A 55,239-nucleotide genomic window follows, 5' to 3' on the forward strand; every position below is an offset into this window, starting at 1 on the left:
GCCCGAGACCCGAAGCCGACCCCCACCCAGCCGCCCGGTCGAGGCCCTTTCGGAGACCACCCCCAGCGAAGGCCGAGCCAGCGCACCAGCACGACGAGTCCACCTGCGGCAGCGCACCAGCACGACGAGTCCACCTGCGGCAGCGCACCAGCACGACGAGTCCACCTGCGGCAGCGCACCAGCAGGACGAGACCCCCGCAGCCAGCGCACCAGCACGACGAGACCCCCGCAGCCAGCGCACCAGCAGGACGAGACGCCCTCAGTCGACGTCGGCGGAGTCGGGGTCGAACAGGTCGGCGGCGGCGCCGACGACGAGGGGGTCGGGGGTGCGGACGACGTCGTGGTCCTTGCCGGGGTAGTCGAAGCGGTGCAGCACGTGACGCATGGCCTCGAGGCGGGCGCGCTTCTTGTCGTTGCTCTTCACGACGGTCCAGGGGGAGTGCTTGGTGTCCGTCCGGCGGAACATGGCCTCCTTGGCGTCGGTGTAGGCGTCCCACTTGTCGAGGGAGGCGAGGTCCATCGGTGAGAGCTTCCACTGACGGACGGGGTCGATCTGCCGGATGGTGAACCGGGTGAGCTGCTCGGCCCGCGACACGGAGAACCAGAACTTCACGACGTGGATGCCGTCGTTGACGAGCATCTTCTCGAACGCCGGGGCCTGCTTGAGGAACTCGGTGTACTGCTCGGGCGTGCAGAAGCCCATCACCCGCTCGACCCCGGCGCGGTTGTACCAGGAGCGGTCGAAGAAGGTGATCTCGCCCGATGTCGGGAGGTGGTAGACGTAGCGCTGGAAGTACCACTGGCCCTGCTCGCGGTCGGTCGGCTTCACCAGCGCGACGACGCGAGCGCCGCGCGGGTTCAGGTGCTCCGTGAAGCGCTTGATGGTGCCGCCCTTGCCGGCCGCGTCGCGCCCCTCGAACAGCAGCACCAGACGCTGCCCGGAGTCCTTGACCCAGCTCTGCAGCTTGATCAGCTCGATCTGCAGCAGACGCTTCTCCAGCTCGTACGTGTCCCGGTCGAGCCGCTCGGCGTACGGGTAGCCCTCGCGCCACGTGTCCACGGCGAGGCCGCGGGCGTCGAGGAGCACGGGGTCGTCGTCGTCGGAGTCGTCGACGGAGTAGGCGGACAGCTGCATCGCGCTGTGGGTCTCGAGCACGACGCGGAGCGTAGGGGACGCCGGTGAACGTGAGGTGACGCCTCACTACGATGGGTCGGTACCCGCACCCCAGCCGCAAGGGAGACGCATGTCGTCGGCCATCTCGCGTGAGGACGTCGCCCACCTGGCGAGCCTCGCGCGCATCTCGCTCAGCGAGGACGAGCTCGATCGGCTGGGCGCCGAGCTGCCCGCCATCCTCGACCACGTCGCCGCGGTCCAGGAGGCCGCGAGCGCCGACGTGCCCGCCATGAGCCACCCCGTGCCGATCGACAACGTCTTCCGCGACGACGTCGTCCGTCCGGGTCTCACACCCGACGAGGCCCTCGCGGGCGCGCCGGCCAGCGAGGAGCAGCGCTTCCTCGTGCCGCAGATCCTGGGGGTGGACTGACATGAGCGACCCCGTCCGCCTGAAGGCCGCCGAGATCGCCGAGGCGCTCGGCGACGGCAGCCTGACGTCCGTCGACGTCACGCAGGCCCACCTCGACCGGATCGCCGACGTCGACGACCGGCTCGGCGCGTTCCTGCACGTCGACCCCGAGGGGGCGCTGGCCACCGCAGCCGACGTCGACGCGCGCCGCGCCGCCGGCGAGACGCTCCCGACGCTGGCCGGCGTGCCGGTGGCCGTGAAGGACCTCATCAACACGGTCGGCCAGCCCACGACCGCCGGCTCGCGGATCCTCGAGGGCTGGGTGCCCCCGTACGACGCCACCGTCGTCACGCGTCTGCGCGCCGCCGGGCTGCCGATCCTCGGCAAGACCAACCTCGACGAGTTCGCGATGGGCTCGTCGAACGAGCACTCGGCCTACAAGCCCGCCCGCAACCCGTGGGACACCGAGCGCATCCCCGGCGGCTCGAGCGGTGGGTCGGCCGCCGCCGTCGCCGGCTACGAGGCACCGCTGGCGCTGGGCACCGACACGGGCGGCTCGATCCGTCAGCCCGGTGCCATGACCGGCATCGTCGGCGTCAAGCCGACGTACGGCGGGGTCTCCCGGTACGGCGTCATCGCCATGGCGAGCAGCCTCGACCAGGTCGGTCCGATGGCCCGCTCCGTGCTCGACGCCGCCCTCCTGCACGAGGTGCTCGCCGGTCACGACCCGAGGGACTCCACCAGCCTGGACGCCCCGGTGCCGTCGGTCGTCGACGCCGCACGCCGCGGCGACGTCACGGGACTGCGGGTCGGCGTCGTCAAGGAGCTGGGCGGCGAGGGCTTCCAGCCCGGCGTCCAGCAGCGCTTCGACGAGACGGTCGAGCTGCTCGCGCAAGCGGGCGCCGAGGTCGTCGAGGTCTCGTGCCCGAGCTTCGAGCACGGCATCGCCGCCTACTACCTCGTCATGCCGAGCGAGGTGTCGAGCAACCTGGCCCGCTTCGACGCGATGCGCTACGGCCTGCGGGTCACGCCCGACGGCCCGCCCGCGAGCGCCGAGCAGGTCATGGCCGCCAGCCGTGATGCCGGCTTCGGCGACGAGGTCAAGCGACGCATCATCCTGGGCACCTACGCGCTGTCGAGCGGCTACTACGACGCCTACTACGGCTCGGCCCAGAAGGTGCGCACCCTGGTCGCACGTGACTTCGCGGCGGCCTTCGAGCAGGTCGACGTGCTCGTCTCGCCCACCACGCCCACCACGGCCTGGCGGCTGGGGGAGAAGAGCGACGACCCCCTCGCGATGTACCTCGAGGACGTCGCGACCATCCCCGCCAACCTGGCCGGCGTGCCGGGGCTGAGCCTGCCGGTCGGCCTCGCGAGCGACACCGGGCTGCCCGTGGGCGTGCAGGTGCTCGCGCCCGCGCTCGCCGACGACCGTCTCTACAACGTCGGCGCGGCCCTCGAGCGGCTCGTCGACGCACCCGTCCTCGCCGACATCGACGCAGGAGCCGCCCGATGAGCACGCAGACCAGCACGCCCGCCCTCGTCCCGTTCGAGCGGGCGATCGAGCGGTACGACCCCGTGCTCGGGCTCGAGGTCCACGTCGAGCTCAGCACCGCCACGAAGATGTTCTGCGGCTGTGCCACGGCGTTCGGGGCCGAGCCGAACACCCAGGTGTGCCCGGTGTGCCTCGGCCTGCCCGGTGCCCTGCCCGTCGTGAACGCGAAGGCCGTCGAGTCGGCCATCCGCATCGGTCTCGCGCTCAACTGCGAGATCGCCGAGTGGTGCCGGTTCGCGCGGAAGAACTACTTCTACCCGGACATGCCGAAGAACTTCCAGACGTCGCAGTACGACGAGCCGATCGCGTTCGACGGCTACGTCGACCTCGACGTCGAGGGTGAGACCTTCCGCATCGAGGTCGAGCGCGCGCACATGGAGGAGGACACCGGCAAGTCGCTGCACGTCGGTGGCGCGACTGGTCGCATCCACGGTGCCGACCACTCGCTGCTCGACTACAACCGGGCCGGGATCCCGCTCATCGAGATCGTCACGCGCACGATCGAGGTGCCGGCCGAGAAGGCTCCGGCCGTCGCGCGCGCCTACGTCCAGCACCTGCGCGACCTCATGGTGGCGCTCGACGTCTCCGACGCCCGGATGGACCAGGGCTCGCTGCGCGCCGACGTCAACCTGTCGCTCAAGCCGAAGGGCTCCGCGACGCTCGGCACCCGCAGCGAGACCAAGAACGTCAACTCCTTCCGCTCGGTCGAGCGGGCCGTGCGCTTCGAGGTCTCGCGGCACGCGGGCGTGCTCGACGCCGGCCAGAGCATCCTGCAGGAGACCCGGCACTTCCACGAGGCCGACGGCTCGACCTCGCCGGGACGTCCGAAGTCCGACGCGGACGACTACCGCTACTTCCCCGAGCCCGACCTCGCTCCGGTGTCGCCGTCGCGGGAGTGGGTCCAGGAGCTGCGCGGCACCCTCCCGGAGCCGCCGGCGGAGCGTCGCAAGCGGCTGCAGTCCGAGTGGGGCTTCTCCGACCTCGACATGCGCGACACCGTGGGCGCGGGGGCGCTGGAGCTCGTGGTCGCCACGGTGGCCGCCGGCGCCACGCCGGCGGCGGCGAAGAAGTGGTGGCTGGGTGAGCTGGCCCGGCGCGCCAACGAGGCGGGCGTGGGTCTGGACGAGCTGGGCGTCACGCCCGAGCAGGTCGCGGGGGTGCAGGCGCTCATCGACGAGGGCCGCGTCAACGACAAGCTGGCCCGGCAGGTGCTCGAGGGCGTCCTGGCGGGGGAGGGCTCGCCCGAGGAGGTCGTGACCGCCCGCGGGCTGGAGGTCGTCTCCGACGACGGTGCCCTCGGCGCGGCGGTCGACGCCGCCATCGCCGCCAACCCCGACGTCGCGCAGAAGATCCGCGACGGCAAGGTGCAGGCCGCCGGTGCGCTCATCGGCGCCGTGATGAAGGAGATGCGCGGCCAGGCCGACGCCGGCCGGGTGCGCGAGCTGATCCTCGAGAAGCTCGCCTGAGGGCCCCGTGACGACGCACGAGGGCGAGGACGTCGGCCGACGTCCCAGGTCGTGGTCACGGCTCCTGCTGACGGCCGCCGTCGCCCTCGCCGTCCTCGTGGTCGTGCTGGTCGTCGTCGCGAACCTGCTGGTCGTGGGCCGCGCCTCGGATCGGATGACGCGCGAGGTCGACGACCTCGACGCGGCCCAGGTCGCCATCGTGCCGGGGGCAGGTGTCTACCCCGACGGTTCCCTGGGACGTCCCGTCGAGCAGCGTGTGCGCGCCGCCGTGGAGCTCTACGACCGGGGACTCGTCGAGAAGATCCTGCTGTCGGGCGACAACGGCACCCCGACCTACAACGAGCCCGACGCCATGCGCGACGCGGTGCTCGAGGCCGGCGTGCCCGCCTCCGACGTGTTCACCGACTACGCCGGGTTCAGCACGTGGCACACGATGCGACGGGCCCGCGACGTCTTCGAGGCCGACACCGCGATCGTCGTCACCCAGGGCGTCTACGCGGCCCGCACGGTCGACCTCGGCGTCGCGGCCGGGCTCGACGTCCAGGGCTACGTGGTCAGCGAGGGCGGCCGGCGCTCGCGCGAGTGGCTCGCCCGCGTGCGTGGGCTCGGCGAGGCCACGTTCCGCCCGCGGGTCACGCCCGGGCCGACGATCCCGATCACCGGCGACGGTCGCACGTCGTGGGCGGACGACCCAGCCTGACGACCCAGCCTGACGACCCGGCCTGACGATCTGGCCTGACGAACCGGTCCGACGTCCGCCGGTCTCACGACGTGCGGAGCGCCTCGATCCGCTCGAGCAGGAGCTGCAGCTCCTCGAGCACGACGTCGGGGTGCTCGACGGGGATGAAGTGGGTCGCGTCGAGCTCGCGGTAGCGGGAGCGCCTGACGTTCTGCGACGCCGTGTACATGTCGCGCGCCCCGGTGAGGACGTCCCAGCGGCCCGAGACGAACGTGGTCGGCACGTCGATGCTGGAGAGCCGCACCCGGGCGTGCTGGGACACACCGAGGGCGAGTCGGGCGTACCAGGCGGGGTGCGTGGTGAAGAACTCCTTGACCATGGCCTGCAGGTCGGCCGTGTCGGCGACGGGGTCGATGAGCCGGGCCCGGCGCAGCAGGTCCGTCGTCGAGCGGGTCCAGGGGAGGCGGGTGGTCACCGGCGCGAGGCCGTGACCGGTCACCGTCGTCACCCGGGCGAGACCGACCATCAGCTGCCGGGCCAGGAACGGCGGGACGTGCAGGGGGGCGAGCATCGTCCCGAACGTGTTGCCCGGGACCCCCGCGACGGCCAGGATGCCCTCGACGCGCTCCGGGTGGCGCCCCGCGAGCTCGAAGGCCACCGTCACGCCGGTCGACCAGCTCAGCACGGGCGCGGACTCCAGGCCCGCGTCGTCCATCACGGCGAGCGCGTCCTCGACGAAGGAGTCGAGGTCGACGCGACCGTCCGCCGGACGGGCCGAGCCTCCGACGCCGCGATGGTTCCAGGAGACGATCCGCACGCCGCAGTCCGGGCTCAGCAGGGTGGGCCAGGCGTACGGGTTGGTGCCGAGGCCGTTGCACAGCAGCACGGTCGGTCCGTCGGCGTCGTTGGTCCAGGCGCGCAGCCGCGTGCCGTCGGCGCTGGTGACGTCGTGGAAGCGCACGAGGCCCGGGGTCTGGCTCACGGGCGTCGATCCTGCCTGCTCGCGGGGGTGTCCGCAACGCGTTCGGCCGAACTCGACGGCGTGGTCCTCACCCGGACAGCCGTGCCTCGAGGGCGTCGGCGAAGGTCGCGGCGCCCGTCGGGGTGTGCGGCAGGAAGAACGACGGCTCCGTCAGCTCGAGCTCCATGAGGCGTGGCCGCCCGTCGGGCCCGGTCACGACGTCGACCCGGGCGTACAGGAGCTCGTGCCCGGTGAGCTCGCGTGCCACGCGCACCGTGTGCCGGGCGAAGGCCACCTGGTCGGCGGACGGCTCACGCGGCCCGATGTCCTCCTTCAGCTCCGGGAGGCTCCGGGGGTCGTCGCCGCGGGCCAGGAGGGCGCCCTTGCGGAAGGCGTGCGACACGGTCTCGCCGAAGAGCAGGATGCCCGTCTCGCCCTCGGTGTCGACGGCGTCCACGTAGGGCTGCGTCATCGTGGGACGACCGACGTCGAGGAGGCGACGGCTGTGGGCGACGGCCTGCTCGGGGTCGCTCCAGCGGGCGGTGTCGGCCGCGCCGGCCGAGACGGTCGGCTTCACCACCCACTCGTCGGCCTCCGGCAGGTCGGCGACGGAGCGCACGGACCACGCCGTGGGCACGACGGCGACGCCGGCCTCGTCGAGGCCGCGCAGGTACGTCTTGTCGGTGTTCCACCGCAGCACGGACGCCGGGTTGGCGAGCCGCGGCACCTCCTCGGCCCACGTGAGGAACTCCGCGCGCCGAGGCACGTAGTCCCAGCAGGAGCGGACGACGACGAGGTCGTAGGCGGCCCAGTCGACCTCGGGGTCGTCCCAGACGGCCGTCTGCGCATCGATCCCGCGGGCGGTCACGGCCGCGGTGAGCAGGGGCAGGTCGGGGTCGTGGTGTCGGAAGTCCTTCCCGACGGCCCAGGCGATACGCATGAACCCATGATGTCAGGAGCAGGTAATGTCTTACCTGAAGGCATAGACTTACCTGTATGGCAGAGCTGCGGACGCGGGTGACGATGATCGTCGACCTCGTCGGCTCCCGCCGGCACGCGGACCGCGCCTGGGTGCACCGGGCGTTCACGGAGGCGCTGGCCGCCGTCAACCGTGCGGTTCCCGCCGAGCAGCCGCTCGAGCCGACGGTCGGCGACGAGGCGCAGGCTCGCTACGCCACGGTCGAGGAGGCGCTGAGGTCCTCGCTGCTCCTGCGCCTCGAGCTCCCGGAGGAGCTCGACGCCCGCACCGGTGTCGGGGTGGGCCCCGTGCAGCACCTCGGGCAGGGTGCGGTCGGCCTGCTGCAGGACGGTCCGGGGTGGTGGGCCGCCCGGGACGCCATCAACGAGGCGAAGGCTCGCGAGACCGGGCGTGACCGCACGCTGCGGACCTGGTACGTCGTCGCCGACGGGGTGCCGTTCGGCCCCGAGCACCCGGACCCGGCGCACGTCGACGCCTTCCTGCTGCTGCGCGACGAGATCGTCAGCGGCATGCTGCCGCGGTCGCGTCGGCTGCTCCGGGGCGTGCTGGACGGCAGGACGCAGGCCGACCTCGCGGAGGAGGAGGGCATCAGCGCCTCCGCGGTCTCGCAGAACCTGCGCCGCAGCGGCGCCTACGCGGTGCTGCACGCCCACGACCTGCTGCTGCACGGCACGGTCCTCACGCCTCCTGTCGCCGGTCAGTAGCCCACCAGTCCTGCGAGCAGGAAGAAGGGCACGGACGCGCCGGCCAGACGCATCGCCACGCGCACCCAGTGGTACTTGCGCGCCACGATCCGCGACAGCTCGTAGAGCTGGTGCCGGGTGCGGGCGGGCAGGGTCGGCGGCTGGGCGTCGAGCGAGGCGTCGAGGGCCTCCCGGGAGTCGAAGGCGGCGACGTGGCCCCAGTAGTACACCTGCGGCGAGGGCGGCGGCACGGTGAACCGCGGCCAGACGGCGAGCGCCGCCGCGCCGACGGACCCGGCGGCGAGCAGGGCGCCGACGTACCAGACGGCTCGCCCGCCGACGCTGAGCTCGGCGGGGCTCCAGTCCCGCGCGATGAGGCCGGCGAGGAGGGCCCCGAACCCGATGCCGAGCACGGCGAGCACCATCGACGCCTTGTGGTCGGCGGCGCCCACCTCGTTGCGAGCCTCGGCGAGGATGCTCAGCTCCACCTCGATCGCCTCGACCGGTGCGTCGACGGGAGCCTCGGCGGACGGCTCCAGCGGTGCGGGTGGGTCAGCGGCCGAGGGGTCGGCGGGCCGGTCGGTCATGGTGCTCCTCTCCGCCGTCATCGTGCCACGAGGGTCGGACGCCCCTCGCCCGGCGCGGTCCTCGGGAACGGCCCATGATCAAGCCTGCATACCTGATATACGTGAATCAAGCCTCAAGGCTTGATAGGGTGGGGACATGTTCGCCCTCACGCTCGACCAGCGCCGGAGCCGGCAGACGGCCGACGGGGTCCCCGCCCTCCTGCGCAGGTTGGACGGGACGCCGACGGTGCGTGGCTTCGAACGCACCGTCGGCGACGAGGTGCAGGCCCTCGTGGACGACCCCGTGACCGCGGTCGACGTCGTGGTGCTGGTCGCCCGAGCCCAGCGCTGGTGGGTCGGGGTCGGGGTCGGCGACGTCGAGACCCCGCTGCCGACGTCGGTGCGGGCCGCCCGAGGGCCTGCGCTGTACGCCGCCCGGACGGCGGTCGAACGTGCGGCGCGCTGCACCGCGGGCGTCGCGCTCGACGTGGGGACGGGCCGCGACGAGGCGGCCGGCACCGACGCCGAGACCGCGCTGCAGGTGCTGGCGCGGCTCGTCGCCGACCGGTCGACGGACGGGCAGCAGGCCGTCGACGTGCTCGAGCGGCACACCACGCAACGGGCCGCGGCGCAGGAGCTCGGGATCACCCCCCAGGCCATGAGCGCAAGGCTCCAGGTGGCCCGCCGCGACGACGAGCAGCGGCTGCGCGACCTTGCCGCGCGGCTGCTCGCGCGGGCCGACGGTGCGGCGACGTGACCAGCGGACGCCGCCGAGCCGCCCGGTCGTAGGATCAGCCCCATGCCCAGCGAGACCCCCGAACGCCGACCCGCCCCGACGCCGGAGCCCGGCGTCGACATCAAGCCCCGCAGTCGCGACGTCACCGACGGTCTCGAGAAGACCGCCGCGCGCGGCATGCTGCGTGCGGTGGGCATGGGCGACGAGGACTGGCCGAAGCCGCAGGTCGGCGTCGCGTCGAGCTGGAACGAGATCACGCCCTGCAACCTCTCCCTCGACCGACTCGCCAAGGCGGTCAAGACCGGTGTGCACGCGGCCGGCGGCTACCCCCTGGAGTTCGGCACCATCAGCGTCTCCGACGGCATCAGCATGGGTCACGAGGGCATGCACTTCTCGCTCGTCAGCCGCGAGATCATCGCCGACTCCGTCGAGACCGTGATGATGGCCGAGCGGCTCGACGGCTCGGTGCTCCTGGCCGGCTGCGACAAGAGCCTGCCCGGCATGCTCATGGCCGCGGCGCGCCTCGACCTGTCCAGCGTGTTCCTCTACGCCGGCTCGATCATGCCCGGCAACGTCGACGGCAAGGACGTCACGATCATCGACGCCTTCGAGGCCGTCGGCGCGTGCATCAAGGGACTCATCACCCGCGAGGAGGTCGACCGCATCGAGCGGGCGATCTGTCCCGGCGAGGGTGCCTGCGGCGGCATGTACACCGCCAACACGATGGCCTCCGCCGCGGAGGCGCTCGGCATGAGCCTGCCCGGCTCGGCCGCCCCGCCCGCGCCGGACCGTCGCCGTGACGACTACGCCGCCAAGTCGGGCGAGGCCGTCGTCGAGCTGCTCCGCCGAGGCATCACCACCCGCGACATCATGACGCTCGAGGCGTTCGAGAACGCCATCACGGTCGTGATGGCGCTCGGCGGCTCCACCAACGCGGTGCTGCACCTGCTCGCCATCGCCCGCGAGGCGGGCGTGCCGCTCACGCTCGACGACTTCAACCGCGTCGGCGACAAGGTCCCGCACCTCGGCGACCTCAAGCCGTTCGGTCGCTACGTCATGAACGACGTCGACAAGGTCGGCGGCATCCCGGTCATCATGAAGGCGCTGCTCGACGCCGGCCTCATGCACGGCGACGTGATGACGGTGACCGGTCGCACCATGGCCGAGAACCTCGCCGACATCGACCTCGGCCTCGACGGCGACATCATCCGCCCGCTCGACGCGCCCATCCACAAGACCGGTGGGCTCACGATCCTGCGCGGCTCCCTCGCACCTGAGGGCGCCGTCGTGAAGAGCGCCGGGTTCGACTCCGACGTCTTCCGGGGCACGGCCCGGGTGTTCGACGGCGAGCGGGCCGCGATGGACGCGCTCGAGGACGGCACGATCACCGCCGGCGACGTCGTGGTCATCCGCAACGAGGGGCCGAAGGGCGGACCGGGCATGCGCGAGATGCTGGCCATCACGGGCGCCATCAAGGGCGCCGGCCTCGGCAAGGACGTCCTGCTGCTCACCGACGGCCGCTTCTCGGGCGGGACCACCGGACTGTGCGTCGGCCACGTCGCCCCCGAGGCTGTCGACGGCGGACCCATCGCGTTCGTGCGCGACGGCGACCCGATCACGCTCGACGTCGCGAACCGCACTCTCGAGGTCGAGATCGACGACGACGAGCTGGAGCGTCGCAAGGTCGGCTGGGAGCCCGCGGCCCCGAAGTACACGTCCGGCGTGCTCGCCAAGTACCGCAAGCTCGTCAGCTCCGCGGCGCACGGCGCCGTCACCGGGTAGTGCCCGACTTCAGCGACGAGGAGCTCGCGACCGCCCTCAAGGTCCTCGGCGAGGCGCAGTTCCTGGGCGAGGACGACGAGGCGTACGTCGCGCTGCGTCGTGCCTGCGGTGCGTTCTACAAGGACGTCAAGAAGCAGCGGCGGCGCGCGGCCCGCGAGGCGACGGCCGCCGCCGACCGCGAGGTCGTCGAGCGCACCGCGACCGGCTCGGCCCAGCGCATCGACGACGAGACGGCGGGCATCGCGCTGACCTCGACGGCGCGCGGCGCCACGGCGGGGGTCCTCCAGGTGCCCCGCGGGTGCTACATCTGCAAGCGCAAGTTCACGCTGGTCGACGCCTTCTACCACCAACTGTGCCCCGAGTGCGCGGCCATGAGCCACGCCAAGCGCGACGCCCGGACCGACCTGACCGGCCGGCGGGCGCTCCTGACGGGGGGACGGGCCAAGATCGGCATGTACATCGCGCTGCGGCTGCTCCGCGACGGTGCGGAGACCACCATCACGACCCGCTTCCCGCGGGACGCGGTGCGACGGTTCGCGAGCCTGCCCGACAGCGCCGACTGGATGCACCGGCTGCGGGTCGTGGGCATCGACCTGCGTGACCCCGCCCAGGTGGTCGGGCTGGCCGACGACCTCGCAGCGCGCGGGCACCTCGACATCATCATCAACAACGCGGCGCAGACGGTCCGGCGCTCGCCGGGCGCCTACGGTCCGCTGGCGGAGGCTGAGAACGTGCCCCTGCCTCCCGGATTGAGCCACGAGACCGGGGGACCGGAGCTCGTCACCTTCGGCCACACGAGCGATCTGCACCCGGCCGCGCTGGTCGGCTCGGTCGAGTCGCACCCCGTGCTGGCCGCCGACGCGGTCACCGCCGACCGGCTCTCCGAGCGGCTCGAAGAGGCGATGACGGCAGGGTCGGCCGACCTCGACCGCATCGACGCCGGCGGGCTCGTGCCCGACGTCGTCGACACCAACAGCTGGGTGCAGACGGTGTCCGAGGTCGACGCCCTCGAGCTCCTCGAGGTCCAGCTCTGCAACCAGACGGCCCCGTTCATCCTCATCAGCCGGCTGCGCCCCTCGCTCGCCGCATCGCCCGCGCGACGGACCTACGTCGTCAACGTCTCGGCGATGGAGGGCCAGTTCTCCCGCCGGTACAAGGGTCCGGGCCACCCGCACACGAACATGAGCAAGGCCGCGCTGAACATGCTCACCCGCACGAGCGCGGGGGAGATGCTCGAGACCGACGGGATCCTCATGACAGCCGTCGACACCGGCTGGATCACCGACGAACGCCCCCACACCACCAAGGTCCGGCTCGCGCAGGAGGGGTTCAAGGCCCCCCTCGACCTCGTCGACGGAGCGGCCCGCGTGTACGACCCGATCGTGCGCGGCGAGGCGGGCGAGGACGTTCACGGCGTCTTCCTCAAGGACTACGCCGTCTCGCCCTGGTGAGGTCGGGACTCGTCCGGCGGGTGCGTCGGTGGGGCTTGTCTCTCGGGTGGGGCTGCGCTGGCGCGGCTTGTCGTGGGTGTGGTCTCCGAAAGGGCCTCGACCGGGCGGCTGGCGGGCCGGTGGGCTGGGTTCTCGGGCTGTGGCTCGCGGTGGACGCAAGATTCTGCGTTTGCGTGTGCCGGCGGTGGGTCTGCCACCTTCTGAGCGCTGTTCAGGTGGCGGATCCACCGCTGACGGGGCCAGGGGTGTGAAGGATTCTTCCTTCTCGTGGAACGGTCCACGAGAAGGAAGAATCCTTCGTCTCCCCAACGCAAAGGGCACCCAAGATTCTGCATTCGCGCGTTCGAGACCGGAGGCTTCTGCGTTCACTACGGGATCCCGTCGCAAACGCAGCATCCTTCGAGTCCCAGCGCACGAACGCAGATCCTTGCGTCCCACAGCGGGAGCCCCAGCCCGAGACCCGAAGCCGACCCACGCTCAGCCGCCCGGTCGAGGCCCTTTCGGAGACCACACCCACGAGAACCCGCAGCAACGCAGCCCTTCCGCCACGAGGAGCCACGCCGACGCAGCCCCACCCGAATAAGAAGCCGCAGCAGCGCAGCCCCACCCGAGCAGTAGCCCCCGTCCGGATGCTGGTACGTCTTGTCTCAGAACTTGACCACGTCGCGCGAGAGGGCGAGACTGTCGAGGTGCTGTTCACCCGCCTTGTCGTAGACGACTGACGCGACGACCCGCCGTCTCGCGTCACCCTCCGTGCGCCATCATTGGCCGGGGGGTTTTTTCATGCGAGGGGACAGGACGCCGTCCGGCGACACGCCGGGGCCGACCAGCACGCAGCACACCCACCGGGCACGACCAGACGAGATGAGGACGAAGCGATGACGGAAGTGGTCACGAGGCCGAGCAGCGACACGCTGACGGGCGCCCAGAGCCTCGTCCGGTCGCTCGAGCACGCCGGTGTCGAGGTCATCTTCGGCATCCCCGGCGGCGCGATCCTCCCCGCCTACGACCCGCTCTTCGACTCGAGCATCCGGCACGTGCTGGTGCGCCACGAGCAGGGCGCGGGCCACGCGGCGCAGGGCTACGCCATGGTCACCGGTCGGGTCGGCGTCTGCATGGCCACCTCCGGCCCCGGCGCGACGAACCTCGTCACGGCCATCGCCGACGCCTACATGGACTCCGTGCCGATCGTCGCGATCACCGGCCAGGTGTCGTCGAGCCTCATCGGCACCGACGGCTTCCAGGAGGCCGACATCCGCGGCATCACGATGCCGATCACCAAGCACAGCTACCTCGTGACCGACCCCGCCGACATCCCCACCGTCGTCGCGGAGGCGTTCCACATCGCCAGCACCGGCCGTCCCGGACCGGTCCTCGTCGACGTCGCGAAGGACGCGCTGCAGGCCACCACGACCTTCCACTGGCCGAACGAGCTCGCGCTGCCGGGCTACCGTCCCACCACGCGCCCCCACGGCAAGCAGGTGCGTGAGGCAGCACGTCTCATCGCCGCCGCGGAGCGCCCGGTGCTCTACGTGGGCGGCGGCGTCATCAAGGCCGACGCCGCGGCCGAGCTGGCGATGCTCGTCGAGCTCACCGGCATCCCGGTCGTCACCACGCTCATGGCGCGCGGCGCGTTCCCCGACAGCCACGAGCTGCACCTCGGCATGCCGGGCATGCACGGCACGGTCGCCGCCGTGGCCGCCCTGCAGAAGTCCGACCTGCTGATCTCGCTCGGCGCCCGCTTCGACGATCGCGTCACCGGCCAGCTGGAGACCTTCGCGCCCGGCGCCAAGGTCATCCACGCCGACATCGACCCCGCCGAGATCGGGAAGAACCGCGAGGTCGACGTGCCCATCGTGGGCGACTGCCGCGAGGTCATCGCCGACCTCGTCGTCACGCTGCGCAAGCAGGCCGACGAGACCGGCACCCAGGGCGACTACAGCGCCTGGCGCCAGCAGATGCTCGCGGTCAAGGGCAAGTTCCCCGTCGCCTACGACACACCCGGCGAGGGCCTCGCGCCCCAGACCGTGATCGAGCGCATCAGCGCCATCGCGGGCCCCGAGGCCACCTACGTCGCAGGCGTCGGCCAGCACCAGATGTGGGCCACGCACTTCATCGACTTCGAGCGCCCGCGCCAGTGGCTCAACTCCGGCGGTGCCGGCACCATGGGCTACTCGGTGCCCGCTGCGATGGGCGCGCAGGTCGGCCTGCCCGGCTCCGTCGTGTGGGCGATCGACGGCGACGGCTGCTTCCAGATGACCAACCAGGAGCTCGCCACCTGCGCGCTCGAGGGCATCCCGATCAAGGTCGCCGTCATCAACAACTCCTCGCTGGGCATGGTGCGCCAGTGGCAGACCCTGTTCTACGAGGGCCGCTACTCCAACACCGACCTCAACACCGGCCCGGAGTCGATCGGCGCGCGCCGCATCCCCGACTTCGTCAAGCTCGCCGACGCGTACGGCTGCGTCGGCCTGCGGTGCGACAGCCCCGACCAGCTCGACGCCACCATCGAGCAGGCCATGGCCATCACCGACCGCCCGGTCGTCATCGACTTCGTGGTCGAGCGCGACGCGATGGTCTGGCCGATGGTCGCCGCCGGCACCAGCAACGACGACATCAAGATCGCGCGCGACCTCGCGCCCGAGTGGGAGGACGAGGACCTGTGAGCGATCGACAGCGAGAGGCCCGGGAGACCGCATGACCACCCAGCACACCCTCAGCGTCCTGGTGGAGAACACGCCCGGCGTGCTCGCGCGCGTCTCGAGCCTGTTCATGCGCCGCGGGTTCAACATCGACTCCCTCGCGGTCGGCCCCACCGAGATCCCCGAGATCTCCCGCATGACGATCGTCGTGAACGTCGACGAGCTGCCGCTGGAGCAGGTCACCAAGCAGCTCAACAAGCTCGTCAACGTCCTCAAGATCGTCGAGCTCGACTCGTCCTCCGCCGTGGAGCGCGAGCTCATGCTCATCAAGGTCCGCACCGACGCCCAGACCCGCGGCCAGGTGCTCGAGACCGTCCAGCTGTTCCGCGCCAAGGTGGTCGACGTGTCCACGGACGCCGTCACCATCGAGGCCACCGGCGACTCCGGCAAGCTCACGGCCATGCTCAACGTGCTCGAGCCGTTCGGCATCCGCGAGATCGCCCAGTCCGGTCGCGTCGCGATCGGACGCGGCGCCCGCTCGATCACCGACCGCACGCTGCGGACGGTGCCGGGCCACCAGAGCGCCTGAACCACCCCGAACCCCACCACGACACAGGAGAAAACCAGTGGCCGAGCTGTTCTACGACGACGACGCAGACCTCAGCATCATCCAGGGCAAGCAGGTGGCCGTCATCGGCTACGGCAGCCAGGGGCACGCGCACGCCCTCAACCTGCGCGACTCGGGCGTCGACGTCCGCATCGGCCTGGCCCCGGGCTCCAAGAGCCGCGAGAAGGCCGAGGCCGAGGGCCTGCGCGTCCTCGACGTCGCCGAGGCCGTGGAGGAGGCCGACGTCATCGTCGTGCTGACCCCGGACCAGGTCCAGCGCCACGTGTACGCCGAGTCGATCGAGCCGAACCTCGTCGACGGCGACGCCCTCGTCTTCGGCCACGGCTTCAACATCCGCTACGGCTACGTCAAGCCCCCGGCCGGCGTCGACGTGCTGCTCGTCGCCCCGAAGGCGCCCGGCCACACCGTGCGCCGCGAGTTCGTCGCCGGACGCGGCATCCCCGACATCATCGCGGTCGAGCAGGACGCCACGCACGGCGCCTGGGACCTCGCCCTGTCCTACGCGAAGGCGATCGGCGGCACCCGCGCCGGCGTCATCAAGACGACCTTCACCGAGGAGACCGAGACCGACCTCTTCGGCGAGCAGGCCGTGCTCTGCGGTGGCATGTCCCACCTCGTGCAGGCCGGGTTCGAGACCCTCACCGAGGCCGGCTACCAGCCGGAGATCGCCTACTTCGAGGTGCTCCACGAGCTCAAGCTCATCGTCGACCTCATGTGGGAGGGCGGCATCGCCAAGCAGCGCTGGAGCATCTCCGACACGGCCGAGTACGGCGACTACGTGTCCGGCCCCCGCGTCATCGACGCCTCGGTCAAGGAGCGCATGCAGGCCGTCCTCGCCGACATCCAGGACGGCACCTTCGCCAAGCGCTTCATCGACGACCAGGACAACGGCGCCGCCGAGTTCCTCGCCCTGCGCGAGCAGGAGGCCCAGCACCCCATCGAGGCCACCGGCAAGGTGCTGCGCTCCCACTTCTCGTGGAAGCAGCAGGATGCCGACTACGTCGAGGGCTCTGCAGCTCGTTGACGGCTCCGGCGTCGGGGCTGCTCGTTGACGCCTCCGGCGTCGGGGCCGCTCGTTGACCCCGACCCCACGAAGGCCCCCGTCCACCGGACGGGGGCCTTCGCTATGGTCGACGTGTCCGGGGTGCCCCGCAGGGGCTGAGATGACACCCGCCGAACCTGATCCGGTTAGCACCGGCGCGAGGGAGACACATGGATCCGACGTCTGCCGTCACGACGGCCCTGCGCGAGCGGACCCCGCTCGTCCAGTGCCTCACGAACTACGTCTCGATGGACCTGGCGGCCAACGTGCTGTCCGCCGCGGGCGCCTCGCCCGCGATGGTCCACGACCCCCACGAGTCCGCCGAGATGGCAGGGCTCGCCGACGCCGTCTGCGTCAACATCGGCACGCCGTCCCCACGGTGGGCCGACGGCATGCGCCTCGCCGCCGAGCGGGCGCACGACGACGCCACGCCGTGGGTGCTCGACCCTGTCGCCGTCGGCGCCACGGCCTACCGCCGCGAGCTCGTCGCCGACCTGCTCCAGCACCGCCCCACCGTCGTGCGGGGCAACGCGGGGGAGGTGCTGACGCTCGCCGGCGCCCTCGGCGGCTCGCGCGGCGTCGACAGCATCGCCAGCGCGCACGACGCGCACGACGCGGCCGTGCTCGTCGCCCGCGAGCACGGCTGCGTCGTCGTGGTGAGCGGCGAGGTCGACGTCGTCACCGACGGCGACCGCACGCTCCACGTGGTCGGCGGCCACCCGTGGATGCCGATGATCACCGCGCTCGGCTGCTCGTCGAGCGCCCTCGTCGCCGCGGCCTGTGCCGTCGTCGACGACCCGCTCGAGGCTGCTGCGGGAGCCATGGGCCTGCTGGCGGCCTCCGGCACCTCGGCGGCCGAGGTCGCGCAGGGTCCGGGCAGCCTGCGGGTCGCGCTGGTCGACCGGCTGGCCGACCCTCACGGGCTGGAGCTCGTCGGACGCGTCCGTCCGGTGCCGGCATGAGGGGCGGGCCCGACCTCCGCCTCTACCTCGTCACGGACCCGTCGTTCGGCGTCGACCTGCGCCGGGTGGTCGTCCCCGCGGTCGAGGGCGGTGTCACCTGCGTGCAGGTCCGCGACAAGCGGGCCTCGCCGGCCCAGGTCCGTGCCCAGGTGATCCTGCTGCGCGAGGCGCTCGCCGGCTCGGGCGTGCCCGTGCTCGCGAACGACCACGTCCTCCCGGAGGCCGACGGGGTGCACGGGGGACGCGCGGACGCCCACCCGACGGTGCTGCGGGCGGCGACCGGCCCCGACGCCGTCGTGGGCTGGTCGGTCGGGACCCTCGAGCAGCTCGACGACGCGGCAGCCCTGGCTGCGTGCACCTACGTGGCCGTGAGTCCCGTCCACGACACGCCCACGAAGGACGACACGGGGCCGCCCCTCGGTCTCGCCGGCGTCGCCTCGGTGGCGGTCCGGGTGGGTGGACGGCTCCCCGTCGTCGGCATCGGCGGCCTGGACGAGACCACGGCGGGGCCGGCCGTGCGCGCGGGGCTCGACGGCGTCGCCGTGGTGCGCGCGGTGGGCGCCGACCCCGACCCGCGGGCCGCCGCCGCTCGGCTGCGTCGGGTCGTCGACGCGGCTCTCGCCGCCCGCCGCGAGGAGGCGTCGGCATGACGGGACGTGAACCGGTGGTGCTGACCGTCGCGGGGTCCGACCCGTCCGGGGGAGCGGGCATCCAGGCCGACCTCAAGACGGCCACGGCCCTCGGCGTGTACGGGGCCAGCGTCGTGACCGCCGTGACCGTGCAGGACACGACCGGCGTGCGCGGGGTGCACGAGGTGCCGCTCGACGTCGTCCGCGGCCAGCTCGAGGCGGTGCTCGAGGACCTCGACGTCCGCGTGGTCAAGGTGGGCATGCTGGGCTCGCCGGAGCTGGTCGAGCTGGTCGCCGAGCTGCTCGCCGACGTGCCCGCGCTCGTCGTCGACCCCGTCATGGTCTCGACGTCCGGCCACCGGCTGCTGCCGCGCGAGGCCGAGGCGGCGGTGCGCGACCTCCTGCTCCCGCGCGCGACCCTGGTGACGCCGAACCTGCCGGAGGCCGCGGTGCTCTCGGGCCTGCCCGCCGCGACCGACCCTGACGCGCTGGCGCGGGCGCTGCTCGCCCTGGGCCCTGGTGCCGTCCTCCTGAAGGGCGGCCACGGCGACGGGCCGGCGAGCGACGACCTGCTCGTCGAGCGTCGCGGCAGCACCTGGTTCCGCGCGCCGCGGATCGACACCCCGCACACCCACGGCACCGGGTGCACGCTCTCGGCCGCGGTCGCGACGAGGCTGGCCCTCGGTGACCCGCTGGTCGAGGCGGTCGGCGCCGCGAAGGCCTACCTCGCAGAGGCGCTGGCGTCGGGTGCGCGCAGGAGCGTCGGGCGCGGCCGGGGACCCGTGGACCACCTCGTCCGTCTGCGGGCGGTGACCTCGTGAGCACCTCGTTCTCCGCACGGGCCTGGGCGCACGTGGCCGACCGCTACGCCGACGTCTGCCGGCACCCGTTCGTCACCGGCCTGGCCGACGGGACGCTGCCCGACTCCGTGTTCGCCCACTACCTGGCCGACGACGCGCACTACCTCGCCGGCTACGCGCGCACGCTCGCGAGGGTCGCGTCGCGGCTCCCCGACGTCGACGACGTCGGCGCCTGGGCCGGCTTCGCGGCAGGCGCCGTCGAGGCCGAGCGGTCGTTGCACGTGGGGGAGCTCGCACGGCGCGACGTCGACCCGGACTCCCACGATCCCTCCGCCGCGTGCCGCGCGTACGTGGGCATGCTCGCCGACCACGCAGCAGGGTCGCCCGTCGAGGTGGCGGTCGCCGCCGTGCTCCCGTGCTTCCGCGTGTACGCGGAGGTGGGGCAGCACCTGGCAGCGACCGCGGCCGACCTCGACTCCCACCCTTACGCCGCGTGGATCCGCACGTACGACGACCCGGCGTTCGCGGCGTCCGTGCTGCGGGCCGAGGCCACCGCCGACCGGCTGGCGGTCGACAGCCCGCATGTCGACCTCATGCTGGCCGCGTACGCCGACGCCACCGACCGCGAGTGGCACTTCTGGGACGCCTCCTGGCGCGCCACCACCTGACGACGTCCCCACGATTCGGTACGTCATCGCCCGAACCGTTGCGCGGAACGGGCGATGACGTACCGAATCGTGGGGGGTTAGGCGATGAGGTCGACGGCGGGACCCGTCGTGTCGCAGCGTCGGCCCGACGCGACGACGGACCACGCGCGGGCGAGCCGCTCGACCGCCTCGACGCCGACGTGCTCGGGCAAGGTGCACGGCAGGCGCAGGCGACGTTCGCCGGCGCTCGGCGCGCCCAGCGTGAACCGTGGCCCCGGGGTCAGGTGCAGCCCCTCCTGGGCGGCCGCCGCCACGAGCAGGCTCGAGGACCGGCTCGGCAGGCCGACCCACAGGTTCGGTCCGCCGGCGGGCACCGGGACCTCCCAGTCGGGCAACCGGTCGGCCAGCGCGTGGACCAGCGCCGACCGTTGGCCCCGCAGCCGGGTGACGGTCTCGTCGAAGAGGTGCCTGTGGTGCCGCAGCACCTCCGCGGCCACCAGCTGGTCGAACGCGGCCGTGCCGAGGTCGTGGCGCATGCGCGACTGCAGCAGCGCCGTGACGTGCCGACGGGGGGCGCGGATCCAGCCGATCCGCAGACCGCCCCACAGCACCTTCGACAGGGAGTCGACGACGATCGCGTCGGGGTCGTGGGCGGCGTACGACGTCGGCAGCCCCTCGCCGGCGAGGTCGAGACGACGCATCGACTCGTCCACGACCGTCAGCACGCCGTGGCGGCGCAGCGTCCGGGCGAGCCGCAGGCGTGTGCCCTCCGGCATCACCGCGCCGGTCGGGTTGTGGAAGTCGGGGATCAGGTACGCGGCGTCGACGTGCGGGGCCTTCGTCGCCGCCGCCTCCAGGTCCCACGGGTCGTCGCCGATCGGCAGGGGAGCGGTGCGGTACCCGAAACCGGTCAGCGACTCGACCCCGTGCGGGTACGACGTGCCCTCCACGAGGAGGCCGGCGCCGGGTCGTCCGAAGGTGCGCCCGACCAGGGAGATCGCCCCCTGGGCGCCGTTGGTGACGATCACCTGGTCCGGGTCGGTCGGGATGCCGGCCTGGGTGTACTCGGCGGCGACGAGCTCGCGCAGGGCGGGCAGGCCGTCGGGCAGGTAGCCCGACGTGGTGAGCAGCGACGGTAGCTGCTCGGCGGCCGCCTGGAACGCGCGGGTCAGGCCGGAGGGTCCCGTCGGTGCGGAGAAGGTCATCGCGATCGTGTCGGGGTCGTCGGGGTCGACGATGAGGCTGCTCGCCGTGGCCGACGTGGTGGGCACACGGAGCACGCTGCCGCTGCCCTGGCGGGAGTGCAGGACGCCACGACGTCGCAGCTCGTCGTACGCGCGCGTGGTGGTGGTGCGACTCAGCCCCATCGCCTGGGCGAGCGCGCGCTCGCTGGGCAGCCGCGTGCCGTCGAGCAGTCGACCGTCGACCACGAGCAGCCGGATGCTGTCGGCGAGGGTGCGGTAGGCCGGGCCCTCGGGGAGCGTGCCGATCAGCGCCGCGAGCCGGAAGGCGGAGGTACGGGGGTCCACCCGCCCAGCATGCCCCGACAATGGACCCGGATGAAAGGGCCATTCATGGCCAAGTGGCTGCAACCACCTCTCGTCGAGTGGCTCTGTCGCACCAGGCCACCGAGGCCCGAGCCTGGAGGCATGCTCCTCGTCCTCCTGCTGCTCCTGGCCTGCGTGCCCTCGGCGCTCGGCCTGTGCGCCGTGTCCCGCGACGGCTACGGCGTGCGTCCACCACCGGCCTCACGCCACGACCAGGAGGCGAGGCGGACATGGCCCCGATGACGCGCCGGCTCGGCCAGCTCGTGCTCGGCCTGTGGCTCTACGGCGCCACCATGGCCCTGATGGTCGAGTCCGGGCTGGGGCTCGACCCGTGGGACGTGTTCCACGAGGGACTCACCCACCACCTGCCGCTGACCTTCGGCCAGGTCGTGATCCTGGTCGGCGCCGTGGTCCTGCTCCTGTGGGTGCCGCTGCGCCAGCGTCCCGGCATCGGCACCGTGCTCAACGTGCTGCTCATCGGCGTCGCGGTCGACGTCACGCTCGCCTGGCTGCCGACGCCCGACCACGTCGCCGTGCAGGTGGCCTTCCTGCTGCTCGGCGTCGTGGGGAACGGGCTGGCCGGCGCCCTCTACATCGGCGCCGACCTCGGCACCGGCCCCCGCGACGGGCTCTGGACCGGGCTCGTGCGACGCACCGGCCGCAGCGTCCGGCAGGTCCGCACGGGTCTGGAGCTGGGCGTGCTCCTCGTGGGGTTCGTGCTCGGCGGGACGGTGGGCATCGGCACCGTCGTCTACGCGCTCGTGATCGGGCCCGTCGTGCAGCTGTTCCTGCCGTGGGTGCAGGTGCGCCGCGTCCGGGAGTCCCGTGAGGTCAGCGTCGCGTCGCGATGACGAGGGACGCACCCTCGTCGATGAGCAGCTCGACCGCGGCGAAGCGCTCGTCGGTGAGCCACTGCTCCCGCACGACGTCGACCTGGCCGTCGACGATCGGCGGCCAGTGGACGGACGGCGCGAAGTCGTCGAGGACGGCGATGCCGCCCGGCTCGAGCAGGTTCGCGAGGACGTCGATCTGCTCCATGACCTCGCGGACATCGACGAAGAGCAGCGAGAAGGGGGCGTGCTCCTCCAGCGCCGACCAGTCGCCCGCCACGATCTCGACGTTGTCGACGTCGGCGAAGATCTGCTGCACGTCGCCGGCGAGCGACGGGTCGAGCTCGGCGCTGACGATGCGGGCCTCCTTGCGCGCACCGCTGGAGAGCCACGCCGACCCGACGCCGGTGCCGGTGCCGAGCTCGGCCAGCGTGCCGGAGCGCGAGGCGGCGAGTGCGGCCAGGAGCCGTCCGGTCTCGTGCCGCGTCGACGTGATGAACCCACGCTGGCGCGCGAGGTCGAGGGACCGGGCGACGAGGTCGGGGATCTCCGCAGGCGCACTCACCCGGTCAGTGTGTCACCGCCGTCACGTCGGCCCGGCGGCGACGTCTCACCGACCGAGACACACGGCGTGGCGCTCCCGTCGTGCCGACGAGGGGTGGGTAGGGTGGTCCACATCATGCGGAAGCAGCTCGTAGTCATCGCTTGCCGCGGCGGGGCCTCCTAGGGCCACACCCTGCCGCGGAGTCCAGGCGTTGGCCCGACCGTTCCGCAGCAGGTCAGCTTCATCTCTCGTCGGGACCACGACCTGGTCCCCTCTCCTGAACCATCCGGTCATCACCGGGTGACACGACCTCCGTGGAGCCGTCGGGTCGGTGCTGTGTCCGCACCGTCCAGCGTCCGTCAGCCGACGGACCGACCCTCGCACCACCTCAGGAGAGACCATGAACACCTACCCGATCGAGTGGGGTCCCGCCCACCTGCGCGACGACGCCGTGACCCCCGCCGTGGAGCCGACCGAGCGCCCGGACGACAACTGAGCGCGTCCATCGAGTGAGACCGCGGTTTCAGATCCTGAGACCGCGCCTCCTAGGATGACCCTCATGACGCGCTCCTACACGCTGGCCGTCGTCCCCGGCGACGGCATCGGCCCCGAAGTCACGACCCAGGCGCTGACGGTGCTGAACACCGTCGCCGCGCAGCACGACCTGTCCTTCGACACGGTCGACTACGACCTGGGTGCCCGGCGCTACCACGCGACGGGGGAGACGCTGCCCGACAGCGTCCTCGAGGAGATCCGCGCACAGGACGCCATCCTGCTCGGCGCGGTCGGCGACCCGAGCGTGCCGTCGGGCGTGCTCGAGCGCGGTCTGCTGCTGAAGCTGCGCTTCGAGCTCGACCACTACGTCAACCTGCGACCGAGCACGCTGTACCCCGGTGTGCCGACGCCGCTCGCGTCGCACGTGACGGAGCGCGGCCCGATCGACTTCGTGGTCGTGCGCGAGGGCACCGAGGGCCCGTACGTCGGCAACGGCGGCGCCATCCGCGTGGGCACCCCGCACGAGCTGGCCACCGAGGTCAGCGTCAACACGGCGTTCGGCGTGGAGCGCGTGGTCCGCGACGCGTTCAGCCGGGCCCAGGCGCGACCGCGGCGCAAGCTCACGCTCGTGCACAAGAACAACGTGCTGGTGCACGCCGGGCACCTCTGGACGCGCACCGTCGCGGCGGTCGGCGAGGAGTTCCCCGACGTCAGCGTCGACTACCTCCACGTCGACGCGGCGACGATCTTCCTGGTCACCGACCCGGGACGCTTCGACGTGATCGTCACCGACAACCTGTTCGGCGACATCCTGACCGACCTCGCCGCGGCCGTGACCGGCGGCATCGGGCTGGCGGCGAGCGGCAACGTGAACCCCGACCGCACCGCCCCCAGCATGTTCGAGCCCGTGCACGGCTCGGCGCCCGACATCGCGGGCCAGTCGAAGGCCGACCCGACGGCGGCGATCCTGTCGGGGGCACTGCTGCTCGAGCACCTGGGGCACCCGCAGGCGGCCGGCCAGATCAGCACCGCCGTCGAGGCGGACGTCGCCGAGCGCGGCACGGCCGCCGGTGCGCAGCCCCGCAGCACCGAGGAGGTGGGGGAGGCCATCGCCGCGCGTGCCAGCGCGGCCGCGGCCGAGGGCGTAGCGGCGGTCTGACCTACCGCCTCCACGACCTCGAAAGGACTACCGTGTCCAGCATGACCTCCGCACCGTTCGCCCCCACCGTCGAGACCAACCCGGCAGCGCGGACGGACGCCGAACGGCAGGCGATCCTCGCCTCGCCCGGGTTCGGCAACCACTTCACCGACCACATGTTCCTGGCGGAGTGGACGCCCGAGCAGGGCTGGCACGACGCGCGCGTCGTCCCCTACGGTCCGCTGCAGCTCGACCCGGCCACGGCCGTCCTCCACTACGCGCAGGAGATCTTCGAGGGCCTGAAGGCCTACGCGTGGGACGACGGGTCGGTCCGGGTCTTCCGTCCGGAGGAGAACGCCGCGAGGCTGCGCCGCTCGGCGCGTCGCCTCGCGCTGCCCGAGCTGCCGGAGGAGTGGTTCCTCGGCTCGATCGACGCGCTCGTGGGCGCCGACCGCGCCTGGGTGCCCGAGGGTGGCGAGGCGAGCCTGTACCTGCGGCCGTTCATGTTCGCCTCGGAGGCCTTCCTCGGCGTGCGGCCCAGCCAGCACGTCACGTACTGCGTGATCGCGTCGCCGGCCGGCGCCTACTTCCCGGGAGGCGTCAAGCCGGTCTCGATCTGGCTGTCGACGCAGTACTCGCGGGCGGGTGCCGGCGGCACCGGTGCGGCCAAGTGCGGCGGGAACTACGCCGCGAGCCTGCTGCCCCAGCAGGAGGCCGCGCAGCACGGCTGCCAGCAGGTCGCCTTCCTGGACTCGACCGAGCAGCGCTGGATCGAGGAGCTCGGCGGCATGAACCTGTACTTCGTGCAGTCCGACGGCTCGATCGTCACGCCCGAGCTGTCGGGGTCGATCCTCGAGGGCATCACCCGCGAGTCGATCCTCACCATCGCGCGCGACCTGGGGCACGACGTGGTCGAGCGCCGGGTCAGCATCGACGAGTGGCGTGAGGGCACCGCCGACGGGACCATCACGGAGGTCTTCGCCTGCGGCACCGCCGCCGTGGTCACGCCCGTCGGCGTCCTGAAGTGGGACGGTGGCGAGGCCGTGGCCGGAGAGGGCGAGGCGGGAAAGGTGACGATGGACGTCCGTTCCGCCCTCGTCGACCTGCAGTACGGCCGGGCCGAGGACCGGCACGGCTGGATGCACCGCATCGTCGACTGACCAGGGCCCGTGGGCGCGAGAGCCAGGGTGGCCACGGTCACCCTGGCTCTTTCATCAGCCGCAGCGCTACTATATCGGCGTGAGTGATGATCGAGGCACGAAACGTCCTGTCGTGAGCCCGCGCGCCGCGGACGACGCCCGCCCGGTGCTGCACCGACCCGCTCTTACCCCCGTCGACCACCGCGTCCCGCTGCCGGGCCTGACCGGACTGCGCTGGCTCGCGGCGCTGCCGGTCTTCGCCTTCCACCTCTCGCTCGTCGACTTCGGCCTCAACCCGTTCGCCGACGGCCGCTGGGCGAGCACGTACGCGAGCCTGCTCGGTCAGGGCGGATGGACCGGGGTGTCGTTCTTCTTCGTGCTCAGCGGGTTCCTGCTGACGTGGCGGCGCTCGGAGAGCCGGGGGACCGCAGCCTTCGTGCGCAAGAGGCTGGTGAAGATCTTCCCGCTGCACGTGGTCACGTGGTCCGTGGCGATGGTCCTGTACGCCTTCGCCCTCGCAGGCTCGCCCTGGGAGTACCTCCCCAACCTCGTGCTGGTCAGCTCCTGGATCCCCGTCCACGACGTCTACCTCTCGGTGAACCTGCCTAGCTGGTCGCTCTGCAGCGAGCTGCTCTTCTACCTCTCGTTCCCGGCGCTCGTCCCGCTCGTCCGGCGGATCCGCGCCGACCGGCTCGCAGTCGGCCTGGCGGCGTGCGTCGCGGGCACCGTGGTCGTCGCGCTCGTCACGATGTCGCTGCCCGACGGGCCGGGAGTGGACGGCATGCCGGTGACCAACCTGCAGTTCTGGTTCGGCTACAACCTGCCGCTGCCCCGGCTGCTCGAGTTCGTGGCGGGGATGCTGCTGGCGCGACTGGTGGCGGAGCGCCGGGTGCCGACCATCCGGCCGTGGGTGGCGTGGACCGCGGTGCTCGGCGGCTACGCACTGGCCTCGGTCGGTCCCTTCGTGCTCGGCTTCGTGGCCGTCATGCTCGTGCCGTTGATGATGCTCGTCGTGGCGACCGTCCAGCGCGACCTGAGCGGTCGTGGCACCTGGGTCTCCTCACGACCGATGGTCTGGCTCGGCGAGGTGTCGTTCGGGTTCTACATGGCGCAGCAGATCGTCATGTACACGGTCCGCATCACCTGGCAGCACGGCGCCACCTACCCGCTGCCCCTCGCGATCGCCGACTGGCTGCTCGTCTTCGCGCTCACGCTGGGCTTCGCGACGGCGCTGCACCGCCTCGTCGAGGAACCGGCGATGCGTCGTCTCGGCACCCGACGGCAGGCGCGCGGCGCGGTGGCGGCGGTCGCCCGATGACGTCCGTCGCGCTGCGCGTCGAGCGCCTCGGTGCGGCGGAGTACGTGTGCGCCGGGCGCGGTCGTCCCATGGGACTCGCGCACGGAGCGTCCGGTGACGTCGACGCCAACTTCGCCCCGCTGCTCGACGCGCTGGGGGACCGGTGGTCCTTCATCGGGTCGAGGTACCCCGGGACCGGCGGGTCCGGCCCGGTCGACGACCTGCCGTCCGTCCTGCGTCCGGAGGTGCTCGCCGACCGGCTGGTCGAGGCCCTCGACGCCGAGGGTCACCTGCGCGTCCCGGTGGCGGGTGTGTCCTTCGGCTGCGCGGTCGCGATCGAGACCGCGCTGCGCCATCCGGACCGCGTGTCGGCCCTCGTCCTCACGGTGGGCTTCGCCAGGCCCGACCTCCAGCTGCGCCAGATGCTCGGCACGTGGGAGGAGCTGGCCGGCGGGCCCCCCGAGCGGCTCGGGGCGTTCCTGCTCTCCCAGCTCGGCTCGCCCGACGGTCTCGCGGAGCTCGACCGCGCCGGCACCTTCGCGTCCGACGCCCTCGCCGCCGGTCGAGGAGTGAACAAGGCCGGGCTCGCGCACCTGCGGGCAGCGACGCAGGTGGACCTGGAGGACCGGTTGGCCGAGGTCCGTGTGCCGACCCTCGTGGTCGTCGCCGGGTCCGACCGGGTCGTGCTCCCGGCCACGACGCGTGAGCTGGCGGCGGGGATCCCCGGGGCCGAGCTGGTGGAGTACCCGGCGGCGGGGCACGCGTTCACGGCGGAGGAGGGTGCCGTCTGGGCGCGTGACGTCGAGGCGTTCCTGGGGCGCGTGGACGATCGTCCGGTCGGGGTGTGACCTTCTGCACTCGCGCTGCCCCGGCTCCGCGACCGGTTCTATAGTCGCGACAACCCCGTGCCGGCAGGGGCACGTCCACGAGACATCTGGGGGACGAGGGTGAAGGGCGAGTCGACAGCAGTGGTCCGCGCGGTGCGCTCGCGGCTGCGCGACGCGCGCCTGCGTCGTCACCTGCGCGGACTCCTGCGCCGCCTCGACCTCCCGCTGCCCCTCGAGGTCGGACTGTTGTGCGAGCGCCTCGGGGAGCTGCGCGGCACGCCCATCGCGCTGCTGGAGTGGGAGCTGGAACCGACGGGACCCTCGGGCATGCTCGTCTCGCGGGTCGACGAGGACGTCATCGTCTTCCAGTCGCGCACCTCGCGGGCCCACCAGGCGCACATCATCCTGCACGAGGTCGGGCACATCGTGGCGCAGGACCTCGACGGCGTGGCCCTGCCGCAGCCGCTGCTCCGGACCTCCTACACGGCGCGCGACGAGCGCGACGCGGAGATCATCGCGTCGACGATCATGCACCGGGCGCTGTCGATGACACGGAGGCTTGACCACGTGGCGCAGGTGGGCGGACGGTCGGTCCAGAGCAGCCTCGTGCTGTGGGACGGCTGGTCATGAACGACCTCGGATGGGTCGCCGTCGTGACGCTGCTGGTCGGTGCGGCCTGGACCCTCCCCGCCCTGGCGCGTCAGAACTTCCGCGACCCCATGCGACTGACGCTGTTCACCTCGATGCTGCTGCTCGGGCTGGGCAACCTGCTCTCCCGCCCTCCGGTCATCGCCGTCGTCGACGCGCGGACGGCCGTCGGCGTCACGAAGCTCACCTACAACGTCTTGATCCTGGTGGGGCTGTGCCTCATGATCGCCTTCCTGCGGGAGCGGCCGCTGGTCGGCCTGCGTTCTCTGCTGCGCTGGGAGGTCCTGCTGTGCGGCGCCTGCGTCGGCGGCCTGCTCGTCGTGACGGCCGGCATCGACCCGTCGCTGCGCAACCACACCCTGGCGGCGTCCTTCCTGCAGGACGAGCACGTCCGTGCCTTCTACAACGTGGGCAACACGTACCTGCTGACCGGCTACGCGGCGTGCGCTGTGCTGGCCTGGCGTCAGACGGGGCGGTCCACCGGCGTGCTCCGCACGGCCCTGGCGACGATCGCCGTCGGTCTCGCCGGGTTGGCGCTGAGCTGCGTGGCGCGTCTGGTGTGGGTCGACGTCGTCGCGACCCGACCGGGCGAGGAGCTCTTCGACGACCAGGACGTGCTCGCGTTCGCGCTGGTCGCGACGATCGTGGTGTGTGTCGGGATGAGCCTGCCGGCCGCGCGCAGCGTCGTGGCGATGCTGGCCGAGGTGCGCGGGCACCGCCGGCGGTGCCGGGGCCTGCGTGAGCTCTGGACCCGGCTGGTCGAGATCCATCCCGACCTCGTGCTCGACGGCCTCACGTACCGCGGGCCTGCGGTCGCGACGGGGTACGCCCTCGCGACCTACCGGCGGTACGTGGAGTGCCGCGACGGACTGGTCCGCGTCGGGGCGCTGGTGCCCGGTGCGCCGGAGAGCTCGGTCGCCCCGGCCGAGGCTGCCCAGGCGCTCGACGCCGCCCTGCGGGGTGCGCCCGCGGGAGGACCGGTGGTGTGGGGCGTGCACGACAGGTACGAGGACGACGTCGACGCCCTCGTGCGCCTGTCCAGCGCCCTGCGCTCGCTCCGCAGCCACGCCCCGTCGCTCGTCCGCTGAGATCGGGACGTCGGGGAGCTCACCGTCGGCCGGGCGTCGTCAGGGCACCAGCACCAGCTTGCCGCGCACGCCGCCGGCCTCGAGGCGGGCGTGGGCCTGCGCCGCTTCGTCGAGCGGGAGGGTGACGACGTCGGGCAGCAGGCCCTCGCCGCTCGCGGCGCGGTCCATGACGTCCTGGAGGTCCTCGCGCGAGATCTCGACGCTGGTGAGACGTACGTCGACGTCCGGGTGGTCCTCGGGCGTCGGAGCGCTGAAGGGCGTGATGGTCACGAAGCGACCGCCCTCGCGCACCGCACCCACCAGCGTGGGCACGCCGGCGGTGTCGATGACGACGTCGTACCCGCCCGGCTCGACCGTGCTCGGATCGGTGCGCACGGTGCCGACGGCGGGGGACGCCTCGAGGCGTCGAGTCCAGGGGGCCGCGTCGTCGGGACGGACCAGCAGGTCGACGTGACCCTGCTGTGCGAGGAGCCGGTCGGCCACGTGGGACCCGACGCTGCCCTGTGCTCCCACCAGCAGCACGCGGTCCTGCGGACGCAGGTCGGCGAGGCGCAGGGTCTGGACGGCGGTCACGCCGGCCAGGGGGAGCGCGGCGGCGACCAGCAGGTCGAGCGAGGCCGGTACCGCGACGGCGAACCCGGGATCGAGGGCGACGCGCTCGGCCATCGAGGCGATCCCGGTGCCCAGGGGCGCGGTCATCGCCGCGACCCGGTCGCCGGGCGCGAACCCGGACCCCTCCGGGGCGCGGATCACGGTGCCGGCGAGGTCCCAGCCGAGCAGCGTGGTGCCCTCCGTGGGGATCTGGCCGGAGCGGGTGGCGACGTCGACCGGATTGACCGCCGCGCCGGCGACGTCGACGACGAGCAGGTCGTGCCCCTCGGGCTCGGGGACGTCGAGCACCTCGACGACCTCGGGCCCGCCCGGGCTGCGGAAGCCCACGGCCCTCACGGCTGGTCGGCCTCGCGGCGGGACGCGTCGAGCGCGTCCATGATGGTCAGGAGCTGGCTGCGCGCCTCGGGCGTGAGCTCGCCGGCCCGCATGGCGATCGATCGCACCTGCCGGTCGGCGAGCGCCTGCGCCCAGCCGGCGTCGTCCTCCTCCTCGCCGGTGAGAGCGGCCATGGAGACGGGGAGGGTGGCTGCGCGAGGCTTGAAGTAGTGCACCAGCGCCGAGAGGACGGAGACGGTGGGGTTCGTCTGCGCCCCGCTGCGCAGCGCTGCGAGATAGCTGCGGGAGATGGTGACGTCGTGCTCGGGGCTGTCGCTGATCGCCTGGGCGACCTCGGCGGTCGAGGGCTCGCGCATGCGACCCACAGGGTCGCGTGTGGCGGCGTCGGCGAACCAGGCGTTGAGACGTTCGGCGAGGGTCGACATGGTCACTCCCGGGTGAGAGGTCGCCGTGGGCACGGCGGCGGGGACAGCGGCGGGGACACCGTGGGGGACCGCCACCGGGTGGCGTTCCTGTGTTGACAGTATCACACTCGCCATTCAGGACTGTCTGATGCCATTATAGTGGCGTCAACGACGATGAAGTGACTGCGCAGACTCGTCCCGCCAGCTCTCGGCAGGGCGGCCGCGCGAGCCACGACCATCCGATGCCACGACCACGACCACGGGCCCTCGGGCCGGAGCAGGAGCACCGATGCGCAGCGCCACGGCCCTCACCCAGGGGCTCCACCACCACGTCCACCGCACGCGGGGCGACCTCCCGTCGCCCTCGACGGCCGTCCCCGACCCCATGCAGACGCCCCGGTTCGGGGCCGACGCGTCCTGGACCGTCGAGGCGGTCCAGCAGGTCCGCTACCACGTCGTGCGTTCCCAGGGCCTGTTCGACGTCGACAACACCACGCTCCTCGACGGCTGCGCGGACGCACCGATGGCGGCGGGCGAGCGCCGGCTGGTGATCGTCGACAGCTCGGTCGACGTGCTGCACGGCGACCGCATCCGCGCCTGGTTCGACGCCCACGGCGTGGGCGCCACGATCGTCCCCCTGCGCGCGGACGAGGAGGTCAAGCAGTGGGACTCCGTCTCGACGGTGCTCGACGCGATGAACGCTTTCGGCATCGACCGTCGGCGCGAGCCGGTGCTGGCCGTCGGCGGCGGCGTGCTGACCGACGTGGTCGGCTTCGCGGCCAGCCTCTACCGACGGGGCACGCCGTACCTGCGCATCCCCACGACCCTCATCGGTCTCGTCGACGCCGGCGTCGGGGTCAAGACGGGCGTCAACTACGCGTCCGGGAAGAACCGGGTCGGGACGTACGCGGCGGCCAAGGCCACCTTCCTGGACCGGACCTGGCTCAGCACGCTCGACCCGCGGCACGTGTCCAACGGTCTGGCCGAGGTGCTCAAGGTCGCGCTGATGAAGTCGGCAGAGCTGTTCGAGCTGCTCGAGCGCTCCGGGCACGACCTGCTTCAGGACCGGCTCCTGGGCAGCACGCCAGAGCTGGACGCAGCGGCGGCGACGGTCGTCGCCGAGTCCATCCACCTGATGCTGGAGGAGCTGCAGCCCAACCTCTGGGAGTCCACCCTCGAGCGCTGCGTCGACTACGGGCACACCTTCAGCCCCGTGATCGAGATGCGCGCCCTCCCGTCCCTGCTCCACGGCGAGGCCGTGGCCGTCGACATGGCCCTGACGACGGTGATCGGGGAGCTGCGCGGGTACGTCTCGATCGAGCAGTCGGCGCGGGTCCTGGCGGTCATGCGGCAGCTGGGACTGCCCACGTGGGACGACGTGCTGGCCGAGCCAGGGCTGCTGGCGACCGCCCTGCGCGACACCGTGCGCCACCGCGACGGCCAGCAGCGGCTGCCCCTGCCCGTCGGGATCGGGGGACACCGCTTCGTCAACGACGTCACCGACGCCGAGCTGCAGAGGGCCCTCGAGCTCCTGTGCTCGCGTTCTCGCCAGCACGCGGCCGGGGAGGCGCGATGACCACCGCCGTGGTCGTCGGGGGCTCCACAGGGGTGGGCCGCGGCGTCGCCGACGCCTGGGCCGCCGCCGGCTGCCGGGTGCTGACGCTCAACCGCACGCGCCCGACCGGCCCGGGTGCCGAGCTGCTGGAGCACGTCGAGGTCGACCTCGCGGACGTCGACGCGGCCCGCGCCGTCCTGGGCTCGCTGCCCGACGAGGTCGATCTGCTCTGCTACTCGGCCGTCTACTTCACTGAGGGTCGTGCCCCGCTCGGCGAGACGACCGAGCGCGACTGGGAGGCCCAGTGGCGGATCAACGTGCACGGTCTGTGGCTGGCGCTGCACACGCTGCTCCCGGCCCTGCGGCGCGCGGCGCCCGCGGTCGTGCTCAGCATCTCCTCGGAGGTCGTCTACAACGCGGGTCCGCTGCGCGCCGGGTACGCGGCCACCAAGGCCGCCGCCCGCGGGCTCGTCGAGTCGCTCGCGCAGGAGGAGGACCCCGACGTCGTGCGCGTCGTCCAGGCCCTGCCGGCGCAGATGGTGGACTCGCCGGGCATCCGGGCCCGACGCCCGCAGGACTTCGACTACGCGGGCTACATGACGGGCGACGACTTCGGTCCGCTCGCCTCCCATCTCGCGCAGCACCGGGCCGCGGGCCTGGCCGGCGAGGTCCTCGTCGTCGACCACGGCGGTTCCTACCGTCCACTCGGCGACTCGCTCCCGGCGTCGCAGAGCCGACCTGCGGGCGTGTCGGCATGACCGGGGGACGCGCGGCGGCGGACGCCCTGCTCTTCGACATGGACGGCACGCTCGTCGACTCGACCGCGGTGGTCGAGCGCACCTGGGCCGACTTCAGCCTGCGCCACGGGCTCGACGTCGAGGAGGTGCTCGCCTTCGCGCACGGTCGCCCCACCGCCAGCACGACCGCGCACTTCCTCGACGACGCCGACGCAGCCGTCGCCGAGGCGGCCAGGCTGGCTGCCCTGGAGGAGCGGACCGTGGACGGCATCGTCGAGGTCCCCGGTGCTGCGGCGCTGGTCGCCGGGCTGCCCGAGGACAGGTGGGCCGTCGTCACGTCGGCCGGCCGACGTCTCGCCGAGCGACGGCTCGACGCCGCCGGGGTCCCACGCCCGACCGTCCTCGTGACGGCCGACGACGTCGCGAGGCCCAAGCCCGACCCGGAGGGATACCTCCTCGCCGCACGACTCCTGGGTGTCCCTGTCGAGGCGTGCGTCGCCTTCGAGGACTCCGAGGCCGGGGTCCGCGCCGCGGTCGCGAGCGGCGCGCGGACGGTCGTGGTCGGCACGTTGTCGTCCTACGACGGGACGCTGCACCGCGTGGTCGACCTCACCGGCCCCGACGTCCCCGGCCTCGCCACGACCACGGCGGACCGGTCGTGACGGCGCTCGACACCCGGGACCGCGCGACGGTCGCGCGAGAGACCGCGACGTTCGCGGTCGACGTCGGTGGCACCTGGACCAGGAGCCGGCGACTCGAGGACGGCGCGACCACCGACCGCGTGCCCACGCCGAGCGTCCTGCGGCGTCCGGGGGTCCCGGTGGCGGTGCTGCGCGAGGACCTCGTCGAGCTGCTCGGGAGCCTCGCGCCGTCCTTGGCCACCGTGGCGGTGTCGCTCGGCGCGGCTCTCGACGACCGCACCGGGGTCGTGCACGGCTCCGCGCCGCTGTGGGGAGCGGCCGACGACCCGTTCGACCTGGGGGCCGCGCTCGCGCGGCGCCGTCCCGACGTCGTCTGGCACCTGGTCAACGACGTCACCGCGGCCGTGACCGACGTGGCCGTGCGGCACGCGCCGGCCGGGGCGCGGCACGTCGGCTACCTGACCGTCAGCAGCGGCATCGCCTACCGCTGCCTCGACGTGCCCCGCTCCCGGATCGAGGTCGACGAGCGCGGGCTGCAGGGCGAGGTCGGGCACCTCGTGGCTCAGGTCGACGCCGAGGACGCCGACCTGCTCCTCTCGCGCTGCGAGTGCGGCGGACGGGCGCACCTCGCGGCGATCTCGTCCGGTCCCGGCATCGCCCGGCTGGTCGTGCAGCGCACCGGTGCCACCTCCGACCCGGTCGCGAGGCTGCGCGCCGGTCTCGGCGCGGGGGAGGGCTGGGCCCAGGGGGTCCTCCGCTCGGCCGTGGCACCGGTCGCGGCCCTCCTGCGGACCGTGTGGACCCTCGACCCGCACCTCGACCTGCTGGCCCTCGGTGGCGGCGTCGTCGAGGGGCTGGGCACCGCGTACGAGCGGACGCTGCGCGAGCTCCTGTCCACGCCGGCGTCGTACGCCGATCCGCCGCGGGACGACGCCTGGTTCGACGAGCACCTGCGGTGCTGCGCGCCGGGCGAGGTCGACCTGCTGGCCGGTGCGGCCGCAGCCGTGTCCGGGGCGTCGGAGGCGGTCCGATGACCAGGGGAGCCGTGGCGACCGGACGACCCGCAGCCCTGACGCGCGTCGAGCGTCACCGTGCCCTCGTCCGCACGCCGGCGGGCCTGCAGCTGCGGACCGTCCCGACACCCACGCCCGGACCGGGCGAGCTGCTCCTGGCTCCGGAGGTCGCGGGGGTGTGCGGGACCGACCTGCAGATCCTGCGCGGGCTGCGTCCCGACCCGGCCCGGGTCCTCGGGCACGAGGGGGTCGCCCGCGTGGTCGCCGTCGGTCCCGCACCCGCCGACATGGCGCCACGGGTCGGGGAGCGCGTCCTCGTCGACCCCACGCACCCGAGCGATGACGCGTTCCTGCTCGGCCACAACGTCGCGGGCCTGTGGGCGGAGCGTGTGCTCGTCCCGGTCGCGGCCGTTCGCGACGGGCTGGTGGTGCGAGCACCCGACCCCGGGCCCGCGACGCCGTCCGGCCCCGACCACGACGCGGCCGTCGTGGCCGCGCTCGCCGAGCCGCTCTCGTCCGTCCTGGAGGGGCACCGGGTCACGACCGGCGTGAGTGCCCGCACGCCGTCGACGCTCGTGGTCTGGGGCGGTGGCGTGGTCGGCCGGCTCGCCGTGCGGTGGTGGCGGCACCGACGCCCCGACCTGCGGGTGCTCCACGTGCACCGTCCCGGAGAGCCGCCGCTCCTGCCGGAGCCGGGCACGCTCGCGCTCGCCGCGGACGACCGGGACCTCACGGCGGTGCTGGTCGGACTCGCCGGTCCCGTGACCGCCGTCGTGGCCACGCCGCGGACGGCCTCGCTCGAGGCGGTGGCCGCGCTCGTCGGGCTCTGCCGGGCGCCTCTGACGATCGACCTGCACGCAGGACTGCCCGCCGGTCCGGCGGGTTGGAACGGCGTCGAGGAGACGGTCGACCTCGCGGCGCTGCGGGCGCTGAACCGCGCCGGCCGTCCGGCCGACCCGGTCGCCCGGACAGTGGCACGTCGCGGCGCGGCACCGGTCACCCTCGTGGGCCACCGCGGCGTCGACCCCGCCACGCTGCAGCGGGCCGCCCACGTCGTGTCCGGCGACCCCACCGCCTGGGCCGACCTCGTGACCCATCACGTCGGGCTCGACGACGCCCCCCGCGCGATCCGCGCCATGGTCGACGGCGACCGGCACGTCGACGGGCGCCCGGTCCTGAAGCTCGCCGTGAGGATCTCGCGATGAGCACGGGCGACGTGGCCGTGGCCCAGTGGCGGGTCGCCCCCGACCACCGGGAGGCCGTGGCCGGCGTGCTCGCCGCGGGGACCCGGCACGTGCAGCTCGACGTCGGTGGTCCCGGCCGCGGTCCCGGCCTCGACGACACCGTCCTCGCGGACCTGCGCCGCCTGGGCGTCGTGGTCGACGTCCTCGCGGTCAACCGCGCGAACGACGTCGGTCTGCACCGCGACGGGAGCCCGTCGCCGGAGTGCCTCGACCTGCTGCTCGCGACGATCGGGCTCGCGCGCCGTCACGGGGTCCCGGCGGTGCACGTGCCCAGCTTCCGGGCGAGCGCGATCGTCGACGCGCGCTCGTTCGCCGCGACGGCGGAGGTCCTGGCGCGCTGCGCGGGCGAGGGCGGGGCCGACCTGCTCGTGCTGACCGAGTCGACGCTCGACGCCGACGACGCCGTCGCGCTCGTGTCGGCCACGGGCGCGTCGACCGTCCGCGTGGTCGCCGACACCGGCAACCTGCTCGACGCCGGTCGGGACCCGGTCGCCTTCCTCGCCACCTGCCGCGCGTACGGCGTGCTGGCGCCCTCGATCCACGTGAAGGTGCCGGCGGACGTTCGAGCCGAGGACGTCGCGCCCCGCACGCGAGCGATCCTCGCGCAGGTCGGCGACGGCGACGTCCTGCTCGAGAACGACTACCGCGGACGCCCCGACCTGCTGGCCGCCGACGTCGCCGCCGCGTACGGCCGCGACGCCGCCCACCGGCCCTCCCTCGCCACACCGACCCTCGACCCGCCGACCCTCCAGCGCACCCGCCCGACCGAAGGAGCGTCCCGATGACCGCCACCGCCCTGCTCGACCCCCGAGCCGCCCAGGAGCGTCCGCGCCCTCGGGTCCGCCTGGACTCGCTGACCGGACTGCGCTTCCCCGCCGCGCTCGCCGTGCTCCTGTTCCACAGCGCGCTGCCCGAGCTGCCGCTCTTCGCCGACCCCGGGGTCCAGGAGGGCTACTACCACTGGCTCTCCCAGGCCGGCGGCCTCGGCGTGACCTTCTTCTTCCTGCTCAGCGGGTTCGTCCTCACCTGGTCGGCGAGCGCCGGCGACCGGCCGGCGTCGTTCTACCGCCGACGGTTCGTCAAGATCCTGCCGCTCTACTACGTCACCGCGCTGCTCGCCGTGCTGCTGATGCACGCGGGGTCGGTGCCGTGGCGCGACCTGGCGTCCTACCTGACCATGACGCAGGTCTGGCCGCCGGACTACCCGCTCAACTTCTCGGTGCTGGCGCCGGGCTGGTCGCTCGCGGCGGAGGCGTTCTTCTACCTGACCTTCCCCCTCCTCGTGGGCCTGGTGGTCGGCCGGGGGACCCGACGCGCCCCGGCGGTGCTCGTCCTGTCGGTGCTCGCCGTCGTGGCCGTGCCGCTCCTGGCCACCCTCCTGCCCGAGGGGAGCCAGCGGCTCTCGAACGAGCCCGACGTCTCGGGCCTGCAGTACTGGTTCACGTACGTGCTGCCCCTCACCCGGCTGCCCGACTTCGGTGTGGGGATGGCCCTCGCGGTGCTCGTGCGCGACGGGGTGCTCCCTCGACTGTCGCTGCGCTGGTCGTTCGCGCTCCTCACCGGGGCCTACGTGCTCTCGCTCCACGCACCCGTCCTGCTGGCGCAGCGTGCGGTGCTCGTCGTGCCGTGCGCCCTGGTGATCGCCTCGGCCGCGCAGCGCGACCTGTCCGGGCAGCCCTCGGTGTGGCGCGCCCGGCCCCTGCGCTGGCTCGGCGAGATCTCCTTCGCGTTCTACCTGCTGCACTTCATCGTCCTCGACGTGCTCGACACGCACGTGCTGCACGGCCCGACCGACTCCGTCGCGGCAGCGGTCGCGTACCTGCTGGGTGCGGTCGTGCTCACGGTCCTCGGCGCGGGAGCGCTGTACCACTGGGTCGAGATGCCCCTGGTCCGCGCCTACGGCGGCCGCACCGTGCGCGGCCTGCGTGGTCGCCGCAGGGTCGAGCCGCGGGCCGCGAGGGCGTCAGGCGAGCCGATCGGACCGACGTCCGTCCGCAGCGTCCTGCTCCCGGGACCGCGGGAGGTGGCACTCGTGCAGCGCCCTGCCCCGGTGCCGGGGCAGGGGGACCTCCTGGTGCGGGTGCGCCTGCTGGGCCTGTGCGGGACCGACCTGGGCTTCTACGACGGCAGCAGCTCCTACCTGCACGACGGGCTGGCCTCGTACCCCTTCGTGCCGGGCCACGAGTGGACCGGCGAGGTCGTGGCCGTCGGCGCGGACGTGGACGACGCCTGGGTCGGACGCCGCGTCGCCGGGCACAACATCCGGGCCTGTGGGCGCTGCGAGCACTGCGCGGCGCGACGGATCACCCACTGCCCCGAGCGCCGCGAGATCGGCGTGCTCGGAGACGGGCCGGGTGCGGCTGCCGACCTCGTCGTCGTGCCGGTCTCGACGGTGGTGGCCGTGCCGGACGCGCTGTCGGACACGTCGGCTGCGCTGCTGGAGCCGGCATCGGCCGCGGTCCACGCGATGCACCGCGTCGACGTCCGCGCTGCCGACCGCGTCGCCGTCGTCGGCGCCGGCACCCTGGGCCTCGTGGCGGCGCAGGCCGCTCGCGCACGAGGCGCCGACGTGCTCGTCGTCGAGCCGCGGAAGGAGGCGCGCGAGCTCGCGGCGAGCCTCGGGCTCGTCGCCGTCGAGCGCCCGGACGGCTCGCACGGCGAGTCCTTCGACGTCGTCGTCGAGGCCTCCGGATCGGCCGCGGGCCTCGTGTCGGCCATCGGGCTCGCAGCCTCCGGCGGCCGGGTGGCGCAGCTCGGGACGCCGCACCACGCGGTCGACGGGGTCCCGGTCGCCGACCTCGTCGTCCGTGACCTGAGCGTCATCGGCGTCCTGTCGGGCGTCGGTCACTGGGAGGAGCTCGTCGACCTCGTGGTCGCCGGGCACGTCGACCTCGACGCGATGGTCGACCGGGTGGTACCGCTGGAGGACGTGCGGTCCGCCTACGAGCGCCTGGCCGACCCCCTGCGGGTGCGGCCCAAGGTGCTGCTCGACTTCCTGGCCCACCCCACCACCGACCCGTCCTGAGGAGGACCTCATGAAGATCTACGTCGTCCACGGCTACTCCGCCGCCCCGCACGACCACTGGTTCCCCTGGCTCGCCGAGAAGCTGCGCGCCGAGGGCCACGTCGTGGAGGTCGTGCCGATGCCCGACTCCACGAACCCGTCGCGCGACGCGTGGGAGCGCACGCTCGACGAGCGCGTCGGCGAGGTCGACGAGGAGACGCTGCTCGTGACGCACAGCCTCGGCACGGTCACCGTGCTGCGCTGGCTCGCCGCGCGGCCCGGGCCGTGGCGCCTGCGGGGTCTCGTCGCCGTCTCCGGGTTCCAGGGACCCATCGCCGCGGTCCCCGAGCTCGACGACTACCTCGCCGAGCCGCTCGACCCCGCGGAGGTGGCGCGGGTCCGCGAGGCGATCGACGATCGTGTGGGCATCTACTCCGACGACGACTCGATCGTCCCGCCGGAGGCGTCGAAGGCGCTGGCCGCGCAGCTCGGTGCGCGCACCCGCGAGGTCCCCGGGGGAGGCCACTTCCTCGCCGACGAGGGGTTCACGGAGCTGGCCGAGGTCCTCGAGGCCGTCGAGGACCTCACGCGGTGACCGCCCTGCGGCTCGGCCTGCTCGGCGTGGCGACGTTCGTCTACGTCACGTTCGAGCTGCTCCCCGTCGGCCTCATCGGCGACATCGCCGAGGACCTCGACGTCTCCCAGGGCCGGGTCGGGCTGCTCGTCAGCGGGTACGCCGTCGTGGCCGGGCTGTGCACCATCCCGGGCGTCCGCCTGGTGGCGCGGTGGCCGCGAGCCCGGGCGGTCCAGGGCGCCCTGGCCGTGCTGCTCGTCGCCGCCGTCGTGGCGACCGTCGCGACGAGCTACTCGGCGATGGTGCTGAGTCGTGTGCTCGCGGCCCTGACCCACGGCATCCTGTGGTCGCTCGTGGCGCCGGCCGCGGCGGCACTCGTCCCACGCGAACGCGCGGGGATGGCGACGGCCGCGGTGTTCGGCGGCGCGACCGCGGCCTCGGTCGTCGGCTCGCCGCTGGCCACGTTCGTCGGGGAGGCGACCGACTGGCGCGTCGCGGCCGGCGGGCTCGCCGTGCTCGTGGCGCTCACGCTCGTGGGCCTCGTCCTGACCCTGCCGGCGGAGCCGTCGACGCCGTCCCCGTCGGTGGCCGACGACCTGCTCGACCAGGCGGGGAGCGAGGGTGGGCTACGCCGCCTGCTCGGACCCGCGGCCGGACCGCTGCTCGTGCTGTACGCGCTCGCCGTGGTGGTCGTGTCGGCGCACTTCACGTCCTTCACGTACGTCGCGCCGATCGCGCGCCGGGCCCTGGACGGTGTCGACGTGCCCCTGCTGCTCGCCGGCTTCGGCGTGGCAGGCGCGGTGGCGACGCTCGTGGTCGGACGCGTGCTCGACGCCCGTCCCGTCGGCACCACCGTCGCCGCGGTCGCCGCCATGCTCGCCGGGACCGCGGGCCTGGCCGCCGCCCTGGGGCTCGGTGGGGGGTCGTCGTGGCTGGTGGGGGTGGTGCTCTTCGCGGCGGTGGCCGTCTGGGGAGCGGCCTTCGCCGCTATCGGCCCCTGCTACCAGGCCGGCGTCATGCGTCTGGCCGGGGACCGGGTCGACACCGCGTCGGCGGTCTACGTGACCTGCTTCCAGGTGGGGATCGCCACGGGGTCGGGACTCGGCGCGCTGCTCGTGGGGATTGACGTCGGGGTGCTGCCCGTCGTCTCGGCGTCGGCGTGCGCCGTCGCCCTCGTGCTGACGCTCCTGCGGCGCGACGTGTACGCCACGAGGACGACCGTCGGGACGCGCGCCTGACCGTGCCGCAGGGCCGCGCCGCGATGTGGTGAGATGGCTGTGACCACGGTCACGCGCCCGGTGATCCCGCGCGCCGACCACCCACAGGAACGTCGACGGGCCACACCCTGGGCCCGCGCGTGACGGAAGGACACCATGACCCTCTCGACCGGCCCCGACAGCGACGCCCCCGGACCGACGACCGCGACGCGCCGCGAGCACGACCTGATCGGCGACCGCGACGTCCCGGCCGACGCGTACTGGGGCGTCCACACGCTGCGGGCCACGGAGAACTTCCCGATCACGGGCATCCCGATCGGGCAGAGCCCGTTCCTCGTCGAGGCGCTCGCCGCGGTCAAGCAGGCGGCGGCCACCACCAACCACGAGCTCGGCCTGCTCGACACGCAGCGCTTCCGGGCCATCGAGCAGGCCTGCGAGGAGATCCGGGCCGGTGCGCTGCGCGGTGAGTTCGTCGTCGACGTCATGCAGGGCGGGGCGGGCACCTCGACCAACATGAACGCCAACGAGGTGATCGCGAACCGGGCGTTGGAGATCCTCGGCCGGCCCCGCGGCGACTACGGCTTCCTGCACCCCAACGAGCACGTCAACCTCAGCCAGTCCACCAACGACGTCTACCCGACGGCGGTCAAGATCGCGATCATCCTGGCCACCCACGCGCTCCTCGACGCGATGCGGGTGCTGCAGGACTCCTTCGCCCGCAAGGCCGAGGAGTTCCGTGACGTCCTCAAGATGGGTCGCACGCAGCTGCAGGACGCCGTCCCGATGACGCTGGGGCAGGAGTTCGGCACGTACGCGGTCATGCTGGGGGAGGACCACAGCAGGCTCACCGAGGCCGTCGCGATGCTGCACGAGATCAACCTCGGTGCCACCGCCATCGGCACGCAGCTGAACGCGCCGGCCGGCTACGTCCCTGCCGCCGCGCAGCACCTCGCCCGGCTCACGGGCCTGCCGCTGGTCAGCGCCGTCGACCTCATCGAGGCCACCCAGGACTGCGGCGCCTTCGTGCAGCTGTCGGGCACGCTCAAGCGGGTCGCGACGAAGACCAGCAAGATCTGCAACGACCTGCGCCTGCTGTCGTCGGGCCCCCGAGCCGGTCTGAACGAGATCAACCTGCCCGCGGTGCAGGCCGGGTCGAGCATCATGCCCGGCAAGGTGAACCCGGTCATCCCGGAGGTGGTCAACCAGGTCGCGTTCCAGGTCATCGGGATGGACGTGACCGTCACCATGGCCGCGGAGGGCGGTCAGCTGCAGCTCAACGCCTTCGAGCCGGTCATCTGCTACTCGCTGTCCGCCGGCCTGTACCGGCTGCGCGAGGCGATGCTCGTGCTCGCGCGACGCTGCGTCGACGGCATCACGGCCAACGAGGCCCTGCTGCGCCAGGAGGTCGAGAACTCGATCGGCCTGGTCACCGCGCTCAACCCGTTCATCGGGTACACGGCTGCCACCGAGGTGGCGATGGAGGCCCTCACGAGCGGCCGCGGGGTGGCCGAGCTGGTGCTCGAGAAGCAGCTGCTCCCGCCCGAGCAGCTGCGCGCGATCCTGCAGCCCGAGGTGCTCGCCAACCTGACGCCCCGGCGCGAGCCCGCGAGCGAGGGTCAGGCGAACAGCGTGGTGGCGGGGTCGTCGAGCAGCACGACCGCGAGGACGTGGTCGTCGGCGACGTAGTCGATCGTGATCCGCACCCCGCGGTCGTGCGGCGTGACCGAGGCCTGGGCGTCACCGAGCCCGTAGGCGATGTCGCGCAGGGTCACGGTGGCCTCACCGACCGGGTCGTGCTCCGGCCACTCCGCGATCAGGCGGTGCACGACGCCGGCGAGCACGGCGCTGCTCATCGCGCGCACCACGTCGTCGGACCCGACGGCCCGCACCCGCACGTCGGGGAGGCCGAACTGGGCGAGCCCGTCGGTCACGAGGTCGCCGTCGAGGAGAGCTGCGTGGTCGAGCACGTACCACTGGGCGGCGTGGGCGAGGGAGACCTCGTCGCTGGTCAGCTCCAGGACCCGCGGCGTGAGCAGCTCCAGCACGACACCGTCGTGACGCGCCGCCAGCTCGAGCGCCTGCACGCGGGTGTCGCGCGCGGCGGCGGCCGCCTCGGCCACCGGGGCCTGGCTCTGCAGCACCAGCTGGTGGGGCCGTGCCTCCAGCCGCTCGAGACCCTGCGGCGACGTGCCGTGCGCGCGGAGCAGGGCGGCGTGCGGCAGCGGCACGTGGTCCTCGTGCTCGAGCGGCTCGGCCGTCATGACGGCGTACAGCGACTCGCACGTGGCGGGGACCGGGACGGGTCGGGTGCTCATGTGGGCCCATCCTAGGCGGGCCGCTGCGTAGACTGGCGCGCGTGACCAGCGACGCCTTCCACGTCTACGACACCACGATGCGCGACGGTGCCCAGCAGGAGGGACTCAACCTCTCCGTGCAGGACAAGCTGCACGTGGCGCGCCACCTCGACGACCTGGGCGTGGGCTTCATCGAGGGCGGCTGGCCGGGATCGAACCCCAAGGACACCGAGTTCTTCGCGCTCGCCGCCAAGGAGCTGGAGCTCCGGCACGCGACCCTGGCCGCCTTCGGCGCCACCCGACGGGCCGGGCTGCGGGCCGCCGACGACCCGCTCGTCGCGGCGCTGCGCGAGTCGGGCGCCCCCGTGGTCACGCTCGTCGCCAAGAGCCACGACCGGCACGTCGAGCTCGCCCTGCGCACCACCCTCGAGGAGAACCTCGCGATGGTGCGCGACACCGTCGAGCACCTGCGGGCCGAGGGACAACGGGTCTTCGTCGACTGCGAGCACTTCTTCGACGGCTACGTCGCCGACCGTGCCTACGCGCTGGAGGTCGTGCGCACCGCTGCCGAGGCGGGCGCCGACGTGGTCGTGCTGTGCGACACGAACGGCGGCATGCTGCCGCACCAGGTCGAGGAGGTCGTGGCCGACACCCTCTCCGTCGGTGCCCGGCTGGGCATCCACGCGCACAACGACACCGGCTGCGCCGTCGCCAACTCCATGGCCGCGGTGCGCGCCGGTGCCACCCACCTGCAGGGCTGCCTCAACGGCTACGGCGAGCGCACCGGCAACGCCGATCTCGTCACCTCCGTCGCCAACCTCGAGCTCAAGCTCGGCATGCAGGTGCTGCCGGCGGGTGCCCTGGCCGAGGCCACCCGCATCGCCCACGCCGTCTCGGAGATCACCAACTACCCGCCGTCCGCACGCCAGCCCTACACGGGTGTGTCGTCGTTCGCGCACAAGGCGGGCCTGCACGCCAGCGCGATCCGCGTCGACCCCGACCTGTACCAGCACATCGACCCCGCGCTCGTGGGCAACGACATGCGCCTGCTCGTCTCGGAGATGGCCGGTCGCGCCACCATCGAGCTGAAGGGTCGCGAGCTCGGGTACGACGTGGCCGGCGACGCCGAGCGGCTCGCGCGCATCACCGAGCGCGTGAAGGCCATGGAGCAGCAGGGCTACACCTTCGAGGCGGCCGACGCGTCGTTCGAGCTGCTCCTCGCCGAGGAGATGGAGGGTGCGCGTCCCTCGTACTTCGACGTCGAGTCCTGGCGGGTGCTGGCCGAGTCCTCGCGCGGCACGGAGGCGACTGTCAAGCTGCGCGCCGCCGGTCAGCGGCTCGCGGTCATCGGCGAGGGCAACGGCCCCGTCAATGCCCTCGACCACGCCCTGCGCCAGGCGATCGAGCAGCTCTACCCCGACGTGGCCAGGTTCCACCTCATCGACTTCCGGGTCCGCATCCTCGACCAGGGCCACGGCACCGACGCCGTCACGCGGGTGCTGATCGAGACCTCCGACGGGCAGGACGCGTGGGTCACGGTCGGGGTGGGCGCGAACATCATCGAGGCCTCGTGGGAGGCGCTCGTCGACGCCCTCACCTACGGGCTGAGGCGGCACGGGGTCCCGGTCGGCACCGCGTGACCCGACGTCGACTCCTCGCGCTGGTCCTCGCGCCCACCGTGCTCCTGGGCCTCGGGCTCGGTGCGGCGCTGGTCGTCGACGCCCGCGCGCGACAGGTCGACGTCGACCGTGCCGACGCGGTGGCCCTGCGCTACGAGGAGCGGCTCTCGCACTACCGCGAGGTCGTGGTGCGCGAGCTGGAGGCCGCCGACGCGACGGACCCCGACGCCGTGGCCCGGGTGCTCGCGCGGCACCGTGACGACGTGCCGACCCTCGGCGAGGCGTCGGCCAGGGGTGCGGCCGCCTCGCCCGACTACGGCGCCGCCCGCCGCGAGCAGTCCGTCGTCACCGAGGCGATGGACCGCCTCGACGCCGTGGTCGTCGACTCCCGGGCCGCGCAGCGCTACCTGGCCGCCGCGCGTCGGGCGCTCGAGGTCGACCCGAACGCGTTCGCGCCCGGCACCTTCGTCACGAGCGGAGCGCCGTTGCGGGCCCAGCTGCTGCCACCGATACGCACCGCCCTGGCGAGCTTCGAGGCCGTGGAGGCTCCCCGCGACGCCGCCGCGGTGCGCGAGGCGGTGCGGCGTGCCCTCACCCACGTGATCACCGAGGCCGAGGCGCTGGCGGCCCGACTCGACGCCGGCCAGAGCGGCAGCTTCCAGTACGCCGAGGAGTACACGGCCGCGCGCACGGCGGTGACGCAGTACGAGGAGCGCACCCGCGCCGACCTGCGGGAGGCGCTCGACAACGTGCTGGCCGGCGACGGAGCGGGCCGCTGACCGGTGCGCTGGTCCGGCGCGAGCGTCGGGCGCGAGCGTCAGGCGTGGGGGAGCCGCCGCATCGGCACGTGCTCGATGCCGGCCTCCCAGAAGTTCTCGCCGCACCGCTCGAAGCCGAACCCGGCGTACCAGTCGTGCAGGTAGGCCTGCGCGCCGAGCCGGACCTCGCCGTCGCCCCACCGCTCGAGCACGGCCTGCAGGAGCCGGCTCGACAGCCCGCGGCCGCGCTGGTCCTTACGCGTCGCCACCCGGCCGACCTTGCGGACGCCGGTCTCGGTGGTGAAGGTCCGCAGGTAGCTGGTGGGTCCGTCGGCGTCGGCGAACCACAGGTGGTGGCAGGTGGGGAGCAGGTCGATCCCGTCGACGTCGGGCTCGTCGCACTGCTGCTCGACGGCGAAGACCACGTCGCGGATCCGCCAGATGTCGTAGACCTCGGCGGCGGTGAGCTCGTCTCCGGCGCGCACGTGCAGGTCGTCGTCCACGGGGGTCAATCTACTGGCCGCGATGGACGTCGCCCTGCTCGGGCGGGACGGCGGCCGGGTGGGCGAGCAGACGGTCGACCTCCGCCAGGAGGGCACGTCGCAACGGCTCCGCCCGTGCCGCGAGGTCGCGTTGGCGACGCACGTACTCGGCTCGGCCCTCGGCGGTCTCGACCGGAACCGGGTCGAGCCCGTAGGCCCCGATGTCGTAGGGCGAGGCCTGCATGTCGACGGTGCGGATCTCGAGCGCGAGCTCGAACGCGTCGAGCACGACCGTCGACTCGACGAACGGCAGCAGTCGGAAGGCGATCCGGTAGAGGTCCATGTTGGCGTGCAGGCAGCCCGGCTGCTCGTGCGCGAGCTGGTGCTCCCGGCCGAGCTGCCAGGCGTTGCGCGGCTCGGCCGCCGGGGTGAAGAAGCGGAACGCGTCGACGTGCGTGCAGGTGAGCGGGTGGGCCTCGACGACGGCGTCGGTGCCGCCGCGGCCGAGCCGGAGCGGGAGGTCGTGGCGGGGCTGCTCGGAGCGGTAGACCATGGCCCACTCGTGCAGGCCGAAGCAGCCGTAGCGGGCCGGACGGTCGAGGGTGGCCGCCAGCAGCGACCTGGTCCACCGCAGGCCGCGCACACGGGAGGCGAGCCGCCCGGCGTCGACCGTCGTGACGCCGTCACGTGTCACGTAGGCGCCGAGGGCGGCGTGCCGCGGTGCGTCGACGAGCCCGACGTCGAGGCCGGGGTGCCAGCGTTCGAGCTGCGCGGGGGAGAGGTTGTAGTACTCGAAGAGGAAGTCGACGACGGGGTGCGGCTCGTGCCGTTCGCGACGGGCGAGGTGCGGCACGGTCCAGGTGCGGGCGCGCTCGCGGTGGGCGGCGGCGCGGAGCTGCCACTGCGCCGGCTCCAGCACGCTGGCCGGACCGGTCAGGAGGTCCGAGGACTCGACCACGAGACCACTACGTGGACGCGGAGCAGTCGGCACACGTGCCGAAGATCTCGAGCGTGTGCTCGACGTCGGTGAAGCCGTTCTCGGTCGCCACCTTCGTGGCCCACGACTCGACCGCCGGGCCCGCGACCTCGACGGCGCGTCCGCAGGAGCGGCAGACCAGGTGGTGGTGGTGCTCGCCGGCCTCGCAGCGCCGGTACAGCACCTCGCCGTCGTTGCCGCGCAGCGCGTCGACCTGCTCGGCGTCGACGAGGGCCTGCAGGTTGCGGTAGACGGTCGACAGGCCGACCTTCTCGCCCCGCTGGCCCAGCACGCCATGGATCTGCTGGGCGCTGGCGAAGCCTTCGAGCTCGTCGAGCACCGCGCTCACGGCGCGACGCTGTCGGGTGTTGCGGATGTCAACCATGGTCCTCCTCAGGAGGAGCGTACCGACCGTCTGCGACGCAGGCTCACGGTGACGCCGCGCAGCAGCGTGGTCAGCACGAACGTGCCCAGTGCGAGCATGACGATCGTGGGTCCCGGCGCGGTGTTCGCCTCGAAGCTGGTGACGACGCCGAGCACCGCGGTGAGCAGACCGATCGCCATGGCCAGCAGGTGCGTGAGCCGGAAGCTGCGCGCCACCTGCTGCGCGGCCGCCACGGGCACGACCATCAGCGCGGACACCAGCAGCAGGCCGACCGTGCGCATCGCGACCGTGATCGTCGCGGCCGCCATGACCGCGATCAGCAGACCGTACAGCCGGGTCGGCACGCCGCTGACCTTCGCGTGCTCCTCGTCCTGGCACACGGCGAACAGCTGAGGCGACAGCAGCAGGCACAGGCCCACGACGACGACGCCGAGCACGCTCACGACGACGACGTCGGTGTCGGTGACGGTCGTGATGGACCCGAAGAGGTAGCGGTTGAGGGTCGCGCCGCTCTCGCCGGCGAGGCCGATCAGCAGGACGCCCGCGGCGATGCCGCCGTAGAACAGCATCGCCAGCGCGACGTCGCCGCTGGTGCGCGTGTAGGTGCGCAGCACCTCGATGACGACCGCGCCGAGCACGGCGACGACGAGGGCGGTGAGCACCGGGGCCGTCCCGGTGAGGAGCCCCAGGGCGACACCGGTGAGGGCGACGTGGCCGAGGCCGTCGCCGAGCAGCGCGAGGCGGCGCTGGACCATGAAGGTCCCGATCGCCGGTGCGGCGAGACCCGTGAAGAACGCGGCCACGAGGGCGAGCCGCATGAACTCGTAGTCGAGCAGGTCGAGGCTCACCAGACCCCCTCCTCGGGCAGGGGGCGCACGCGGTCGGGGTCGCCCGTGTGCGGGTGGGCGTCGCCGTGGTGCTGCTGGTGCGCGGCGGCGACGTGCTCGTCGACCGGGCCGTCGTGCACCACGCGACCCTGGTCGAGCACGACCGCACGGTCGACGAGCGAGAGCATCGGGCCGAGCTCGTGCGCGACGAGCAGGACGGTCATGCCCTCCGTGGCGAGCTGGCTGAGCAGGTCGGCGAGGTCCTCGGTGTGGTGCGCGTCGACCCCGGCGGTGGGCTCGTCCATGACGAGCAGCTCGGGCTCGCCGGCGAGCGCCCGGGCGATGGCCACGCGCTGCTGCTGGCCGCCGGAGAGCTCGACGAGCGGCGACGACGCCCGGTGGGCGAGGCCGACGCTCTCCAGCGCGGTGACGACCGCCTCGCGGTCGGACCGTCGGGGCAGGCCGACGCGCGGACGCAGGGACAGCCGACCGCTGGAGACCACCTCGCGCACGGTGGCCGGGACGCCGGTCGAGGCGGCCGAGCGCTGGGGCACGTAGCCGACGCGGCGCCAGCTGCGGAAGCGTGCGAGCGGCTCGCCGAAGAGCTCGACCGTGCCGGTCGAGGGCACGAGGCCGACCGCCGCGCGCACGAGCGTCGACTTCCCGGAGCCGTTGGAGCCGAGCAGGGTGACGAACTCGCCCTGCCCGACCGTCAGGTCGACGCCGCGCAGCACCGGGTCACCGCCCAGCGTGACCTCGACGTCACGCAGGACGAGTGGGGGGTGCGTCATGAGCAGCTGTTGGCCTTCTGGAGCTCGGCGAGGTTGGAGCGCATGATCGAGAGGTAGTCCTGGTCGGACGTGTCCTGGGTGAGTCCCTCGATCGGGTCGAGCGTAGCCGTCTTCACCCCGGCCTCGCGCGCCACCGTGCGGGCGACGGCAGGGCTCACGAGGGTCTCGGTGAACACGGTCGTGATGCCGTCGCGCTTCACGAGGTCGGAGATCTCGGCGAGCTGGGCGGCCGACGGCTCGGTGCCGGGGTCGATGCCGGCGATCGGGATCTGCACGAGGTCGTAGGCGCGGGCGAGGTAGGCGAACGCGGCGTGGCTCGTGACGATGTCGCGGATCTTGCAGGTCTCGAGCCCGGCCTGGTACTCGCCGTCGAGCTTCTGGAGGTCGGCGACGAGGGCCGCGGCGTTCGCCTCGTACTCGTCGGCGTGGTCGGGGTCGAGCTTCACGAGGGCGTCGCGCACGTGCTCGGTCAGCGGCTCGAGGTTCGTCGGGGCGAGCCAGAGGTGCGGGTCGACACCCCCGTGGTCGTGCCCGTGGTCGTGGCCCTCCTCGCCGTGCCCCTCCTCGTCGGTGTGCTCCTCCTCGGCGTGCTCCTCGTCGCCGTGAGCGTGGTCGTCGTGCGACTCCTCCTCGCCCTCGGCGTGCGCCTCCTCCGACTCCTCGATGCGGTCGACACCGTCGGCGGCGTCGACCGTGGTGCCGGGCTTGCGGTCGGCCTCCTTCACGGCCTCGTCGACGGCGGTCTGGAACTCGTCCTGGTAGACGACGAGGTCGGCGTCCTGCACGGACGCGACCTGCTTGGGGCTGAGCTCGAGGTCGTGCGGCTCACCGCCGGGCTTCGTCAGGTTCGTGACGTCGGCGTGGTCGCCGGCGACGCGCTCGGTCACGTACTGCAGCGGGTAGAAGGACGTGACGACGGAGAGCTTGCCGTCCGCGCCGCCGTCGCCGGAGCCTCCGCTGCCACAGGCCGCGAGGACCAGGGCGCAGGAGGCGAGCAGGACGGCGGAACGGGTGCGACGAAGAACCATGAGAACGATTGTCAAGACGAGCGGGAACGATTGTCAAATCCGTGGACTGCCTGGCCCGTCACACTCGCGTCGTGCGGGGGACGCACCGGCGTCCGGCGGCCCACGCACGGTCGATACGCTGGTCGTCCACCGGGAGCGCACGGCCACGGACGTGCGCACGACCCGCCGACACCCAGCCGGAAACGGAGCGCCTCACCATGGCCACGAGCCTGATCGACACCGTCATCTCCCTGTGCAAGCGACGGGGGTTCGTCTACCAGTCCGGCGAGATCTACGGCGGGACGCGCTCGGCCTGGGACTACGGGCCGCTCGGCGTCGAGCTGAAGGAGAACATCAAGCGTCAGTGGTGGCGCTCGATGGTGCAGAGCCGCGACGACGTCGTCGGCCTCGACTCCTCCGTGATCCTGCCGCGCCCCGTCTGGGAGGCCTCCGGCCACGTCGACGTGTTCACCGACCCGCTCGTGGAGTCCACGAAGACCCACAAGCGCTACCGCGCCGACCACCTGTGGGAGGCGTTCGAGGCCAAGCACGGCCGCGAGCCGGAGAGCTGGGACGAGGTGCCGGACCCCGACACCGGCGAGCGCGGCCACTGGACCGAGCCGCGCGCCTTCTCGGGCCTCATGAAGACCTACCTGGGCCCCGTCGACAGCGAGGAGGGCCTGCACTACCTCCGCCCCGAGACCGCCCAGGGCATCTTCGTGAACTTCGCCCAGGTGCTGACCACCTCGCGCAAGAAGCCGCCGTTCGGCATCGCGCAGATCGGCAAGAGCTTCCGCAACGAGATCACGCCGGGCAACTTCATCTTCCGCACGCGCGAGTTCGAGCAGATGGAGATGGAGTTCTTCGTCAAGCCCGGCACCGACGAGCAGTGGCACGAGGAGTGGCTGGCCACCCGCATGGCCTGGTACACCGACCTCGGCGTGGACCCCGCGAACCTGCGCTTCTACGAGCACGCGCAGGAGAAGCTGTCGCACTACTCCAAGCGCACCGTCGACATCGAGTACCGCTTCCAGTTCCAGGGCTCGGAGTGGGGCGAGCTCGAGGGCATCGCCAACCGCACCGACTACGACCTCAGCACCCACGCGAAGCACTCCGGCAAGGACCTGTCCTACTTCGACCAGGCGACGGGCGAGCGGTACACGCCGTACGTCATCGAGCCCGCGGCCGGCGTCAACCGCTCGATGATGGCCTTCCTGGTCGACGCCTACGCCGAGGACGAGGCGCCCAACACCAAGGGCGGCGTCGACAAGCGCACCGTGCTGCGGCTCGACCCGCGGCTCGCGCCGGCCAAGGCGGCGGTGCTGCCGCTGTCACGCAACGAGCAGCTGTCGCCGACGGCCAAGGGCCTGGCGCAGGAGCTGCGCGGCTTCTGGAACGTGGAGTTCGACGACGCGGCCGCGATCGGCAAGCGGTACCGCCGCCAGGACGAGATCGGCACGCCGTTCTGCATCACGGTCGACTTCGACACCCTCGAGGACCAGGCCGTCACGATCCGCGACCGCGACACCATGCAGCAGGAGCGGGTCGGCCTGACCCAGGTGCGCGAGTGGCTCGCGGCGCGTCTGCCGGGCTGCTGAACCGCCCGCGGTCCACAATCAGGGCGTGAGCCCGCACCCGGCACCTGGACCCCGCCGCACGACCCTCCCGGTCGCCGCGCGGGCCTCGGTGCTGGGCGCGCTCGTCCTCACCCTGGGCCTGTCCGGGTGCTCGCGGTCCGACGACGCGTCGCAGGCGGCTCCGTCGCCGAAGGGCTTCGACGTGCCGGACGGCGTCACGCTGACCGACCCGGGCAGCACGCTCGACGTCGGCGACGAGGGCACGGTCGTGATCGACCTCGGCGACGGGGCGGCGAGCGCCGTGACCGTCACGGTCGAGAAGGTCCGCCGCGGGTCCATCAAGGACTTCCGGTTCTTCACGCTGGACGAGCAGAGTAGTGACGCCACGCCCTACTACGTGGACGCGACGGTGCGCAACGACGGCCCCGCCGGTCTCGGCGGGTCGTCGCTGCCGCTGCTCGCGCACGCGGATGACGACGTCGTCTACCCCGCCAGCGAGCTCGTGGGGCGGTTCCGGCCGTGCCCGTCGTCGGCGTTGCCGAAGCGCTTCCTCGCGGGGGCCAGCGCCGACCTGTGCTTCATCTACCTGCTGCCGCGGGGGACGTCGCTGCGGTCGGTCGACCTCCAGCCGGGCGACGCCGCGTCGGCCGTCCGCTGGCGCCCGAAGGGCTGAACGGCGGTCCGTCGACCCTCGAGCGAATGTTCTTTCTCGTTCTCAGAATGTTCTTTCCGCGCTGAGGTTCCGTGACCCGTCCGCCCGGGTAAGGATGGACGCGGCCCCGTGCTGTGCGGGGCAGCCTCCCCACGGCGCCACGGCCGAGGCGGCGCCGGACGTCTCTCCCATGCGTCCGGCCGGACGTCGCCCGGTCGGACCGGACCGAGCCTCTCCCGCTCGGGCCGCGCCGGTCGTGGGGAGCGCACCAGGGCCGGTGCCCGACGACGGTCGGGCGCCGGCCCTGCGTGCGTCTGGGACACTGGTCGACGATGACCACGACCACCACCACGACCACCCCGGGGGCGTCCACCACCGCGAAGGGCACGCAGGGCGCGACCGACGTCCTCCGCGCGCGTCCGCTGCGCCTCGGCGACCTCGAGGTCGAGGTCCCGGTGGTGCTCGCGCCGATGGCGGGCGTCACGAACGTCGCCTTCCGCCGGCTGTGCGCGGAGCAGGGAGCCGGGCTGTACGTCTGCGAGATGATCACCTCGCGCGGGCTGGTCGAGGGTGACGCGACGAGCCTGTCGATGCTGACGTTCGCTGACAACGAGTCCGTGCGCTCGGTGCAGCTCTACGGTGTCGACCCCGACGTGATGGGCCGTGCCGTGGAGGTGCTGTGCGCCGACCACGGCGTCGAGCACGTCGACCTCAACTTCGGCTGCCCGGTGCCCAAGATCACCCGCAAGGGCGGGGGAGCGGCGCTGCCGTGGAAGGCGAACCTGCTCGGTCGCATCCTGGAGTCCACCGTGGCGGCCGCGCAGCCGTACGGCGTCCCCGTGACCATGAAGACGCGCCTCGGCATCGACGAGGACCACCTGACCTACCTCGACGCGGGGCACATCGCCGAGGACACCGGCTGTGCGGCGATCGCCCTGCACGCGCGCACCGCCGCCCAGCACTACTCCGGCCACGCGCGCTGGGAGACCATCGGCGAGCTGAAGGCGGCCGTCTCGATCCCGGTCCTCGGCAACGGCGACGTCTGGGAGGCTGACGACGCCGTCCGCATGATGCGGAGCACCGGCTGCGACGGTGTCGTGGTCGGACGCGGGTGCCTGGGCCGGCCCTGGCTGTTCCGCGACCTCGCCGCGGCGCTCGGGCCGTCGCCCGACGCGTCGGGGCCCGTGCTCCCGACCCTCGGCGAGGTCACCGCCGTGATGCGACGCCACGCGGAGCTCCTGGGCGACTGGCTCGGCGAGGAGCGGGGCTGCGTGGAGTTCCGCAAGCACGTCGCGTGGTACCTCAAGGGCTTCCCGGCGGGGTCGCGCGTGCGCAGCGAGCTCGGCGGGGTGTCCTCCTACGCCGCCCTCGACGCGCTGCTGGCCGACCTCGACCCCGACGAGCCCTACCCGGTGGCCGAGCTGGGCACCCCCCGGGGCCGTCAGGGCAGTCCGCGCACGGTGGCCCTCCCGGACGGCTGGCTCAGCTCACGGGATCTCGTCGGCACCGTCGACGTCGGCGCCGAGGACGCGTCCAGCGGGGGCTGACCCCGCGACCGTCTGCGCCCGCTCGTCCCGCGCCACCTCGACGGCGCTGAGCAGGACCTCGCGTGCCCGTGCCGCCTCGACGTGGTGCACGTCGACGTCGACCGGTCCGTCGGGAGTGTGCAGCTCGACGCTGGCGAGGCTGCGCAGCCTCTGGAGCGGTCCCTGGCGCAGGGCGAAGGACTGCACCTTGGCCAGTGGTGCGTGGCTGGTGCGTCGCTGCAGCCAGCCGGTGGAGGAGGAGGCGCGACGCGGGGCCAAGGACAGTGATCGGAAGCGCCAGCCGACCGGCGAGAACGGCCACGAACGCCGACTCGCCCGGACCGTGACGACCTCGGCGTCCGGGCCGCCGTCCCGCACGAGCTCGGCCACGAGCGCCGCGGCGAGCGCCCGGTCGGCGATCGGCAGCAGCGTCGTGTCCAGGGCGCCGTCGTCGGAGCCCGCCCGCCCGGCCACGTCGACCTCGAGCCGGCACCACCCGAGACGTCGCCAGAGGACGGGCTCCACGACGGCCACGCCCTGGACCCGGGCGTAGGGGATGGTCTGCGCGGTCAGCGAGAGCAGCCCGCGCTCGATGCGCAGCCCGTGCGGTGTGCGCCAGAGGACGAACCCCCACTCGGCCACTACGCGGCGCACGACCACCGACCCGGCCCACGAGAGCGCGGGCAGCACGCCGCCGAGCACCAGCAGCGGTGCGCCGAACCCGAGGGTGGAGAGCAGGATGGCACCCAGCGCAGCGAGCGCCAGCAGCAGGTCGAGGCTGAGCAGTGCACCGAGCAGCGTGCGATCAGGTGTGACACGGGTGATCAGCTCGCCGGCGTCGAGCTCGTCGTCGACGGAGTGGTCCCCGTCGGGGCGGTCGAGAGCCGCGCCGGGCACCCCGTGGGCCTGACGCAGCAGCAGACGGCGTACCGCCCGGGCCTCGTCGAGGGGCAGGAACCGCACGGCAAGCCGCGACTCGTCGCCGCCCGCCAGGTCGACGCGGACCTCCGCCAGGCCGACCATCCGGGCGAGCAGGGGTTCCACGACATCGACGGACTGGATGCGCTCGAACGCAGCCCGACGCGACCGGCGGGTGAGGACACCGCTGTCGATGCGCAGCTCCGCGTCGTCGATGACGAAGCGGGTGAACCACCAGGAGAGGAACCCGAGCACCTCCCCGACCACCAGCCCGCCGCCGGCGATGACCAGCAGTCCCAGCCACCACGGGCCGTCGGGCACGACTTCTTCCTTGAGCGACGGCAGGTTGGCGGCGATGATGACCACCCCGGCCCACATGGCTCCCTGCACCGCGCCGCTCAACGGGTGGGTCCGTCGTCCGCGCCGAAGCTGCGCGGCGTCCGTCCTGTCCGGGGGCGTGGCCTCGCTCGGGTCGGGGGTGAGCTCAGACGCCGGCATCGTGGGCCCGTCCCAGGTCGGTCAGCCGGTCGCGCAGACGGCGTGCCTCCTCCGCAGGCAGCCCCGGGATCTCGGCCGCCGTCTGCGTACTGGCCGTGTTCAGCGTGACGTGCGCGATGCCGAGGCGCTGCTCCACGGGGCCTGCCTCCACGTCGACGAACTGCACCCGGCCGTACGGCACGACGACGAGCCGGCGGAACATGACGCCCGAGGTGACGAGCAGGTCGTCCTCGGACTCCGACCAGCCCCACGACCGCCGGTTGCGGTCGGCCCACCACCACGTCCAGAACGACCCGACGAGCAGGGCG

The 55,239-nt window shown here is 73.0% G+C and carries 55 protein-coding genes and 1 riboswitch (1 of these 56 only partly in view); of the genes, 38 read left to right on the forward strand and 17 right to left on the reverse strand.

From position 1 onward, the window contains the following. Positions 1-259 precede the first annotated feature (259 nt). The gene (ppk2, locus tag AC3WRM_RS06320) at positions 260-1,135 is read right to left on the reverse strand and encodes a polyphosphate kinase 2 (protein ID WP_492247827.1); all 876 of its coding nucleotides are present in this window, start codon (positions 1,133-1,135) and stop codon (positions 260-262) included. A 109-nt stretch (positions 1,136-1,244) separates the two neighbouring features. On the opposite strand from ppk2, the gene gatC reads away from it, so the two are divergent. The 4 genes from gatC to AC3WRM_RS06340 are packed head-to-tail and all read left to right on the forward strand — an operon-like array spanning position 1,245 to position 5,244. Further along, positions 1,245-1,544: an Asp-tRNA(Asn)/Glu-tRNA(Gln) amidotransferase subunit GatC gene (gene gatC / locus AC3WRM_RS06325; protein ID WP_492247666.1), complete on the forward strand. Its 300-nt coding sequence runs from the start codon at positions 1,245-1,247 to the stop codon at positions 1,542-1,544. 1 nt (position 1,545) lies between these two features. Next, positions 1,546-3,039 (forward strand): Asp-tRNA(Asn)/Glu-tRNA(Gln) amidotransferase subunit GatA, encoded by a 1,494-nt coding sequence (gene gatA, locus AC3WRM_RS06330; RefSeq protein WP_492247667.1) that lies wholly within the window; start codon positions 1,546-1,548, stop codon positions 3,037-3,039. Beyond that, entirely contained in the window at positions 3,036-4,544 is a 1,509-nt protein-coding gene (gene gatB / locus AC3WRM_RS06335; protein ID WP_492247668.1) for an Asp-tRNA(Asn)/Glu-tRNA(Gln) amidotransferase subunit GatB, read from the forward strand. The genes gatA and gatB overlap by 4 nt, the downstream gene beginning before the upstream one ends. 7 nt (positions 4,545-4,551) lie before the next feature. Then, a complete protein-coding gene (locus AC3WRM_RS06340; protein ID WP_492247669.1) occupies positions 4,552-5,244 on the forward strand; it encodes a SanA/YdcF family protein in 693 nt (230 codons plus the stop codon). A gap of 64 nt (positions 5,245-5,308) precedes the next feature. Here the strand turns inward: AC3WRM_RS06340 and AC3WRM_RS06345 are convergent, their stop codons facing one another. Next, positions 5,309-6,205 (reverse strand): alpha/beta fold hydrolase, encoded by an 897-nt coding sequence (locus AC3WRM_RS06345; RefSeq protein WP_492247670.1) that lies wholly within the window; start codon positions 6,203-6,205, stop codon positions 5,309-5,311. A 67-nt stretch (positions 6,206-6,272) separates the two neighbouring features. Beyond that, complete coding sequence (locus AC3WRM_RS06350; protein ID WP_492247671.1) at positions 6,273-7,124, reverse strand: ATP-grasp domain-containing protein; 852 nt, start codon at positions 7,122-7,124, stop codon at positions 6,273-6,275. A gap of 56 nt (positions 7,125-7,180) precedes the next feature. Between AC3WRM_RS06350 and AC3WRM_RS06355 the strand changes: the two genes are divergently transcribed. Next, complete coding sequence (locus tag AC3WRM_RS06355; RefSeq protein ID WP_492247672.1) at positions 7,181-7,867, forward strand: SatD family protein; 687 nt, start codon at positions 7,181-7,183, stop codon at positions 7,865-7,867. Here the strand turns inward: AC3WRM_RS06355 and AC3WRM_RS06360 are convergent. After that, positions 7,861-8,433, reverse strand: a complete 573-nt coding sequence (locus AC3WRM_RS06360; RefSeq protein ID WP_492247673.1) for a Pycsar system effector family protein — start codon at positions 8,431-8,433, stop codon at positions 7,861-7,863. The genes AC3WRM_RS06355 and AC3WRM_RS06360 overlap by 7 nt on opposite strands. 136 nt (positions 8,434-8,569) lie before the next feature. On the opposite strand from AC3WRM_RS06360, the gene AC3WRM_RS06365 reads away from it, so the two are divergent. The 10 genes from AC3WRM_RS06365 to AC3WRM_RS06410 all read left to right on the forward strand — a co-directional run bounded on the left by AC3WRM_RS06365 (position 8,570) and on the right by AC3WRM_RS06410 (position 19,752). Continuing rightward, on the forward strand, positions 8,570-9,169 hold the full coding sequence (locus tag AC3WRM_RS06365; protein WP_492247674.1) for a hypothetical protein: 600 nt from the start codon (positions 8,570-8,572) through the stop codon (positions 9,167-9,169). A 42-nt stretch (positions 9,170-9,211) separates the two neighbouring features. After that, positions 9,212-10,930 (forward strand): dihydroxy-acid dehydratase, encoded by a 1,719-nt coding sequence (ilvD, locus tag AC3WRM_RS06370; protein ID WP_492247675.1) that lies wholly within the window; start codon positions 9,212-9,214, stop codon positions 10,928-10,930. Next, complete coding sequence (locus tag AC3WRM_RS06375; protein ID WP_492247676.1) at positions 10,930-12,381, forward strand: SDR family NAD(P)-dependent oxidoreductase; 1,452 nt, start codon at positions 10,930-10,932, stop codon at positions 12,379-12,381. Before ilvD ends, AC3WRM_RS06375 begins: the two co-directional genes overlap by 1 nt. A gap of 878 nt (positions 12,382-13,259) precedes the next feature. Beyond that, positions 13,260-15,047, forward strand: coding sequence for an acetolactate synthase large subunit (locus AC3WRM_RS06380; protein ID WP_492247677.1), 1,788 nt, complete (start codon positions 13,260-13,262; stop codon positions 15,045-15,047). A 31-nt stretch (positions 15,048-15,078) separates the two neighbouring features. After that, positions 15,079-15,612 (forward strand): acetolactate synthase small subunit, encoded by a 534-nt coding sequence (ilvN, locus tag AC3WRM_RS06385; protein ID WP_492247678.1) that lies wholly within the window; start codon positions 15,079-15,081, stop codon positions 15,610-15,612. A 37-nt stretch (positions 15,613-15,649) separates the two neighbouring features. Then, positions 15,650-16,675: a ketol-acid reductoisomerase gene (gene ilvC / locus AC3WRM_RS06390; protein ID WP_492247679.1), complete on the forward strand. Its 1,026-nt coding sequence runs from the start codon at positions 15,650-15,652 to the stop codon at positions 16,673-16,675. A 106-nt stretch (positions 16,676-16,781) separates the two neighbouring features. After that, positions 16,782-16,875: riboswitch (TPP riboswitch) on the forward strand. Then, positions 16,864-17,655: a hydroxyethylthiazole kinase gene (gene thiM / locus AC3WRM_RS06395; RefSeq protein WP_492247680.1), complete on the forward strand. Its 792-nt coding sequence runs from the start codon at positions 16,864-16,866 to the stop codon at positions 17,653-17,655. (Overlaps the previous riboswitch by 12 nt.) Further along, positions 17,652-18,305, forward strand: a complete 654-nt coding sequence (locus AC3WRM_RS06400) for a thiamine phosphate synthase (protein WP_492247681.1) — start codon at positions 17,652-17,654, stop codon at positions 18,303-18,305. The genes thiM and AC3WRM_RS06400 overlap by 4 nt, the downstream gene beginning before the upstream one ends. After that, positions 18,302-19,105 carry a bifunctional hydroxymethylpyrimidine kinase/phosphomethylpyrimidine kinase gene (gene thiD / locus AC3WRM_RS06405; protein ID WP_492247682.1) on the forward strand — a complete coding sequence of 268 codons (804 nt, stop codon included), beginning with the start codon at positions 18,302-18,304 and terminating at the stop codon, positions 19,103-19,105. Before AC3WRM_RS06400 ends, thiD begins: the two co-directional genes overlap by 4 nt. Beyond that, entirely contained in the window at positions 19,102-19,752 is a 651-nt protein-coding gene (locus AC3WRM_RS06410) for a TenA family protein (protein WP_492247683.1), read from the forward strand. The genes thiD and AC3WRM_RS06410 overlap by 4 nt, the downstream gene beginning before the upstream one ends. A gap of 77 nt (positions 19,753-19,829) precedes the next feature. On the opposite strand, the gene yczR is transcribed toward AC3WRM_RS06410, so the two are convergent. After that, positions 19,830-21,260, reverse strand: a complete 1,431-nt coding sequence (gene yczR / locus AC3WRM_RS06415) for a MocR-like transcription factor YczR (protein ID WP_492247684.1) — start codon at positions 21,258-21,260, stop codon at positions 19,830-19,832. 120 nt (positions 21,261-21,380) lie between these two features. On the opposite strand from yczR, the gene AC3WRM_RS06420 reads away from it, so the two are divergent. After that, a complete protein-coding gene (locus tag AC3WRM_RS06420) occupies positions 21,381-21,521 on the forward strand; it encodes a hypothetical protein (RefSeq protein ID WP_492247685.1) in 141 nt (46 codons plus the stop codon). Next, positions 21,509-22,129, forward strand: a complete 621-nt coding sequence (yczE, locus tag AC3WRM_RS06425; RefSeq protein ID WP_492247686.1) for a membrane protein YczE — start codon at positions 21,509-21,511, stop codon at positions 22,127-22,129. Before AC3WRM_RS06420 ends, yczE begins: the two co-directional genes overlap by 13 nt. Here the strand turns inward: yczE and AC3WRM_RS06430 are convergent. Further along, the gene (locus AC3WRM_RS06430; protein WP_492247687.1) at positions 22,110-22,673 is read right to left on the reverse strand and encodes an O-methyltransferase; all 564 of its coding nucleotides are present in this window, start codon (positions 22,671-22,673) and stop codon (positions 22,110-22,112) included. The genes yczE and AC3WRM_RS06430 overlap by 20 nt on opposite strands. A 538-nt stretch (positions 22,674-23,211) precedes the next feature. Between AC3WRM_RS06430 and AC3WRM_RS06435 the strand changes: the two genes are divergently transcribed. The 6 genes from AC3WRM_RS06435 (at position 23,212) to AC3WRM_RS06460 (ending at position 29,284) form a co-directional block, all read left to right on the forward strand. Next, entirely contained in the window at positions 23,212-24,306 is a 1,095-nt protein-coding gene (locus AC3WRM_RS06435; protein ID WP_492247688.1) for a 3-isopropylmalate dehydrogenase, read from the forward strand. A gap of 41 nt (positions 24,307-24,347) precedes the next feature. Continuing rightward, positions 24,348-25,445 carry a branched-chain amino acid aminotransferase gene (locus AC3WRM_RS06440; RefSeq protein WP_492247689.1) on the forward strand — a complete coding sequence of 366 codons (1,098 nt, stop codon included), beginning with the start codon at positions 24,348-24,350 and terminating at the stop codon, positions 25,443-25,445. A 79-nt stretch (positions 25,446-25,524) separates the two neighbouring features. After that, a complete protein-coding gene (locus AC3WRM_RS06445) occupies positions 25,525-26,742 on the forward strand; it encodes an acyltransferase family protein (protein ID WP_492247690.1) in 1,218 nt (405 codons plus the stop codon). After that, positions 26,739-27,569, forward strand: coding sequence for an alpha/beta fold hydrolase (locus tag AC3WRM_RS06450; protein ID WP_492247691.1), 831 nt, complete (start codon positions 26,739-26,741; stop codon positions 27,567-27,569). Before AC3WRM_RS06445 ends, AC3WRM_RS06450 begins: the two co-directional genes overlap by 4 nt. A gap of 99 nt (positions 27,570-27,668) precedes the next feature. Next, positions 27,669-28,178, forward strand: coding sequence for a hypothetical protein (locus tag AC3WRM_RS06455; RefSeq protein ID WP_492247692.1), 510 nt, complete (start codon positions 27,669-27,671; stop codon positions 28,176-28,178). Further along, positions 28,175-29,284, forward strand: coding sequence for an MAB_1171c family putative transporter (locus tag AC3WRM_RS06460; RefSeq protein WP_492247693.1), 1,110 nt, complete (start codon positions 28,175-28,177; stop codon positions 29,282-29,284). The genes AC3WRM_RS06455 and AC3WRM_RS06460 overlap by 4 nt, the downstream gene beginning before the upstream one ends. Before the next feature lie 39 nt (positions 29,285-29,323). Here AC3WRM_RS06460 and AC3WRM_RS06465 read toward each other — a convergent pair whose 3' ends face one another. Together AC3WRM_RS06465 and AC3WRM_RS06470 are read right to left on the reverse strand one after the other, a co-directional pair. Then, entirely contained in the window at positions 29,324-30,232 is a 909-nt protein-coding gene (locus AC3WRM_RS06465; protein WP_492247694.1) for a zinc-binding dehydrogenase, read from the reverse strand. After that, a complete protein-coding gene (locus tag AC3WRM_RS06470) occupies positions 30,229-30,657 on the reverse strand; it encodes a hypothetical protein (RefSeq protein ID WP_492247695.1) in 429 nt (142 codons plus the stop codon). Before AC3WRM_RS06470 ends, AC3WRM_RS06465 begins: the two co-directional genes overlap by 4 nt. 268 nt (positions 30,658-30,925) lie before the next feature. Between AC3WRM_RS06470 and AC3WRM_RS06475 the strand changes: the two genes are divergently transcribed. The 10 genes from AC3WRM_RS06475 to AC3WRM_RS06520 all read left to right on the forward strand — a co-directional run bounded on the left by AC3WRM_RS06475 (position 30,926) and on the right by AC3WRM_RS06520 (position 42,307). Further along, positions 30,926-32,212 carry a sedoheptulose 7-phosphate cyclase gene (locus AC3WRM_RS06475; protein ID WP_492247696.1) on the forward strand — a complete coding sequence of 429 codons (1,287 nt, stop codon included), beginning with the start codon at positions 30,926-30,928 and terminating at the stop codon, positions 32,210-32,212. Beyond that, on the forward strand, positions 32,209-32,949 hold the full coding sequence (locus tag AC3WRM_RS06480; RefSeq protein WP_492247697.1) for an SDR family NAD(P)-dependent oxidoreductase: 741 nt from the start codon (positions 32,209-32,211) through the stop codon (positions 32,947-32,949). Before AC3WRM_RS06475 ends, AC3WRM_RS06480 begins: the two co-directional genes overlap by 4 nt. Beyond that, positions 32,946-33,590 (forward strand): HAD-IA family hydrolase, encoded by a 645-nt coding sequence (locus tag AC3WRM_RS06485; RefSeq protein WP_492247698.1) that lies wholly within the window; start codon positions 32,946-32,948, stop codon positions 33,588-33,590. The genes AC3WRM_RS06480 and AC3WRM_RS06485 overlap by 4 nt, the downstream gene beginning before the upstream one ends. Continuing rightward, positions 33,587-34,603, forward strand: a complete 1,017-nt coding sequence (locus tag AC3WRM_RS06490; protein ID WP_492247699.1) for an ROK family protein — start codon at positions 33,587-33,589, stop codon at positions 34,601-34,603. The genes AC3WRM_RS06485 and AC3WRM_RS06490 overlap by 4 nt, the downstream gene beginning before the upstream one ends. Next, on the forward strand, positions 34,600-35,787 hold the full coding sequence (locus AC3WRM_RS06495; protein ID WP_492247700.1) for an alcohol dehydrogenase catalytic domain-containing protein: 1,188 nt from the start codon (positions 34,600-34,602) through the stop codon (positions 35,785-35,787). The genes AC3WRM_RS06490 and AC3WRM_RS06495 overlap by 4 nt, the downstream gene beginning before the upstream one ends. Further along, positions 35,784-36,611, forward strand: a complete 828-nt coding sequence (locus AC3WRM_RS06500) for a sugar phosphate isomerase/epimerase family protein (protein WP_492247701.1) — start codon at positions 35,784-35,786, stop codon at positions 36,609-36,611. The genes AC3WRM_RS06495 and AC3WRM_RS06500 overlap by 4 nt, the downstream gene beginning before the upstream one ends. After that, complete coding sequence (locus AC3WRM_RS06505; RefSeq protein WP_492247702.1) at positions 36,608-38,851, forward strand: acyltransferase family protein; 2,244 nt, start codon at positions 36,608-36,610, stop codon at positions 38,849-38,851. The genes AC3WRM_RS06500 and AC3WRM_RS06505 overlap by 4 nt, the downstream gene beginning before the upstream one ends. A 10-nt stretch (positions 38,852-38,861) precedes the next feature. Further along, positions 38,862-39,425: an RBBP9/YdeN family alpha/beta hydrolase gene (locus AC3WRM_RS06510; RefSeq protein WP_492247703.1), complete on the forward strand. Its 564-nt coding sequence runs from the start codon at positions 38,862-38,864 to the stop codon at positions 39,423-39,425. Beyond that, positions 39,422-40,642, forward strand: a complete 1,221-nt coding sequence (locus tag AC3WRM_RS06515) for an MFS transporter (protein WP_492247704.1) — start codon at positions 39,422-39,424, stop codon at positions 40,640-40,642. Before AC3WRM_RS06510 ends, AC3WRM_RS06515 begins: the two co-directional genes overlap by 4 nt. Before the next feature lie 135 nt (positions 40,643-40,777). Next, a complete protein-coding gene (locus tag AC3WRM_RS06520) occupies positions 40,778-42,307 on the forward strand; it encodes an aspartate ammonia-lyase (protein ID WP_492247705.1) in 1,530 nt (509 codons plus the stop codon). Here the strand turns inward: AC3WRM_RS06520 and AC3WRM_RS06525 are convergent. Continuing rightward, complete coding sequence (locus tag AC3WRM_RS06525) at positions 42,238-42,936, reverse strand: hypothetical protein (RefSeq protein WP_492247706.1); 699 nt, start codon at positions 42,934-42,936, stop codon at positions 42,238-42,240. The two genes, AC3WRM_RS06520 and AC3WRM_RS06525, sit on opposite strands and share 70 nt — an antisense overlap. Before the next feature lie 41 nt (positions 42,937-42,977). On the opposite strand from AC3WRM_RS06525, the gene cimA reads away from it, so the two are divergent. Together cimA and AC3WRM_RS06535 are read left to right on the forward strand one after the other, a co-directional pair. Then, positions 42,978-44,555 carry a citramalate synthase gene (gene cimA, locus AC3WRM_RS06530; RefSeq protein WP_492247707.1) on the forward strand — a complete coding sequence of 526 codons (1,578 nt, stop codon included), beginning with the start codon at positions 42,978-42,980 and terminating at the stop codon, positions 44,553-44,555. Further along, entirely contained in the window at positions 44,552-45,313 is a 762-nt protein-coding gene (locus AC3WRM_RS06535; RefSeq protein WP_492247708.1) for a hypothetical protein, read from the forward strand. Before cimA ends, AC3WRM_RS06535 begins: the two co-directional genes overlap by 4 nt. A 38-nt stretch (positions 45,314-45,351) precedes the next feature. Here AC3WRM_RS06535 and AC3WRM_RS06540 read toward each other — a convergent pair whose 3' ends face one another. From AC3WRM_RS06540 to AC3WRM_RS06565, 6 genes are read right to left on the reverse strand one after another with little or no spacing between them, the layout of a single operon-like run. After that, positions 45,352-45,795 carry a GNAT family N-acetyltransferase gene (locus AC3WRM_RS06540; protein WP_492247709.1) on the reverse strand — a complete coding sequence of 148 codons (444 nt, stop codon included), beginning with the start codon at positions 45,793-45,795 and terminating at the stop codon, positions 45,352-45,354. A gap of 10 nt (positions 45,796-45,805) precedes the next feature. Continuing rightward, the gene (locus AC3WRM_RS06545) at positions 45,806-46,732 is read right to left on the reverse strand and encodes a 3-methyladenine DNA glycosylase (RefSeq protein WP_492247710.1); all 927 of its coding nucleotides are present in this window, start codon (positions 46,730-46,732) and stop codon (positions 45,806-45,808) included. A 7-nt stretch (positions 46,733-46,739) separates the two neighbouring features. Next, entirely contained in the window at positions 46,740-47,135 is a 396-nt protein-coding gene (locus AC3WRM_RS06550; protein WP_492247711.1) for a Fur family transcriptional regulator, read from the reverse strand. A gap of 8 nt (positions 47,136-47,143) precedes the next feature. Next, complete coding sequence (locus tag AC3WRM_RS06555; RefSeq protein ID WP_492247712.1) at positions 47,144-47,983, reverse strand: metal ABC transporter permease; 840 nt, start codon at positions 47,981-47,983, stop codon at positions 47,144-47,146. Next, complete coding sequence (locus AC3WRM_RS06560; protein WP_492247713.1) at positions 47,980-48,753, reverse strand: metal ABC transporter ATP-binding protein; 774 nt, start codon at positions 48,751-48,753, stop codon at positions 47,980-47,982. Before AC3WRM_RS06560 ends, AC3WRM_RS06555 begins: the two co-directional genes overlap by 4 nt. Then, complete coding sequence (locus tag AC3WRM_RS06565; protein WP_492247714.1) at positions 48,750-49,781, reverse strand: metal ABC transporter substrate-binding protein; 1,032 nt, start codon at positions 49,779-49,781, stop codon at positions 48,750-48,752. Before AC3WRM_RS06565 ends, AC3WRM_RS06560 begins: the two co-directional genes overlap by 4 nt. Before the next feature lie 197 nt (positions 49,782-49,978). Here AC3WRM_RS06565 and AC3WRM_RS06570 point away from each other — a divergent pair, with 197 nt between their 5' ends. The 3 genes from AC3WRM_RS06570 (at position 49,979) to dusB (ending at position 53,536) form a co-directional block, all read left to right on the forward strand. Next, the gene (locus AC3WRM_RS06570; protein WP_492247715.1) at positions 49,979-51,358 is read left to right on the forward strand and encodes a glycine--tRNA ligase; all 1,380 of its coding nucleotides are present in this window, start codon (positions 49,979-49,981) and stop codon (positions 51,356-51,358) included. 25 nt (positions 51,359-51,383) lie between these two features. Beyond that, entirely contained in the window at positions 51,384-52,010 is a 627-nt protein-coding gene (locus AC3WRM_RS06575) for a hypothetical protein (protein ID WP_492247716.1), read from the forward strand. A gap of 311 nt (positions 52,011-52,321) precedes the next feature. Then, positions 52,322-53,536 (forward strand): tRNA dihydrouridine synthase DusB, encoded by a 1,215-nt coding sequence (gene dusB, locus AC3WRM_RS06580; RefSeq protein WP_492247717.1) that lies wholly within the window; start codon positions 52,322-52,324, stop codon positions 53,534-53,536. Here the strand turns inward: dusB and AC3WRM_RS06585 are convergent. Together AC3WRM_RS06585 and AC3WRM_RS06590 are read right to left on the reverse strand one after the other, a co-directional pair. Further along, positions 53,477-54,931, reverse strand: coding sequence for a PH domain-containing protein (locus tag AC3WRM_RS06585; protein ID WP_492247718.1), 1,455 nt, complete (start codon positions 54,929-54,931; stop codon positions 53,477-53,479). The genes dusB and AC3WRM_RS06585 overlap by 60 nt on opposite strands. Further along, positions 54,918-55,239, reverse strand: the 3' portion of a protein-coding gene (locus AC3WRM_RS06590) for a PH domain-containing protein (protein ID WP_492247719.1). Its footprint extends 191 nt past the window's final position; 322 of the gene's 513 nt are visible here — the last part of the coding sequence; its start codon lies off the right edge, out of view; the stop codon is at positions 54,918-54,920. Before AC3WRM_RS06590 ends, AC3WRM_RS06585 begins: the two co-directional genes overlap by 14 nt.

Source organism: Aeromicrobium sp. EU05-FHT14F07, from assembly GCF_058790455.1.

Bases quoted from the DNA above. Each gene is read 5' to 3' on its own strand.
- thiD (WP_492247682.1), top strand. From the start codon at position 18,302: ATGACGGGACGTGAACCGGTGGTGCTGACCGTCGCGGGGTCCGACCCG.
- AC3WRM_RS06570 (WP_492247715.1), top strand. From the start codon at position 49,979: ATGGCCACGAGCCTGATCGACACCGTCATCTCCCTGTGCAAGCGACGG.
- AC3WRM_RS06550 (WP_492247711.1), bottom strand. From the start codon at position 47,135: ATGGTTGACATCCGCAACACCCGACAGCGTCGCGCCGTGAGCGCGGTG.
- AC3WRM_RS06350 (WP_492247671.1), bottom strand. From the start codon at position 7,124: ATGCGTATCGCCTGGGCCGTCGGGAAGGACTTCCGACACCACGACCCC.
- AC3WRM_RS06470 (WP_492247695.1), bottom strand. From the start codon at position 30,657: ATGTCGACCCTCGCCGAACGTCTCAACGCCTGGTTCGCCGACGCCGCC.
- AC3WRM_RS06485 (WP_492247698.1), top strand. From the start codon at position 32,946: ATGACCGGGGGACGCGCGGCGGCGGACGCCCTGCTCTTCGACATGGAC.
- AC3WRM_RS06355 (WP_492247672.1), top strand. From the start codon at position 7,181: ATGGCAGAGCTGCGGACGCGGGTGACGATGATCGTCGACCTCGTCGGC.
- ilvN (WP_492247678.1), top strand. From the start codon at position 15,079: ATGACCACCCAGCACACCCTCAGCGTCCTGGTGGAGAACACGCCCGGC.
- AC3WRM_RS06480 (WP_492247697.1), top strand. From the start codon at position 32,209: ATGACCACCGCCGTGGTCGTCGGGGGCTCCACAGGGGTGGGCCGCGGC.
- AC3WRM_RS06500 (WP_492247701.1), top strand. From the start codon at position 35,784: ATGAGCACGGGCGACGTGGCCGTGGCCCAGTGGCGGGTCGCCCCCGAC.
- AC3WRM_RS06560 (WP_492247713.1), bottom strand. From the start codon at position 48,753: ATGACGCACCCCCCACTCGTCCTGCGTGACGTCGAGGTCACGCTGGGC.
- AC3WRM_RS06450 (WP_492247691.1), top strand. From the start codon at position 26,739: ATGACGTCCGTCGCGCTGCGCGTCGAGCGCCTCGGTGCGGCGGAGTAC.
- ilvD (WP_492247675.1), top strand. From the start codon at position 9,212: ATGCCCAGCGAGACCCCCGAACGCCGACCCGCCCCGACGCCGGAGCCC.
- gatA (WP_492247667.1), top strand. From the start codon at position 1,546: ATGAGCGACCCCGTCCGCCTGAAGGCCGCCGAGATCGCCGAGGCGCTC.
- thiM (WP_492247680.1), top strand. From the start codon at position 16,864: ATGGATCCGACGTCTGCCGTCACGACGGCCCTGCGCGAGCGGACCCCG.
- dusB (WP_492247717.1), top strand. From the start codon at position 52,322: ATGACCACGACCACCACCACGACCACCCCGGGGGCGTCCACCACCGCG.
- AC3WRM_RS06495 (WP_492247700.1), top strand. From the start codon at position 34,600: ATGACCAGGGGAGCCGTGGCGACCGGACGACCCGCAGCCCTGACGCGC.
- AC3WRM_RS06435 (WP_492247688.1), top strand. From the start codon at position 23,212: ATGACGCGCTCCTACACGCTGGCCGTCGTCCCCGGCGACGGCATCGGC.
- AC3WRM_RS06510 (WP_492247703.1), top strand. From the start codon at position 38,862: ATGAAGATCTACGTCGTCCACGGCTACTCCGCCGCCCCGCACGACCAC.
- AC3WRM_RS06460 (WP_492247693.1), top strand. From the start codon at position 28,175: ATGAACGACCTCGGATGGGTCGCCGTCGTGACGCTGCTGGTCGGTGCG.
- AC3WRM_RS06365 (WP_492247674.1), top strand. From the start codon at position 8,570: ATGTTCGCCCTCACGCTCGACCAGCGCCGGAGCCGGCAGACGGCCGAC.
- AC3WRM_RS06380 (WP_492247677.1), top strand. From the start codon at position 13,260: ATGACGGAAGTGGTCACGAGGCCGAGCAGCGACACGCTGACGGGCGCC.
- AC3WRM_RS06520 (WP_492247705.1), top strand. From the start codon at position 40,778: ATGACCCTCTCGACCGGCCCCGACAGCGACGCCCCCGGACCGACGACC.
- AC3WRM_RS06525 (WP_492247706.1), bottom strand. From the start codon at position 42,936: ATGAGCACCCGACCCGTCCCGGTCCCCGCCACGTGCGAGTCGCTGTAC.
- AC3WRM_RS06565 (WP_492247714.1), bottom strand. From the start codon at position 49,781: ATGGTTCTTCGTCGCACCCGTTCCGCCGTCCTGCTCGCCTCCTGCGCC.
- AC3WRM_RS06420 (WP_492247685.1), top strand. From the start codon at position 21,381: ATGCTCCTCGTCCTCCTGCTGCTCCTGGCCTGCGTGCCCTCGGCGCTC.
- gatC (WP_492247666.1), top strand. From the start codon at position 1,245: ATGTCGTCGGCCATCTCGCGTGAGGACGTCGCCCACCTGGCGAGCCTC.
- AC3WRM_RS06475 (WP_492247696.1), top strand. From the start codon at position 30,926: ATGCGCAGCGCCACGGCCCTCACCCAGGGGCTCCACCACCACGTCCAC.
- AC3WRM_RS06360 (WP_492247673.1), bottom strand. From the start codon at position 8,433: ATGACCGACCGGCCCGCCGACCCCTCGGCCGCTGACCCACCCGCACCG.
- ppk2 (WP_492247827.1), bottom strand. From the start codon at position 1,135: ATGCAGCTGTCCGCCTACTCCGTCGACGACTCCGACGACGACGACCCC.
- AC3WRM_RS06400 (WP_492247681.1), top strand. From the start codon at position 17,652: ATGAGGGGCGGGCCCGACCTCCGCCTCTACCTCGTCACGGACCCGTCG.
- gatB (WP_492247668.1), top strand. From the start codon at position 3,036: ATGAGCACGCAGACCAGCACGCCCGCCCTCGTCCCGTTCGAGCGGGCG.
- yczE (WP_492247686.1), top strand. From the start codon at position 21,509: ATGGCCCCGATGACGCGCCGGCTCGGCCAGCTCGTGCTCGGCCTGTGG.
- AC3WRM_RS06440 (WP_492247689.1), top strand. From the start codon at position 24,348: ATGACCTCCGCACCGTTCGCCCCCACCGTCGAGACCAACCCGGCAGCG.
- AC3WRM_RS06505 (WP_492247702.1), top strand. From the start codon at position 36,608: ATGACCGCCACCGCCCTGCTCGACCCCCGAGCCGCCCAGGAGCGTCCG.
- AC3WRM_RS06585 (WP_492247718.1), bottom strand. From the start codon at position 54,931: ATGCCGGCGTCTGAGCTCACCCCCGACCCGAGCGAGGCCACGCCCCCG.